55 protein-coding genes and 2 pseudogenes (1 of these 57 only partly in view) are annotated in these 57,671 nt (G+C 44.8%); 37 read left to right on the top strand and 20 right to left on the bottom strand.

Annotation, left to right across the window (positions count from 1 at the left end; genetic code table 11):
* The 8 genes and pseudogenes from QOX44_RS18335 to QOX44_RS13520 all read left to right on the top strand — a co-directional run.
* A pseudogene (locus tag QOX44_RS18335) lies at positions 1-502 on the top strand (GTP pyrophosphokinase) (it extends 220 nt beyond the left edge of the window).
* 19 nt (positions 503-521) lie between these two features.
* On the top strand, positions 522-1,784 hold the full coding sequence (locus QOX44_RS13550; protein WP_283683774.1) for a cation:proton antiporter: 1,263 nt from the start codon (positions 522-524) through the stop codon (positions 1,782-1,784).
* Positions 1,765-1,968: an AAA family ATPase gene (locus QOX44_RS13545; RefSeq protein WP_442955422.1), complete on the top strand. Its 204-nt coding sequence runs from the start codon at positions 1,765-1,767 to the stop codon at positions 1,966-1,968. Before QOX44_RS13550 ends, QOX44_RS13545 begins: the two co-directional genes overlap by 20 nt.
* 202 nt (positions 1,969-2,170) lie before the next feature.
* A complete protein-coding gene (locus tag QOX44_RS13540; protein ID WP_283683772.1) occupies positions 2,171-2,878 on the top strand; it encodes an ABC transporter ATP-binding protein in 708 nt (235 codons plus the stop codon).
* Positions 2,841-7,139 (top strand): ABC transporter permease, encoded by a 4,299-nt coding sequence (locus tag QOX44_RS13535; protein WP_283683770.1) that lies wholly within the window; start codon positions 2,841-2,843, stop codon positions 7,137-7,139. Before QOX44_RS13540 ends, QOX44_RS13535 begins: the two co-directional genes overlap by 38 nt.
* A 171-nt stretch (positions 7,140-7,310) precedes the next feature.
* Entirely contained in the window at positions 7,311-8,003 is a 693-nt protein-coding gene (locus tag QOX44_RS13530; protein ID WP_283683768.1) for an L-ribulose-5-phosphate 4-epimerase, read from the top strand.
* Between the two features lie 66 nt (positions 8,004-8,069).
* Positions 8,070-8,909: a transketolase gene (locus QOX44_RS13525; RefSeq protein ID WP_283683766.1), complete on the top strand. Its 840-nt coding sequence runs from the start codon at positions 8,070-8,072 to the stop codon at positions 8,907-8,909.
* Complete coding sequence (locus QOX44_RS13520; protein ID WP_283683764.1) at positions 8,897-9,835, top strand: transketolase family protein; 939 nt, start codon at positions 8,897-8,899, stop codon at positions 9,833-9,835. Before QOX44_RS13525 ends, QOX44_RS13520 begins: the two co-directional genes overlap by 13 nt.
* A 176-nt stretch (positions 9,836-10,011) precedes the next feature.
* Here the strand turns inward: QOX44_RS13520 and QOX44_RS13515 are convergent, their stop codons facing one another.
* From QOX44_RS13515 to QOX44_RS13505, 3 genes are all read right to left on the bottom strand, one after another.
* Positions 10,012-11,100 carry a sensor histidine kinase gene (locus tag QOX44_RS13515; RefSeq protein ID WP_283683762.1) on the bottom strand — a complete coding sequence of 363 codons (1,089 nt, stop codon included), beginning with the start codon at positions 11,098-11,100 and terminating at the stop codon, positions 10,012-10,014.
* Positions 11,101-11,103: 3 nt separating this feature from the next.
* Positions 11,104-11,802, bottom strand: a complete 699-nt coding sequence (locus QOX44_RS13510; protein WP_283683760.1) for a response regulator transcription factor — start codon at positions 11,800-11,802, stop codon at positions 11,104-11,106.
* A 69-nt stretch (positions 11,803-11,871) separates the two neighbouring features.
* On the bottom strand, positions 11,872-14,283 hold the full coding sequence (locus QOX44_RS13505; RefSeq protein ID WP_283683758.1) for an endonuclease MutS2: 2,412 nt from the start codon (positions 14,281-14,283) through the stop codon (positions 11,872-11,874).
* 24 nt (positions 14,284-14,307) lie between these two features.
* Between QOX44_RS13505 and QOX44_RS13500 the strand changes: the two genes are divergently transcribed.
* The 4 genes from QOX44_RS13500 (at position 14,308) to QOX44_RS13485 (ending at position 18,196) form a co-directional block, all read left to right on the top strand.
* Positions 14,308-15,021 (top strand): hypothetical protein, encoded by a 714-nt coding sequence (locus QOX44_RS13500; protein ID WP_283683756.1) that lies wholly within the window; start codon positions 14,308-14,310, stop codon positions 15,019-15,021.
* A gap of 59 nt (positions 15,022-15,080) precedes the next feature.
* Positions 15,081-16,028: a 3'-5' exoribonuclease YhaM family protein gene (locus tag QOX44_RS13495; protein WP_283683754.1), complete on the top strand. Its 948-nt coding sequence runs from the start codon at positions 15,081-15,083 to the stop codon at positions 16,026-16,028.
* Positions 16,029-16,158: 130 nt separating this feature from the next.
* Positions 16,159-17,793, top strand: a complete 1,635-nt coding sequence (gene rlmD / locus QOX44_RS13490) for a 23S rRNA (uracil(1939)-C(5))-methyltransferase RlmD (RefSeq protein WP_283683752.1) — start codon at positions 16,159-16,161, stop codon at positions 17,791-17,793.
* Positions 17,794-17,824: 31 nt separating this feature from the next.
* Positions 17,825-18,196, top strand: a complete 372-nt coding sequence (locus QOX44_RS13485; RefSeq protein ID WP_283683750.1) for a TnpV protein — start codon at positions 17,825-17,827, stop codon at positions 18,194-18,196.
* A 401-nt stretch (positions 18,197-18,597) separates the two neighbouring features.
* Here QOX44_RS13485 and QOX44_RS13480 read toward each other — a convergent pair whose 3' ends face one another.
* From QOX44_RS13480 to QOX44_RS13460, 5 genes are read right to left on the bottom strand one after another with little or no spacing between them, the layout of a single operon-like run.
* Positions 18,598-19,773 carry an aspartate aminotransferase family protein gene (locus tag QOX44_RS13480; protein WP_283683748.1) on the bottom strand — a complete coding sequence of 392 codons (1,176 nt, stop codon included), beginning with the start codon at positions 19,771-19,773 and terminating at the stop codon, positions 18,598-18,600.
* A 1-nt stretch (position 19,774) separates the two neighbouring features.
* The gene (locus QOX44_RS13475) at positions 19,775-20,044 is read right to left on the bottom strand and encodes a TIGR04076 family protein (RefSeq protein ID WP_087415762.1); all 270 of its coding nucleotides are present in this window, start codon (positions 20,042-20,044) and stop codon (positions 19,775-19,777) included.
* Positions 20,031-20,870, bottom strand: coding sequence for a pyridoxamine kinase (locus tag QOX44_RS13470; RefSeq protein WP_278697778.1), 840 nt, complete (start codon positions 20,868-20,870; stop codon positions 20,031-20,033). Before QOX44_RS13470 ends, QOX44_RS13475 begins: the two co-directional genes overlap by 14 nt.
* A 12-nt stretch (positions 20,871-20,882) precedes the next feature.
* On the bottom strand, positions 20,883-21,386 hold the full coding sequence (locus tag QOX44_RS13465) for an HD domain-containing protein (RefSeq protein ID WP_022068805.1): 504 nt from the start codon (positions 21,384-21,386) through the stop codon (positions 20,883-20,885).
* Between the two features lie 9 nt (positions 21,387-21,395).
* Positions 21,396-21,899 (bottom strand): HD domain-containing protein, encoded by a 504-nt coding sequence (locus QOX44_RS13460; RefSeq protein ID WP_283683743.1) that lies wholly within the window; start codon positions 21,897-21,899, stop codon positions 21,396-21,398.
* A gap of 132 nt (positions 21,900-22,031) precedes the next feature.
* Between QOX44_RS13460 and QOX44_RS13455 the strand changes: the two genes are divergently transcribed.
* From QOX44_RS13455 to QOX44_RS13425, 7 genes are all read left to right on the top strand, one after another.
* Positions 22,032-22,691, top strand: coding sequence for a Crp/Fnr family transcriptional regulator (locus tag QOX44_RS13455; RefSeq protein ID WP_022068804.1), 660 nt, complete (start codon positions 22,032-22,034; stop codon positions 22,689-22,691).
* A gap of 424 nt (positions 22,692-23,115) precedes the next feature.
* Positions 23,116-23,256, top strand: a complete 141-nt coding sequence (locus tag QOX44_RS13450) for a hypothetical protein (RefSeq protein WP_283680641.1) — start codon at positions 23,116-23,118, stop codon at positions 23,254-23,256.
* A gap of 46 nt (positions 23,257-23,302) precedes the next feature.
* Positions 23,303-24,694, top strand: a complete 1,392-nt coding sequence (gene ltrA / locus QOX44_RS13445; RefSeq protein WP_283681000.1) for a group II intron reverse transcriptase/maturase — start codon at positions 23,303-23,305, stop codon at positions 24,692-24,694.
* 127 nt (positions 24,695-24,821) lie between these two features.
* Positions 24,822-25,838 (top strand): anaerobic sulfite reductase subunit AsrA, encoded by a 1,017-nt coding sequence (gene asrA / locus QOX44_RS13440; protein ID WP_283683739.1) that lies wholly within the window; start codon positions 24,822-24,824, stop codon positions 25,836-25,838.
* Positions 25,835-26,629 carry an anaerobic sulfite reductase subunit AsrB gene (gene asrB / locus QOX44_RS13435; RefSeq protein ID WP_331488405.1) on the top strand — a complete coding sequence of 265 codons (795 nt, stop codon included), beginning with the start codon at positions 25,835-25,837 and terminating at the stop codon, positions 26,627-26,629. Before asrA ends, asrB begins: the two co-directional genes overlap by 4 nt.
* A gap of 11 nt (positions 26,630-26,640) precedes the next feature.
* Positions 26,641-27,603 (top strand): sulfite reductase subunit C, encoded by a 963-nt coding sequence (asrC, locus tag QOX44_RS13430; protein ID WP_283683737.1) that lies wholly within the window; start codon positions 26,641-26,643, stop codon positions 27,601-27,603.
* Positions 27,604-27,628: 25 nt separating this feature from the next.
* Complete coding sequence (locus tag QOX44_RS13425) at positions 27,629-28,075, top strand: pyridoxamine 5'-phosphate oxidase family protein (RefSeq protein ID WP_283683736.1); 447 nt, start codon at positions 27,629-27,631, stop codon at positions 28,073-28,075.
* Between the two features lie 57 nt (positions 28,076-28,132).
* On the opposite strand, the gene mobQ is transcribed toward QOX44_RS13425, so the two are convergent.
* The 7 genes from mobQ to QOX44_RS13390 form a co-directional block, all read right to left on the bottom strand.
* Positions 28,133-29,830: a MobQ family relaxase gene (gene mobQ, locus QOX44_RS13420; RefSeq protein WP_283683734.1), complete on the bottom strand. Its 1,698-nt coding sequence runs from the start codon at positions 29,828-29,830 to the stop codon at positions 28,133-28,135.
* 402 nt (positions 29,831-30,232) lie between these two features.
* A complete protein-coding gene (locus QOX44_RS13415; RefSeq protein ID WP_283683733.1) occupies positions 30,233-30,454 on the bottom strand; it encodes a DUF3847 domain-containing protein in 222 nt (73 codons plus the stop codon).
* A 190-nt stretch (positions 30,455-30,644) separates the two neighbouring features.
* On the bottom strand, positions 30,645-31,478 hold the full coding sequence (locus tag QOX44_RS13410; protein ID WP_283683730.1) for an ATP-binding protein: 834 nt from the start codon (positions 31,476-31,478) through the stop codon (positions 30,645-30,647).
* The gene (locus tag QOX44_RS13405; protein ID WP_283683728.1) at positions 31,475-32,191 is read right to left on the bottom strand and encodes a replication initiator protein A; all 717 of its coding nucleotides are present in this window, start codon (positions 32,189-32,191) and stop codon (positions 31,475-31,477) included. Before QOX44_RS13405 ends, QOX44_RS13410 begins: the two co-directional genes overlap by 4 nt.
* 24 nt (positions 32,192-32,215) lie before the next feature.
* The gene (locus tag QOX44_RS13400) at positions 32,216-32,599 is read right to left on the bottom strand and encodes an adenylate cyclase (protein ID WP_283683726.1); all 384 of its coding nucleotides are present in this window, start codon (positions 32,597-32,599) and stop codon (positions 32,216-32,218) included.
* 3 nt (positions 32,600-32,602) lie between these two features.
* Positions 32,603-33,520 (bottom strand): ParM/StbA family protein, encoded by a 918-nt coding sequence (locus QOX44_RS13395; RefSeq protein WP_283683724.1) that lies wholly within the window; start codon positions 33,518-33,520, stop codon positions 32,603-32,605.
* A gap of 473 nt (positions 33,521-33,993) precedes the next feature.
* Positions 33,994-35,241, bottom strand: coding sequence for an IS30 family transposase (locus QOX44_RS13390; protein ID WP_283682841.1), 1,248 nt, complete (start codon positions 35,239-35,241; stop codon positions 33,994-33,996).
* Between the two features lie 225 nt (positions 35,242-35,466).
* Between QOX44_RS13390 and QOX44_RS13385 the strand changes: the two genes are divergently transcribed.
* Positions 35,467-36,336 carry a magnesium transporter CorA family protein gene (locus tag QOX44_RS13385; protein WP_283683723.1) on the top strand — a complete coding sequence of 290 codons (870 nt, stop codon included), beginning with the start codon at positions 35,467-35,469 and terminating at the stop codon, positions 36,334-36,336.
* Positions 36,337-36,479: 143 nt separating this feature from the next.
* On the opposite strand, the gene QOX44_RS13380 is transcribed toward QOX44_RS13385, so the two are convergent.
* Both QOX44_RS13380 and QOX44_RS13375 read right to left on the bottom strand, forming a co-directional pair.
* Entirely contained in the window at positions 36,480-37,013 is a 534-nt protein-coding gene (locus QOX44_RS13380) for an HdeD family acid-resistance protein (protein ID WP_022066662.1), read from the bottom strand.
* A gap of 72 nt (positions 37,014-37,085) precedes the next feature.
* Positions 37,086-37,526 (bottom strand): Hsp20/alpha crystallin family protein, encoded by a 441-nt coding sequence (locus QOX44_RS13375; protein ID WP_283683718.1) that lies wholly within the window; start codon positions 37,524-37,526, stop codon positions 37,086-37,088.
* A 277-nt stretch (positions 37,527-37,803) separates the two neighbouring features.
* Here QOX44_RS13375 and QOX44_RS13370 point away from each other — a divergent pair, with 277 nt between their 5' ends.
* Genes QOX44_RS13370 through QOX44_RS13360 form a run of 3 tightly spaced genes read left to right on the top strand, consistent with a single transcriptional unit; the run spans position 37,804 to position 41,004 of the window.
* Positions 37,804-38,832 (top strand): DUF4118 domain-containing protein, encoded by a 1,029-nt coding sequence (locus QOX44_RS13370; protein ID WP_283683717.1) that lies wholly within the window; start codon positions 37,804-37,806, stop codon positions 38,830-38,832.
* A 26-nt stretch (positions 38,833-38,858) separates the two neighbouring features.
* The gene (locus QOX44_RS13365; protein WP_283683715.1) at positions 38,859-40,424 is read left to right on the top strand and encodes an ATP-binding protein; all 1,566 of its coding nucleotides are present in this window, start codon (positions 38,859-38,861) and stop codon (positions 40,422-40,424) included.
* Positions 40,417-41,004, top strand: a complete 588-nt coding sequence (locus QOX44_RS13360; protein WP_283683713.1) for a response regulator transcription factor — start codon at positions 40,417-40,419, stop codon at positions 41,002-41,004. Before QOX44_RS13365 ends, QOX44_RS13360 begins: the two co-directional genes overlap by 8 nt.
* A 159-nt stretch (positions 41,005-41,163) precedes the next feature.
* Here QOX44_RS13360 and QOX44_RS13355 read toward each other — a convergent pair whose 3' ends face one another.
* The gene (locus QOX44_RS13355) at positions 41,164-43,416 is read right to left on the bottom strand and encodes an Archaeal ATPase (RefSeq protein WP_283683711.1); all 2,253 of its coding nucleotides are present in this window, start codon (positions 43,414-43,416) and stop codon (positions 41,164-41,166) included.
* A gap of 286 nt (positions 43,417-43,702) precedes the next feature.
* On the opposite strand from QOX44_RS13355, the gene QOX44_RS13350 reads away from it, so the two are divergent.
* On the top strand, positions 43,703-43,864 hold the full coding sequence (locus QOX44_RS13350) for a hypothetical protein (RefSeq protein WP_283683709.1): 162 nt from the start codon (positions 43,703-43,705) through the stop codon (positions 43,862-43,864).
* A gap of 42 nt (positions 43,865-43,906) precedes the next feature.
* Here QOX44_RS13350 and cptIN read toward each other — a convergent pair whose 3' ends face one another.
* Entirely contained in the window at positions 43,907-44,395 is a 489-nt protein-coding gene (gene cptIN, locus QOX44_RS13345; RefSeq protein WP_283683707.1) for a type III toxin-antitoxin system CptIN family toxin, read from the bottom strand.
* A gap of 371 nt (positions 44,396-44,766) precedes the next feature.
* Here cptIN and QOX44_RS13340 point away from each other — a divergent pair, with 371 nt between their 5' ends.
* The 11 genes from QOX44_RS13340 (at position 44,767) to QOX44_RS13290 (ending at position 55,023) form a co-directional block, all read left to right on the top strand.
* The gene (locus tag QOX44_RS13340) at positions 44,767-46,452 is read left to right on the top strand and encodes a recombinase family protein (protein ID WP_283683706.1); all 1,686 of its coding nucleotides are present in this window, start codon (positions 44,767-44,769) and stop codon (positions 46,450-46,452) included.
* Positions 46,453-46,727: 275 nt separating this feature from the next.
* A complete protein-coding gene (locus tag QOX44_RS13335; RefSeq protein WP_283683704.1) occupies positions 46,728-47,201 on the top strand; it encodes a DUF6075 family protein in 474 nt (157 codons plus the stop codon).
* Positions 47,188-47,355: a hypothetical protein gene (locus QOX44_RS13330; protein WP_196801905.1), complete on the top strand. Its 168-nt coding sequence runs from the start codon at positions 47,188-47,190 to the stop codon at positions 47,353-47,355. Before QOX44_RS13335 ends, QOX44_RS13330 begins: the two co-directional genes overlap by 14 nt.
* Before the next feature lie 17 nt (positions 47,356-47,372).
* Positions 47,373-48,149 (top strand): ParA family protein, encoded by a 777-nt coding sequence (locus QOX44_RS13325; RefSeq protein ID WP_283683700.1) that lies wholly within the window; start codon positions 47,373-47,375, stop codon positions 48,147-48,149.
* The gene (locus QOX44_RS13320; RefSeq protein WP_283683698.1) at positions 48,142-49,026 is read left to right on the top strand and encodes a ParB/RepB/Spo0J family partition protein; all 885 of its coding nucleotides are present in this window, start codon (positions 48,142-48,144) and stop codon (positions 49,024-49,026) included. Before QOX44_RS13325 ends, QOX44_RS13320 begins: the two co-directional genes overlap by 8 nt.
* Positions 49,027-49,050: 24 nt before the next feature.
* Positions 49,051-50,127 (top strand): DUF6017 domain-containing protein, encoded by a 1,077-nt coding sequence (locus tag QOX44_RS13315; protein ID WP_283683696.1) that lies wholly within the window; start codon positions 49,051-49,053, stop codon positions 50,125-50,127.
* Positions 50,120-50,455 carry a DUF6050 family protein gene (locus QOX44_RS13310; RefSeq protein WP_283683695.1) on the top strand — a complete coding sequence of 112 codons (336 nt, stop codon included), beginning with the start codon at positions 50,120-50,122 and terminating at the stop codon, positions 50,453-50,455. Before QOX44_RS13315 ends, QOX44_RS13310 begins: the two co-directional genes overlap by 8 nt.
* Before the next feature lie 23 nt (positions 50,456-50,478).
* Positions 50,479-50,751, top strand: a complete 273-nt coding sequence (locus QOX44_RS13305) for a DUF4316 domain-containing protein (protein WP_283683693.1) — start codon at positions 50,479-50,481, stop codon at positions 50,749-50,751.
* Between the two features lie 694 nt (positions 50,752-51,445).
* Positions 51,446-52,366, top strand: coding sequence for an alpha/beta fold hydrolase (locus QOX44_RS13300; protein WP_283683691.1), 921 nt, complete (start codon positions 51,446-51,448; stop codon positions 52,364-52,366).
* A gap of 146 nt (positions 52,367-52,512) precedes the next feature.
* On the top strand, positions 52,513-53,094 hold the full coding sequence (locus QOX44_RS13295; protein ID WP_283683689.1) for a TetR/AcrR family transcriptional regulator: 582 nt from the start codon (positions 52,513-52,515) through the stop codon (positions 53,092-53,094).
* A 153-nt stretch (positions 53,095-53,247) separates the two neighbouring features.
* Positions 53,248-55,023, top strand: a complete 1,776-nt coding sequence (locus QOX44_RS13290) for an oleate hydratase (RefSeq protein WP_283683687.1) — start codon at positions 53,248-53,250, stop codon at positions 55,021-55,023.
* 116 nt (positions 55,024-55,139) lie between these two features.
* Here QOX44_RS13290 and QOX44_RS18330 read toward each other — a convergent pair.
* Positions 55,140-55,269, bottom strand: a pseudogene (locus QOX44_RS18330) (IS91 family transposase); the annotation flags it as partial.
* Positions 55,270-55,341: 72 nt separating this feature from the next.
* Between QOX44_RS18330 and glgB the strand changes: the two are divergent.
* Complete coding sequence (gene glgB / locus QOX44_RS13285) at positions 55,342-57,123, top strand: 1,4-alpha-glucan branching protein GlgB (RefSeq protein ID WP_283683685.1); 1,782 nt, start codon at positions 55,342-55,344, stop codon at positions 57,121-57,123.
* 92 nt (positions 57,124-57,215) lie between these two features.
* Entirely contained in the window at positions 57,216-57,602 is a 387-nt protein-coding gene (locus QOX44_RS13280) for a hypothetical protein (RefSeq protein ID WP_283683683.1), read from the top strand.
* Positions 57,603-57,671 lie beyond the last annotated feature (69 nt).

The following is a 57,671-nucleotide window of genomic DNA, read 5'->3' as shown; positions in this document are numbered from 1 at the left end:
TTTCCTGCAGGTTAAAGAAGACAATCAGCATTATTGAGAAATTAAAAAGAAAAAATCTTGAGGTAAGTGTGGAAAATATTGAGAAATATTTGCAGGATGTAGCCGGTATCCGGGTGATCTGTTCGTTTCCAAAGGATGTTTATCTGCTCGCAGATAAGATCTGTTCGCAGGATGACATTCGTTTGATCACGAAAAAAGATTATATTAAGCAGCCCAAACCGAATGGGTTCGCAGCCTGCATCTGATTTTGGAAGTGCCGGTATTTTTTCTGGATCAGACTAAACCGGTGAAGGTCGAGGTACAGATGCGGACAATGGCGATGGATCTGTGGGCCAGTATTGAGCACAAAATGAGATATAAAAAAGAAATAAAGGAACAGGGGTCTTTTTTGGAAAAGGAATTGTATCTGTGTGCAGAGAAATTGCATGAGGTAGATTTACAGATGGAATATATTAACGGACAAATGGAACAAGTGAATCACAGTGTGCACGGCAGTATGTGACGACGAGGAGGAAGAGAACATGATAATTTCATTGGTAAGATTGCTGGCAGCAATTATTCTCGCATTTTTAGCGGGAAAATTGATAGCAAAAATAAAATTGCCGTCTATCCTGGGATGGCTGATCGCCGGGATGATTTTGGGGCCGCATGCAGTCTCATTAGTAGATGTGCAGATTTTAGATGCCGGATGGTATCAGACGGTTGTACATATTCTGGAATGTGCAGTCGGGCTGATGATCGGTACGGAGCTTGTGTGGAATAAGATCAGGCGCTCCGGGAAAGCGATTGTAATTACGACGCTTACGCAGTCGCTGGGTACTTTTTTGTTTGTATCGCTTGTTTTCGGGATTGTATTTTATTTTCAGGGTATCCCACTGTATCTGGCCTTTTTGTTCGGCGGTATTGCGCTGGCCACGGCTCCGGCACTGTCTATCGTGCGGGAGTTTAAGACAAGTGGACCGGTAACGAGTACGCTGATCCCAATGGCGGCGCTGGATGATATTGTGGGCTGTGTTGTTTTCTTTACAACGATCGCGCTGGTGGCAGGACGGCTTTCTGCAGGCGAGCTTCCGGCTTATATGATTGCGCTGGTTGTGATCCTTCCTCTGGTCATTGGTATTGTGACGGGACTTTTGGCTGGCGTGCTGCTGAAAAAGGAGAGAAGTGACCGGGCTACCCTGCTGCTCCTTGCATTGAATATTCTGATCGCGTCAGGAGTTGGGTTTTTCTTTAACAATGTTGTGATGCCGAAACCGGTATTGAATTTCATGCTGATCGGTATGGCATTTTCAGCGACTTTTTCAAATATGGTTACAGAGAAGCGGCTGGAGCAGATTATGAGTGCGTTTAATCCGTTTCTCGGAATTGCCATGATCATTGTTATTGTGAACTTGGGCGCTCCCCTGGATTATCATCTGATCATGGGAGCGGGGCTGTTCACTGCTGTTTATATTATAGCGAGAGCGCTGGGCAAATATTTTGGCGCTTATTTTGGCGCAAGCATTACGAAATCACCGAAAACAGTCAAAAAATTCCTCGGTTTTACGCTTTTACCGCATTCGGGTGTGTCGCTTGTGTTTACGGGGATTGCTGTGTCAGTACTGAGTAAGCCTGCACCGGAATGTGCCAGAATTATTCAGGGAACGATCGCGGCTGCGGCAGTGATTAATGAGATTATTGCGGTTATCATGGCGAAAAAAGGATTTGAGTGGGCCGGAGAATTTGATCAGGAGATAACTCAGCCGCAGGGCGCGGGCGGAGCATATCTGCAAGGAAGCAGATGAAAAGGCACCTGGAAAAATTGCAAAAATGGATAAGCAGCGGGAATCATATTATAAATATTATACGGGACGGAATTTTGGAGAAGCAGGTAATTATGATATTTGTCTGAACAGCAGCCGGCTGGGCATTGACAGATGTGTGGAAATGATCCGGATGGCGTATGAGCAGTTTGTGAAGGAAAAATAAGAGAAGACGTGGGGTTGTAAAATACTGGTTTGGCAGAAGACCAGTGTATTTTGCAGCGCCACGTTTTTACATTAAATTTTTATAAACCCGTTGCGGGTTCGCAGATAGACTTGTAAAATATATAACAGATACATCAGGAAATACGGGGTGTACCGTGCCGGAGCAGTCCGGTGCCAGGCAGACAGGATAAGGAGTGTACAAAATGCAGGAGCCGTTCGTAAGACTGGAAGGTGTGACCAAGGTCTACCGCATGGGGGAAGTAGAGATCAAGGCGGTGGATGGGATTGATTTTGAGATACAAAAGGGTGAGTTTGTGGTGATCGTGGGGCCGAGTGGCGCCGGTAAAACCACGGTGCTCAATATTCTCGGCGGCATGGATCTGGCGAGCTCGGGCAAGGTCTGTGTGGATGGAAATGATATTGCCAGATACAATCAGAAAAAGCTGACGAGATATCGCAGGGAGGACATTGGATTTGTCTTTCAGTTTTATAATCTGGTACCCAACCTGACCGCGCTTGAAAATGTGGAGCTGGCGATGCAGATCTGCAAAAATCCTCTGGATGCACAGACGGTCCTGCGTGATGTGGGCCTGGAGCAGCGTATGAAGAATTTTCCGGCGCAGCTTTCCGGAGGAGAGCAGCAAAGGGTGTCGATCGCGCGGGCGCTTGCAAAGAATCCGAAGCTTTTGTTGTGTGATGAACCGACAGGAGCGCTTGATTATCAGACAGGTAAGGCGATCCTGAAGCTGCTGCAGGATATGTGCCGGCAGCGGGGGATGACCGTCATTGTGATCACGCATAATTCGGCGCTTACGCCGATGGCAGACCGTGTGATCAAGATTAAGAATGGAAAAGTGTCGAGTATGCGGATGAATGAGCATCCGGTATCAGTTGAGACGATTGAGTGGTAAACTGTTTCGCTGCGGCAAATACGCAGCAGAAGACGGGACAGATGAGATGGGACGGATAAAGATGAAGAAAAAAGCGCTGCGGAAGGACTTCCGCATGGAAATTAAAAAGAGTCTGAATCGCTTTCTTTCGATTTTTTTTATTGTAGCGCTTGGCGTGGCTTTTTTTTCTGGTATACAGACAGCTGCGCCGTCGATGCGGATGACAGGGGACAAGTATTTTGATGACAGTGATCTGATGGATATTCGTGTGATGAGCACACTGGGGCTTACTGCAGAGGATCTGGAGGAGCTGCAGACAGTCGAAGGAGTGGAAGCGGTCAGCGGATGCTACAGTGAGGATGTCTATTGTGGAGAAGGAGATACGCGTCAGGTACTGCATGTGGAATCCGTTGCAGCCGATATGAACCAGCTCGCGCTGATGGAAGGAGAGCTTCCTAAACGTGCCGGAGAGTGCTTTCTGGATAGCGAGTACGCAAAGCAGATGGGATATGAGCCGGGGGATGTTTTGGAGATCTCTGTTTCGGATGAGGAGAACAGCAGCCTGAAGCGCCGCAGATTTACGATCACGGGAACGGGCTACAGCCCAACGTATATTTCTTATGAGCGGGGCAGTACAACGCTTGGCACAGGATCCCTGTCTGGATTTGTATATGTGCTGCCGGAAGATTTTGATATGGATATTTATACGGTGGCATACCTGCTTGCAGATGGAGCCAGGGAGCAGACAGCATTTACGGATGGGTATGACCAGGCGGTTGATGAGGTGTTAAGCCGTATTGAGGCAATTGCTGACGCGCGCTGTGAGATCCGTTATGAGGAAGTGATGCAGGAAGCACAGTCCGAGCTTGATGACGCGCGAAAAGAGGTAGAAGACGGAAAGCAGGAGCTGGCAGATGCAAAGAGGGAGCTTGCGGATGGGCAGGCGGAGGCGCAGTCCGAGCTTGACGAGGCACAGTCAGAGCTGATCGACGGGCAGGAACAGCTCGGCGACGGGAAAAAGGACTGGTACGAGGCAAACCGGGAGGCTGCAGACGGAGAAAGAGCGCTTGCAGATGGGGAACAGGAGCTTCTGGATAATGAGGGCACGATCGCGGAGGCGCAGCAGCAGCTTGATCAGGGGTATCAGGAGCTCTCAGATGGAGAAAAGGAGTACCAGACCGGCCTGGCACAGTATAAAAAGGAGGCGAAAAAGGGCAATAAGCAGCTTGCGGCGGCACAGAAAAAGATTGATGACGGGAAAACAGAGCTGGCTGTCGGATGGCAGACGTATTATACAAATCTGACCAATATTGAGACCGGAGAAAAACAGCTTGCGCAGGCAGAGGAGACACTTTCTGCACAGCAGGAGCAGTACGATGCAGGAGCCAGTCTGCTCGCGCAGGGAAAGGCACAGTACGAGGAGGCGGCAAAACAGCTTCCAGCGCTTCAGGCTTCGTACGATGAGCTGGAAGCGCAGGTGGATGCGCTGACCAGTCAGCAGGCGGATACGCAGGGACAGCTTGACGCTTTACAGGGGGCTTATGACGAGGCAGCTGCGAATGCGGCAGCGCTTCGTGCGCAGCAGCAGGAGGCTCTTTCGCGCAGAGACGGATATCAGGCAGACTATGATGCAAAAGCCGGGGAGAAGCTTGCGGCGCAGGGAGAGATGGAAGCAAAGCAGCAGGAGCTTGCGGGCTGGCAGGCTGTTTTAAACAGTGATACTGCAACTCCGGAGGAAAAAGTGGTGGCGCAGGAGCAGGTGGACCGTCTGACGCAGGAGATTGCGCAGCTGCACGATACAGTCGATTCTCTTCAGGGAGAAATGGATGCGCTGCAGGGAAATATTGCTGCAGAACAGTCAAATGCAGATCAGGCAGGGACGCAGGCACAGAAGATCGAGGCAGGGCTTCCGGAACAGGAGATGGCGATCGCTGCTGCCCGGACGGCACTTTCACAGATTGAGGCCGGACTTTCCCAGGCACAGGAGGGAGCTGCACAGCTAAAACAAAGTATTGATACGCTCGCAGCTACAAAGAAGACGCTTGATCAGAAGGAGGCGGAACTTGCATCGGCATCCGCACAGCTGGAAGCAGGCTGGAAGGAGCTTAGTAAAAAGCAGAAAGAGCTTGCGGCGGGACGGACGAAGCTGGAGCAGGGAGAAAAGACGCTGGAGGCGACGCAGAAGCAGCTTGATGAAGCTCAGGAACAGGTCGATCAGGGCAGAAAAGAGCTGAAAAATGCGAAGAAGGAGCTAAAAGCGGCAAGGACTCAGCTTGATACAGGCTGGGCGCAGCTGGAGGTATCCAAGAATCAGCTTGCAGACGGGAAGCGCCAGTTGGAGGACGGACGCAGTCAGCTTGCCGATGCGAGACAGACTCTTGCTGACGCCAGGGCACAGATCGCAGATGGTCACAGGGAGCTGGCAGAAAATAAACAGAAAATAAAGGATGGATGGAAGGATTATGAGGATGGAAAGGCAGATGCACAGCGGGAGATCGCAGAAGGCGAGCAGAAGATAGAAGAGGCAGAGCTGGATCTCGCGGACGCGCAGCAGCAGATCAGTGATGCGCAGCAGGAGCTGGATGACCTGAAGCTGCCTGAGTGGTATGTAGAGGACCGCAGTGTTTTGCCGGAGCATTCCGGTTTTGGAGAGAATGCAGAGCGTATGGCAAATCTTGCAAAGGTGATCCCGGTACTGTTTTTCCTTGTGGCAGCGCTGATCAGCCTGACAACTATGACCAGAATGGTAGAGGAGGAGCGTACGCAGATCGGTACGCTGAAAGCGCTCGGCTACGGAAAGTGGGAGATCGCTTCCAAATATCTGAAATATGCGTTCTGGGCAACGATCGGCGGGAGTGTTATCGGTGTTCTCGTGGGAGAGAAGCTGCTTCCGTGGGTTATTATCAATGCGTATGGTATTATTTATATTTATCTGCCGGAGATTCTGATCCCGTACAACTGGGGCTTTGCGCTCGTTTCGACGGTGGCGGCGCTTATATGTACGATCGGGGCGACGTTTTCCGCCTGCTACCGGGAGCTGCGGGCGGTTCCGGCACAGCTTATGCGTCCGCCGGCGCCGAAGGAGGGAAAACGCGTGCTTTTGGAGCGGCTTCCGTTTTTGTGGAAGCACCTGAGCTTTTCCTGGAAATCAACAGTGCGCAATCTGATTCGTTATAAAAAGCGCTTTTTGATGACGATCTTTGGTATCGGAGGCTGTATGGGACTGCTTCTTGTCGGGTATGGATTGCAGGATTCCATTATGGACATTGGTATTTTGCAGTTTGAAGACCTTCAGATGTATGATGCGATCACGATACTGGACGCAGATGCTTCAGAGGCAGATCTGGCAGTTCCGGATCAGATGGTGACAGAGGACGAACGGATATCCGAGTCCAAGCATTTTTATATGAAGCAGGAGGAAATTGATACAACGGGAATTTCGGATAAGGAATGGAGCGTATACGTGTATGTGCCGGAGGATCTGGAAAATCTGGAGGAGTTCCTGTGTTTTCGCGACCGGGAGACGAAGGAGATTTATGAGCTGACGGATGAGGGCGCGATCATTACAGAGAAAATCGCGAACGAGCTTGGTATCCAGCCGGGTGATGTGATCCGTCTAAAACAGGATGATGGGGAGGATATTGAGGTACCGATACTGGCAGTATGTGAAAATTATCTGTCTCACTATCTGTATATGACGCCAGCTTTGTATGAGCGCGTATATGGAGAGACGCCGCAGTACAACAGTATTTTCTGGAAGAGTCCGCAGGAGCAGTCCGTGATAGAAAAGATCGGAGAAGAGCTGCTGGCGCAGGATACAGTGCTTAATATTACCTATACAAGGACGATGGCAGGCCAGATTGACAGTATGATCGGAGCAATGGATATTGTGATGGTAGTGCTGATCGTTTCAGCAGGAATGCTGGCATTTGTGGTACTGTACAATCTGAATAATATCAATATCAATGAGCGCAGACGTGAGCTGGCAACGCTTAAGGTACTGGGATTTTATGACGGAGAGGTCGCGGCCTACGTTTATCGTGAGAATGTGCTGCTGACGATTATCGGAGCGGTGCTCGGCTGCGTGATCGGGAAACTGCTGCACGCATACGTCATTACCACAGTAGAGGTGGATATGTGTATGTTTGGTCGGAACATCAATCCGCAAAGCTTTATTTACGGTACATTATTTACCATTGGTTTTTCTGTTATTGTCAATTACGCGATGTATTTCAAGCTGAAAAAGATTGACATGGTAGAGTCGCTTAAGAGTATTGAGTAAAGATTTTGCCCGGTTTTGAATGATTATATGATTATTGTTCAAAATACATAGAAACCGCTGGACGAATCTTTGAAAACCGTGTATGATAAAAAAGAACGAGTGCGTCGCTGCGGCGCGGTAATTCAGGGGTGCATCATGCGCTTCGGGAGAATGGATTAAAGGAGGAAACGTATGTTAGAGGAACTGAAAAAACAGGTATATGAAGCAAATATGGAGCTTCCTCGCAGAGGACTCATTACTTATACCTGGGGAAATGTCAGTGGGATCGACCGCGAATCCGGTTACTTTGTGATCAAGCCAAGCGGCGTAGACTATGACAGGCTGTCCCCGGAAGATATGGTAGTTATGGATCTGGAAGGCAACAGGATCGAAGGAAAATATAAACCGTCATCTGATACGCCGACGCATATCGAGCTGTATAAGGCTTTCGCGGAGATTGGCGGCGTGGTGCATACACATTCCCCGTGGGCGACCTCCTGGGCGCAGGCCTGCAGGAGTATTCCGTGCTATGGCACAACGCATGCAGACTATATGTACGGACCGATCCCGTGTGCAAGGAGCCTGACTCCGGAGGAGATCAGCAGCGCATATGAGAAAAATACAGGCGTGGTGATCGTTGAGACATTCAGAGAGCAGAATATCAATCCGGTTTATGTGCCGGCAGTGCTCTGTTCCAACCACGGTCCGTTCACATGGGGCAAGGATGCGGATGAGGCAGTCCATAATGCAGTTGTCCTTGAAGAAGTGGCAAAGATGGCATGCCGGACAGAGCTGATCAATCCGAGAGTTACACCGGCTCCGGACAGCATTAAGGAAAAGCATTTCATGAGAAAGCACGGGGCAAATGCTTATTACGGGCAGTAATATTGTTTTACGGACGGTAACAGATACCGCTGGTAATAAATTAAGAAAGGAAAGGTACGAACCATTATGACGACATTGGAATTACAGAAAATGGCGAACGAAGTTCGTAAAAGTATTGTGACAGGCGTACACAGCGCAAAGGCCGGACATCCGGGCGGATCTCTTTCTGCAGCTGACCTGTTTACGTATCTCTATTTTGAAGAGATGAATATTGATCCGAAGGATCCGAAGAATCCGGACAGAGACCGCTTTGTCCTTTCAAAGGGACATACGGCTCCGGGCTACTATGCAGCTATGGCGCACAGAGGATATTTCCCGGTAGAGGATATGGTGACACTGCGTCACGTAGGCTCTCATCTGCAGGGACATCCGTGTATGCAGCATCTTCCGGGTGTTGACATGTCCTCCGGTTCTCTCGGACAGGGGATCTCTGCCGCAGTAGGTATGGCGCTTGCAGGCAAGATGGATAATAAGTCTTACCGTGTATACACACTGCTTGGCGATGGCGAGATCCAGGAAGGTCAGGTTTGGGAAGCTGCGATGTTCGCAGGCCACAGAAAGCTGGACAACCTCGTAGTGATCGTTGACAACAATGGTCTCCAGATCGACGGAAACGTTGCTGATGTGTGCTCTCCGTATCCGATCGACAAGAAGTTTGAGGCGTTTAATTTCCATGTGATCAATGTAGCAGATGGAAATGACATGGAGCAGCTGGCAGCAGCATTTGCTGAGGCAAAGACAGTAAAGGGCATGCCGACAGCTATCGTTATGAAGACAGTAAAGGGCAAGGGCGTATCCTTCATGGAGAATCAGGCTTCCTGGCATGGAACAGCTCCGAATGATGAGCAGTACGCAGTTGCTATGGCAGATTTAGAGAAAGTGGGGGAAGCATTATGTCAGAAGTAAAGAAAATCGCTACGAGAGAGAGCTACGGTAACGCTCTCGCAGAGCTTGGCGCACAGCATGACAATATTGTAGTTCTTGATGCTGACCTTGCCGGCGCGACAAAGACAAGTGTATTTAAAAAAGCATTTCCGGACAGACATATTGACTGCGGTATTGCAGAGTGCAATATGATGGGCATTGCGGCAGGTCTTTCTACAGCAGGAAAGGTGCCGTTCGCAAGTACGTTCGCAATGTTTGCGGCAGGACGTGCCTTTGAGCAGGTAAGAAACTCCATCGGTTATCCGCATATGAATGTAAAGATCGGCGCTACACATGCAGGTATCTCTGTAGGTGAGGACGGAGCTTCCCATCAGTGTAACGAGGATATCGCCCTGATGCGTACCATCCCGGGCATGGTAGTCATCAGCCCGGCAGATGATGTAGAGGCAAGAGCAGCAGTAAAGGCAGCTTATGAGCATGAAGGACCGGTTTATCTGCGTTTTGGCCGTCTTGCAGTTCCGGTGATCAATACAAACCCGGATTACAAGTTTGAGATCGGTAAGGGTGTGACGCTTCGTGAGGGTACAGATCTGACGATCATCGCTACAGGACTTTGCGTGAATTCTGCTCTCGAGGCAGCAGAAATGCTTGCAAAGGACGGCGTATCCGCAAAGGTGATCAATATCCATACGATCAAGCCGCTTGACGAGGAGCTTGTCGTAGAGGCGGCAAAGGCTACAGGTAAGGTTGTTACAGTAGAGGAGCATTCTGTGATCGGCGGTCTGGGCAGCGCAGTCTGCGATGCACTTTGTGCAAAGGCTCCGACACCGGTACTGAAGATCGGCGTACAGGATACATTTGGCGAGTCCGGTCCGGCAGCAGCACTTCTTGCAAAGTACAAGCTGGATGGCGCTGGTGTATACGAGCAGATCAAAGCATGGGTGTAAGAAAGAGAAAAACAAGAAAGAAAAAAGCTGATAATTGACAAAATCCTGTCGGGTATCCTGCGATGAATGCAGGGTATCTGACAGGATTTTTGTGTATTTCGGAAATCGCTCCTCCTGTAAGATGTGGAGAGCACTGTTTTTGCTGTCTATAAAGTGCAGCAGCCTGGTGAGATCCTTTAAGAGGAGAGGCTTTTGACTCTGGCGAGTGAAAAAATAAATTCTGTCCCGACTCCCTTTGTGCTGACCACGCTGATATTCTGATCGTGTGCGCGGAGGATTTCTTTGACAATGGAGAGCCCCAGTCCAGTCCCTTTTTTATCCTTGCCGCGGGAAGCATCAGATTTGTAAAAGCGTTCCCAGATTTTTGGAAGCTCTTCTTTTTCAATTCCTTCTCCGTGGTCTTTGACCGAGATAAAGACAAGATTTTTTTCCGCGGTAGCGCGGATCGCAATAGAGGATCCGGAAGGACTGAATTTGATCGCATTGTCAACCAGGTTGTAGAGCACCTGCTGGATTTTATCTATATCTGCGTGTACGTTGACGGATGCGCCGGAAAAGGAGGTTTCTAAAGACAGATTCTTTTTCTGGCATGTTCCCTCAAAGGAGGCGGCCACACTCTGGATCACCGGAACAATATTGAAATCCGTCATCTGGAGATAAACGCCGTGATCGTCGAATGCATTTAAGGTCAGAAGCCCTTCTGTCAGTCGGTTGAGACGTTTTGTTTCCTCCAGAACGATATTCAGATAGGTTTCCTGCATCTGTGGGGGGATCGTACCGTCGAGCATCGCTTCTACATATCCCTTGATGGAGGTGAGAGGGGAGCGAAAATCGTGGGAAATGTTTGAAATGAATTTTCGCTGGCTCTCTTCCGAGCTGTGTACAGAGGCAGCTAGGTAGTTGATGGAAGCTGCCAGGCGTCCGAGCTCATTATCTGCGTCATACGTGTAGGCAGGGGCAAGCGTACGCTTCTCTGTGTAGCTGGCAGCCGTCCGGGCGATCTGTTCCAGCGGACGGTAAAATTTCAGCACAAATACGGCTACAGGGATGAGGGAGAGTACAAATACTACGCACAGGAGCAGATAGCACACGTTTTGCAGCGCGATAAAGTGGGCGCCCCACTCCTGGGCATGCTGTGCGGCGGCGGGGAGCTCGGGCAGATAGTTTTTGACCAGCCGCGGAGTCAGATAAAGAGCAGCAAGAAAGCTGCCAATGAGAAAAATGAGATAGGCTCCAATACAGGAGCCCAGTAATTTACGCTTCATATGTTATTTCACCTCGAATTTGTATCCGATACCCCAGACTGTGGCGATGGACCAGTTGGCGTAGTCTTTGATTTTTTCCCGGATCCGTTTGATATGTACATCGACAGTACGCGTATCACCGATGTATTCATATCCCCAGATATGGTCAAGCAGCTGCTCCCGTGTGAATACCTGATTTGGCGAAGAGGCCAGAAAGTACAGGAGCTCGAGCTCTTTTGGAGGCATATCCACGGTCGCACCTTTGTAGATGACGGCGTAGTTGGTCAGATTGATTGTAAGTTCGGGATATTCGACACACTTGCCGGCTGGTTTTGACTCCTTAACCGGATAGGGCTGGAACCGCCGCAGCACTGCTTTGACGCGGGCGACGAGCTCCTTCGAGTCAAATGGTTTTATGATGTAATCATCCGCACCAAGCTCCAGCCCAAGTACCTTATCAAAAATCTCCCCTTTGGCTGAGAGCATGATGATCGGGACGCTGGAGTGCTGCCGGATCTCCCGGCAGACCTGATAGCCGTCAATTCCCGGGAGCATCAGGTCCAGCAAAATCAGATTGGGCTGATAGGATTTAAATTCCCGCAGCGCAGATTCGCCGTCATATACCATTTTGGTGTCATAAAATTCTTTGGTCAGATAGAGGGAGATCAGTTCGGCGATATTTTCATCATCGTCAACGATCAGGATTTTCTGTTTAGCGATCATAGAGGAGGCTCCTTTCTGCTTTCGCTGCGATGCTGCTTCTGCCTGTGGCTACCGGGCGTTCTGCACCTGTTACTTAAACTCTACGATAGTGACTCCGGCGTCTCCTTCTCCGAACTCGCCGAGGCGGTAGGAGGCGACATGTTTTTGCCTGCGCAGATATTGGTGTACTGCTTTGCGCAGGGCGCCGCTGCCTTTTCCGTGTACGATACGCACCGGAGAGAGGTGGGCGATGTAAGCGTCGTCGAGATATTTGTCCAGCTCAGCGATCGCCTCATCGGTCGTGCGTCCGAGCAGGTTGATCTCGGCGCTTATCGAATAGGATTTTGCCATTTTGACCTTGCTGCTGCCGGAGCGTGTGCCGGAGGAGAGGTTTGTCCTGGCGCTGTACGGAGAAGGTTCGTCAGGAAGCTTTTCCAGATCAGAGAGCTTTACCTGAGATCGGAGGATACCCATCTGTACGAACAGGTTGCCGCGCGCATCTGGCAGAGTGCTGACAGTGCCAGTCAGATTCATGCTCAGGACTTTGACGCGGTCGCCGATGCGCAGATCTTTGGCGGTGAGTTCTTTTTTTGGTTTTTTTGCAGCCTTTACACCTATATTTTTTTCCAGACCGGACATTTTTTCACGCAGCTTTGCGCGTTCCTGTTCCATCTGTCGGGAGGCGTCGGATTCCTTCCCCAGCTTGTTGTATTTACGGATGGATTCGTCTGCAAATTCTTTTGCCTCGCGCAGGATCGTCTGTGCTTCCTCTCGGGCTTTCTGGAGGATCGCCTCACGGCTGGCTTCGAGCCTGTCCTCTTTGCGTTCGAGCCTCTGTTTGAGCGTTTCGATTTCCTGTTTGTAGCGATTGATCTCTTCTTGCTCCTTTTCAATGGTAGCGCGGCTTTCTTCGAGATCAGAAATCACATCCTCGAAGCTCTCATCTTCCTGCGAAATATGTCCCCTGGCTTCTTCAATGACGTAATCCGGAAGCCCCAGCTTTTGTGAGATCGCAAATGCATTGCTCTTGCCGGGCACACCGATCAGCAGACGGTAGGTAGGGCGCAGTGTTTCTACGTTGAATTCACAGCTTCCGTTTTGCACGCCAGGTGTGGAAAGCGCAAAAACCTTCAGTTCACTGTAATGTGTAGTGGCGATCGTGCGGATGCCGCGGCGATGCAGATTGGAAAGGATCGCGATTGCAAGGGCGGCTCCTTCTGTCGGGTCTGTGCCGGCGCCAAGCTCATCAAAGAGAACGAGGGAGTGCTCATCTGCCTGCTCCCAGAAGGAAACAATATTGGTCATATGAGAGGAGAAGGTACTGAGACTCTGTTCAATACTCTGCTCATCTCCAATATCTGCGTATACTTCTGTAAATACGGATAGCTCTGAATGATCAAAGGCAGGAATGTGGAGTCCTGCCTGTCCGAGCAGCGTAAAAAGCCCGACTGTTTTTAGAGAGACTGTTTTGCCGCCCGTATTCGGACCGGAGATAACAAGCAGAGAAAAATCATCCCCCAGCCGGATATCGACCGGAACTACTTTTTTCGGATCGAGCAGAGGGTGACGGCCTTTCTTGATATTGATGCGCCCGTCCGTATTAAAATCGGGCTCGGTTCCGTTGTAGGAGCGGGAGAGCTGTGCGCGGGCAAAAATAAAATCAAGCTCTGTCAGCAGCAGAACATTATAGTTTAATGGTTCTGTCTGTTCTGCGACAAGTCCGCTTAAGGTGGACAGAACAATTTCGATTTCTTTTTCCTCTTTGATCTCCAGCTCGCGAAGATCGTTGTTCAGCTTGACGATGCTCATTGGTTCCACAAAAAGTGTTGAGCCGGTCGAGGACTGATCATGGATCATTCCCGGGACCTGACCGCGGTATTCTGCTTTGACCGGAATACAAAAACGCCCGTTTCTCTGTGTGATCACAGCATCCTGCAGATAATTCCGCGTAGAACCGTTTACGTAAGAGGCAAGCTGCGTGCGGATTTTATCATTGGTAAGGCGCATGGAGCGCCGTACCTGCCGAAGTCCCGGACTGGCATCGTCGCTTATTTCTTCTTCTGAAAGGATACAGCGGCGGATCTCAGAGGCGAGCGGAGTAAGAGGCTGCAGATCAGTAAACATCTGCTCAAGAGAATCTTCGGTTTGCTCCTCATTATTTACGATCTGGCTGTTATCGCTGCGCGCCCATGATTTGACACGGTTGGTCGTCTCAAGAAGGGAGCAGACGCGGAGCAGCTCTTCGATATTCAGGCTGCTGCCAACCTCGAGGCGTTTTAGTGAACCCCGGATGTCAGAAAGGCCGGAGAAGGATATGGTTCCCTTGCGGTAAAGCCTTGCTGTGGCATCCGAAGTTTCACGCTGCATCCGGCGGATCTCACTGATGTCCGAGGACGGGACGAGGCCGCGGCACAGGGCTTTGCCAGGCTGTGAGCCGGCGAAGTCAGTCAGTTTTTGTATGATCTTATGGTACTCCAGTACCTTTAATGCTTTTTCATTCATGACAGATTCCTTACCTTATATAAAATGAGTATAGAGCTTCAGGTCGCAATGCCGCTCGAAAATGCTTTGCATTTCCTCGCTCACGGGCATTCGCCCTATGAATCCAGCTGCCGTCTCTCGCGTCTGCAAGCAGCCGGAGATCCGTTCGATGGATTCGCACTGCCGTTACTTTTGTACATAGAGCTTCAGATCGCAGTGCCGCTCGAAAATGCTCTGCATTTCCTCGCTCACGGGCATTCGCCCTATGAATCCAGCTTCCGTCTCTCGCGTCTGCAAGCAGCCGGAGATCCGTCCGATGGATTCGCACTGCCGTTACTTTTGTACATAGAGCTTCAGGTCGCAGTGCCGCTCGAAAATGCTTTGCATTTCCTCGCTCACGGGCATTCGCCCTATGAATCCAGCTTCCGTCTCTCACGTCTGCAAGCAGCCGGAGATCCGTCCGATGGATTCGCACTGCCGTTACTTTTGTACATAGAGCTTCAGGCCGCAGTGCCGCTCGAAAATGCTCTGCATTTCCTCGCTCACGGGCATTCGCCCTATGAATCCAGCTTCCGTCTCTCACGTCTGCAAGCAGCCGGAGATCCGTCCGATGGATTCGCACTGCTCATTGCTTTCGTGAACATTGTATCGTATATTTTGGGTTTTGAAAACTGTAAGTTGTCTTATATTTTGAGGGAATGTCCTCAAAACGGGATTTTGCAAATTTTGTTTGCCAGATTCAGACGTTTTTGTGTATAATTGTAACTGGCAAATGGGAAGCCTGAACGAAAATTATCAAAGATTGATTTGGAGGAAATATGAAATTTATAGAAGCGTTCCGTGAAGGGGACAAGGTAAATGATGTATATCTGTGCAAGTATAAACAGATGGCGACAGCGAAAAATGGAAAGGCATATGAGAATGTGATTTTGCAGGATAAGACTGGAACGATCGATGCGAAGATCTGGGATCCGAATTCTTCCGGGATCGGTGAGTTTGATGCAATGGATTATGTCTTTGTCACAGGGGATGTCACAAGCTTTCAGGGGACGCTGCAGATGAGTATCAAGCGTGTCCGCAAGGCAGATGAGTCGGAGTATGTGGCGGCAGATTATCTTCCGGTCAGTGAGAAAAATATTGATGAGATGTACGGCGCGCTGATGCAGTACATGAAGCTGGTTGAGAATCCGTATCTGCAGAAGCTGATCCAGATGTATTTTGTAGACAATGAAGCCTTTATTGAAGCCTTTAAAAAGCATTCTGCAGCGAAGACGGTGCATCACAGCTTTGTGGGCGGTCTGCTGGAGCATACACTTGGCGTAGTGCGGCTGTGTGTATTTTATGTGGAGCAGTACCCGTATCTGAACCGCGATCTGCTTCTTACCGCAGCGCTCTTTCATGATGTCGGAAAGCTAAAAGAGATATCCAATTTCCCCGAGAATGATTATACGGATGACGGGCAGCTTCTTGGACATATCGTAATGGGATCTGAGCTGGTTGGCTTTGGCTGCCGCCATATTAAGAATTTCCCCAAAAGGCTGATCAGTGAGCTTCAGCACTGTATTTTGGCACATCATGGCGAGCTGGAGTTTGGATCGCCGAAAAAACCGGCGCTTGCCGAGGCAATGGCGCTCAATTATGCAGATAATACGGATGCAAAGCTTGAAACTATGAAGGAGATCTTGAAGGGCGCCGGAGAAGGCCATGAGTGGATCGGATTTAACAGACTGTTTGAGTCGAATTTGAGAAGGAGTACACAGCTGTAGTCCCGTCGGATGGGCTGCAGGGAGAAAACATGCTGTGGTTCTGCACAAAATTACAGACCGGTGCAAAGAATGGGTGAATCTCCGGAACGGTCAGAGCGTGAATTCGAAAAATAGAAAGACGAGGCAGAAAATGATAAAGAAAGATGACATCGTAACAGTGACGATTGAAGATATGAGCAGTGAAGGACTGGGAGTCGGGCGAAGCAGTGGCCTGACTCTTTTCATAAAGGATACCGTGATCGGCGATGTGGCAGAGGTCAAGGTCATGAAGCTGAAAAAAACGTATGGCTACGCACGCCTGATGACTCTGATCAAACCAAGCGCCGACCGGATCGAGGCGCCGTGTCCTGTGGCAAAGCAGTGCGGAGGCTGTCAGATCCAGGCGATGAGGTATGAGGCCCAGCTTCGTTTTAAGGAAAATAAGGTGCGCAGTAATCTGATGCGAATCGGTAAATTTGACTGTCCTCCGATGGAGCCGATCATTGGGATGGAAGAACCATTTCGTTACCGCAATAAAGCTCAGTTTCCAATCGGGAAGAATCGGGACGGACAGCTGATTGCCGGGTTTTATGCGGGGCGTACGCATGCGATCATTGAGTGTAATGACTGTCTGCTCGGTGCGCAGGTGAATAAAGAGATCCTGGATCGGGTGCTTGCACATATGAGGCAGTACAATATTTCTGCGTATGATGAAGCAACCGGAAGGGGACTGGTGCGTCACGTGATGACACGCGTTGGCTTTGCCACCGGTCAGGTTATGGTATGTATTGTAATAAATGGTGATACGCTGCCCCGTGCCAAAGAACTGGCAGACAGTCTGGCGAAGCTTCCGGGGATGACGGGTATCCTTCTTAACGTAAATAAAGAAAATACAAATGTCATCATGGGCAAAAAAGTAAAGCTGCTCTGGGGACAGGAATATATCGAGGATACGATCGGCGGTGTGCGTTTCCGCATTTCTCCGCTGTCTTTTTATCAGGTCAATCCGTGTCAGACCGGGAAGCTTTATGGCAAAGCGCTTGAATATGCCGGTCTTACCGGGGCAGAGACAGTCTGGGATCTGTACTGTGGTATCGGGACAATCTCACTCTTTCTTGCCAAGAAGGCAAAGCGCGTTTATGGTGTAGAGATCATACCGGAGGCAATACGCGATGCAAAACAGAACGCAGAATTAAACGGAATGCAGAACGCAGAATTTTTCGTTGGGAAGGCGGAGGATGTTTTGCCTGAAAAGTACGAGAAGGACGGCATTTTTGCAGATGTGATCGTAGTCGATCCGCCGCGCAAGGGCTGCGAGGAGAGTGTGCTTGATACGATGATTAAAATGCAGCCGAAGCGTATTGTGTATGTAAGCTGTGATTCTGCGACACTGGCGCGGGATCTGAAATATCTGTGTGAGCGCGGGTATCAGTTGGAGAGAGTGTGTCCGGTTGATATGTTTGGCAACAGTGTGCATGTGGAGACGGTTGTTCTTTTGTCCCAACAAAAACCAGATGACACGATAGAGATCGATTTAGACTTAGATGAGTTGGATGCAACCAGTGCAGAGACGAAAGCGACCTATCAGGAAATCAAAGATTATGTGCTGAAAGAATTTGGCTTGAAGGTTTCAAATTTATATATTTCTCAAATCAAAAGGAAATGTGGAATCGAAGTAGGAGAGAACTATAATCTGCCAAAGACAGAAAATCCAAAAGTGCCACAGTGTCCGAAAGAGAAGGAAGAAGCTATCAAGGCTGCCCTGAAATATTTTGCGATGATCTAAGGACATCGATGATTTCAAGGAGGAATAGCACATGAAAAGCACATTTGAAAAAATGGGTGGAACTTACACACTTGGCGCAGACGGAATTTACTATCCGAATCTTGTCAGTACAGATGAAGAACCGCATTATGGGAAATATGGAATGATGCGGAAAACGTATCTGAAAGAGCATCGTCCGGCAATGTATTCTCTGTATATGTTGGAAGACAGACTGGTGGAACATCTGAATCTTGTGGACGATGAAACACAGGAGAGAATGGATATTCTAGTGCGTCAGATGATGGAAAAGGAAGGCATTACGGAAGAAATGAAAGCTCGTGACCAGATGGAATTGGTCAGGGCTGTAAATAATATCCGAAATGTAGCAGAAGAGATTGTGTTAAAAGAATTAGTGTATATTTAAAGCGTGGAAAGCTCCTTCGGAAGCTTTTTACCGTTTCTACAAACAATTTTTTCACGTGCCGGAAAGCAATCTATTTACATGGAACAGATGCAGAGCGAGAAAATATTGGAAGGTTATGATTCTTGATAAGCTTTTTTGCTATTGCTCTTTTGAAGATGGTAAAAAAACAAGTGATATGGTAAAATAATACTATTAGATTGAACAGACAGAAATGAGGAAAGTTGATGAATTAAGAAATGTAATTGCAAATCAATTTGCCTGCGAATATAAGGCTTATGACTTTGGGAAAATCTGTAATGCATTCATTGATGGAAAGAGATTTGTCAAGGGTGTTTTCTCCACTAAAACACCCTTGTTTTTTATAAAAACTATGATGTATAAAACAAATATATTGCACTAAATTATAATATGGTCTTAAGTGCATTTACCAACACATCAATATGCTCTTTCTGCAAAATCAACGGAGGCAACAGACGAATTACATGTGAACCCGAGGGAATTACGATAATCCCCGCTTCTTGCAAAGCATTTATGAAGTGTGCAGCAGGCACAGACAGTTCAATGCCTTTCATAAGGCCCAATCCACGCACCTCTTTGATTACAACTTTTTGGGCAGCCAATTCAGATAACGCCTTATCCAGATAGAGCGTCATCGCCCTGACGTTCGCTAATATGTCATACTGTTGGTAAAACTGGAATACAGCAGTAACGGCTGCTGCTGCCAGAGGATTGGAACCGTAAGTTGTACCATGATCTCCTGCACGCAATACACCGGTCGCTGCCCCTCTGGTTCCAATTGCACCTACCGGAACTCCACATCCCAAAGCCTTTGCCGAAACAACAATATCGGGAACAATATCATACAATTGATACGCAAACATATTCCCGCTTCTACCCATGCCACATTGAATTTCATCCGAAACCATCAAAATTTCGTTCTCATCACAGAGCTTTCGAACTCCTTTGATGAAGTAATCAGTGGCAGGATAAATTCCGCCCTCTCCTTGTACTGTTTCCATGAAAATTGCACAGGTATTGTCAGTAATCAAACGTTTGACGTTTTCCAGATCATTGAAGTCAGCAAATTTAACATGGGCAAGCATAGGAGCAAAAGGTTTCTGGTAGGCTGCTTTTCCCGTTACCGATAATGCTCCCATAGATCTACCATGAAAGGATTTCTTCATGGCAATAATCTCTCCATTATGATTATTATGCTTCAAAAAATGATGTTTCTTAGCAATTTTAATTGCACCTTCAATGGCTTCCGTTCCAGAGTTAGTGAAAAACACCTGCTCCATACCTGATGCCTGATTAAACAGCTTTGCAGCTTCAATTGCCGGAACATTATAAAAAAGATTAGATGTGTGCAGCAGCTTTTCCATCTGTTCTTGCAGTGCGCGTGTGTAATTCGGATCGTGATATCCCAGGGCACACACACCGATTCCAGACCCGAAATCCAGATACCGTTTTCCCTCTGTATCATAAAGGTACATACCTTCTCCATGATCCAAGACAATAGGATAACGGTTATATACAGGAACAAACTGCTGATTTGCTTGTTCAATATAAGGATTCATTTCAGTCTTTTTCCTCCACCACTTCAATTTTAAACACATTGATCACATCCACATCTGGACAACAGAATACAATGGAGCCATCCGGTTGGCTGGGAAGTTTTCCGCCGTACCGCAGAATGTCAATGTAAGGGAAAGCCACATGCATGGCCATTGGACAGAGATTGCCTCTTTCGGTATCAAAGTCAAAGGTGTCTCCAATTTGATGACCACGATGACACCCCATATGACCTTTTTGATCAATTAAACTGATTTTAATTTTAGGCTTTTTCATCATTGATTTCCTCCAAAAATTGTTCAATGGGAATTCCCTTGTATTTATCAATATCATGCACATTGGCATAAATAATTTTTTCGAGTTGTCTCATTGCGATTTCTACGCTCTCTAAAAGCAGTCCTGATTTTAAATAATGCCCTACTACAATTGCCATAAAAATATCCCCTGTGCCCGGAAAACGCACCGGTATTTCATCATAAGGGAGCAAGACACACGAATTTTTCGGAGAGTTTTTTACAACAGTAAACATTCTTCCGTTAATGTTTGCGCTTGTAATCACAACCGATTTAGCACCAAGCATATGTAGTCGATTTGCGATTACTTCAATTTCCGCCTCAGAATAGGTGTTTTTAACTGTGTATCCGGATAAAAAACACGCCTCCGTAATATTGGGGATAATCACATCTGCAATAGAACACAACCGTTTCATATAAGTGACTGCTTGATCTGTCACACCATTGTATCGTTTTCCGTCATCCCCCATAATAGGGTCAACAAAAATCGAAGTACCTGATTTTTGTTGTTCTTTGCAATATTCATATATGAGACATGATTGTTTTTCTGACACAATAAATCCAGTACAGATTGCGTCGAAAGAAAACATGAGTTTCTTCCATACCAGAAGCGTATTTTCCATATATTCTGTTGTGTCCAAAATATCAAACTGCCCATAATCCAGAGTGTTGGAAACGAGTGCAGTCGGCAAATTGAAAGTTTCAAATTTCAAGTGAGATAAAACAGGAATCATGACAGATAAGGCGACCTTTCCATACCCCGCCATATCATTGACCAGTAAAATTCGAGTTTGCTTTTTATCTTCCATAGCCATACTCCCTCAGTAACTCAAATAACAAAGTCTGCACAGCATTTTTCCTGACTCTGTTTGAAAAATCTTCTGTAATGTGGTTTCTACTGTGTTCTTTCCCAGATTATCTTCATAAAAATTCACTAAAAAATCCGCTTCCACAAGAATCTGATAGTCAATCCCGTCTATATCTGTGTAAGTGTGATGATGGCCAACCAAATAGCAGATGCGTTCAATATCTGCTTCTTCAAACTTAAGCTTTTTTAACATTTTTCGAGCATATGCAGGACCTTCCTGCTCTTGCAATTTTCCATTACACCTTCCGTATTTTTCTTCTGACGGACGGATTCCGATATCGTGTACCAGTGCTGCACATTCGGCTAAAAACTGGGTGTGTTCATCCAGCTGTTCCATATGGCCAATCATCTGTGCAAAGCGATGCACCTTTATCAAATGGTGAATACGCTGGGGATCGTTTTGATTGAAAGCAATCATTTCTTGCGTTAAAAGATCGACTATTTTTTCCAGATTCATAAAGTCCTCCTATTTCACTTCCTCTTTTAAACAAAGTGCCAACAACTCTTTCCCTCCATCAGTTTGGAAAAGCCCTTTGATATATTCTGCTTTTTTTCGATCTGGGCGAGTTTCGTAACAGTTTACAATGAGATCTGCTTCTATCAGAAGCTGTAAAAGTTTGTTTTTGATATCATCGTAATCATGATGGCAGATAACTAAGTCGATAATTCTTGGAATATACGAGGGAAGGTAATTTGCTTCTTTTAAAAAACGAGTGACAAGAAGCGGAACTGCCTGCTTCTGATTATCTTGACTGGCATCCCCGTTATAATGTTCTTTACAATACTTGATTGCAATATCATGTAAAATCGCGGCTGCTTGTAGTATCTGCTGTTCTTCGACGGGAAGCTTCTCTTGCTCTCCCAATAATTTAGCCAATGCGTAAACCTTAAGGATGTGCTGTGTACGCCTGCTATGCCCTTCCTCATAGCACATTGCGTTATACAAGAGATGAGTTTCATCGTTTATCACGTTGACAATCATCCTTTCATGAAAAGATTTTAATATCTTTTTATAGAATATAACATTACAAACGGGTCTTGCGTTGCGCTTGCAACATATAATTCAAAATGCTATACTTTAAATTAGGAAAGGAGGGACAGCATGAGGCTTGATATTGAACAACTAACCTTACTTCCTATTTTCAAAGGCATTCGTGAGGAAGATCTTCCGGCAATGTTGACCTGCCTGGGAAGTTTTCAGAAAAAATATCAGAAAGATGAAGTTATTTTTTTGGAAAGCAATGAAGTCAGAAATGTTGGTATTATATTGTCTGGAACTGTGCATATGGTCAAGGATGACTCCGAAGGCTATCAAACACTTCTTGTTGTAATGAAAGAGAATGAACTATTTGGGGAATCATTTTCCTGCGGAAGTCATTTAGATGCACAGGTCAGCTTTTTGACTGCTGCACCTTGTGAAGTTTTGTTTTTGCCCTTTCACAAAGTCATCCATTCCTGTAAGATGAGCTGCACCTTCCATCATCGGCTGATTGAGAACATGGTCCAGTTGATTGGAGATAAAAATGTCCAGTTGATGCACAAAATTGAAGTGATTTCCAAAAAGACACTTCGAGAAAAAATATTAGCATACTTACGACAACAGGCTATGGAGCAGAGCAGCAAACAATTTACAATTCCTTTGGGACGGCTCGAATTGGCTGAATACCTGTGTGCTGATCGTAGTGCAGTGACCAGAGAATTGTCCTATATGCAGCGAGATGGTCTAATTATTTATGATAAAAACACATTTCAGCTGCTATAATAAAAAAGCACAGATCTTTATGTTGTAAATAGGAAAAACCTGTTTGAGAAAATATTGGGGGTTACTCATATTTTTAAAATTCCATAAGGTCCCAATTAGCTCATTGGCACAATCCAATTAAAAAAGAATCCATGTTGCGCACGCAACATGGATTCTTTTTTGTTGTGCGCCTGGCGGCGCACGTTTCTAACGGGTGCAAGTCCCGAATTCGCCCGGTAGTGGGAAGGATATAGCCGAAGGCAAGGGTGTCCATCGTGAGATGGAATCTGAAGGAAGCCAGATGTGGGAAACTTACTAACCCACGGGCAAACCTCTGGTCTGACGGACAGAAATCGCATATAAGGCTGTACATGAGGGTAAGTCTGCAAGACAAGATGAAGCCCGATAACTACACGGAATCATGTGCAGTAAATGCGGCAGATGGATGGAGGGAAAGAAACGTGTGGTACCCAGGGAGGTCTGTACGGAACGCTCTGAAAAGAGTAACCGTTATCGGAAGGTAACGCTGAACGTACAGAAGTCAGCAGAGGCCATAGTAGTTGATTTTTTTTCAGCGAAGGGCTGAATCAATAGGAGTCTTTCGTACGACTGGGAAAGGAGGAATGGGCAGAATGGGTACAGAAAACAGAGAAAGCTGCTCACAAAGAGATAGCGCGGAACGCAAAGGGTATGTGAGAGCGCACCGCTCATTCAACCGGATATGGAAGGAAAGGGACAGTGCAGAGCCAGATATCCTAAGTAAGATACTGAATAAGGATAACCTGAACAGAGCTTACAAAAGAGTGAAGGCGAACAAGGGAGCGCCAGGAGTTGATGGGATGACTATTGAAGCGGCGTTACCATGGTTGAGGGAGAATAATCACGAACTGGTAGAAAGAATCAGGAAGGGGAAATATAGCCCTTCCCCAGTCAGGAGAGTGGAGATCCCGAAGCCGGATGGAGGGACAAGAAAGCTAGGAATCCCTACTGTCATAGACCGCATCATCCAACAGGCCATGGCACAGCAGCTGATGCCAATCTATGAACCTCTGTTCTCGAAGGACAGTTATGGCTATCGTCCGGGTCGAGGGGCAAAAGACGCTGTCAGGAGGATAAAAGAGTACATCGAGCAGGGATATACGAGGGCAGTCGTCCTCGACCTGTCGAGATACTTTGATACGCTGAACCATACGATACTGCTGAACCAGTTGAGGAAACAGGTAAAAGATGAAAGAGTGGTACAGATGGTAAAGCGATATCTGAAGAGCGGAGTGATGGAAAACGGTGTTGTAACAGAGACGGAGGAAGGCTCCCCGCAAGGAGGAAATCTATCTCCACTCTTAGCAAACGTGTATCTGAATGAATTCGACTGGGAGTTTCACAGGCGGGGTGTGCCATGCATCCGCTACGCAGACGATATCGTACTGCTGGCGAAAAGCGAACGGGCCGCAGAGCGACTGCTGGAATCCAGCACGAAATATCTGGAGGAAACGTTGAAACTGAGAGTGAACCGGGAAAAGAGCCGGACAGTCAGTGTATTCGCAATCCGAAATTTTAAGTTCCTTGGCTTCTGTTTTGGGAAGAACGGAAAAGGAATCTATATCCGAGTCCATGGAAAGTCATGGGAGAAAGCCAAGGATGAACTGCGCAGGCTCACTTCCCGGAGCAAGTGCGGAAGTGTCGTCCGAACTATGGAAAAGGTAAAAGTCTACATGAGAGGATGGCTAAACTATTATGGGATAGCGGATATGAAGAACAATATCGAAAGCGTGAACGGATGGCTGTACCGCCGGATACGGATGTGTATCTGGAAACAGTGGAAACTGCCAAAGACCAGGAGGAGAAAGCTGATAGGACTGGGGTTATCAGAGTGGGCAGCATGCGAAGGAGCATACAGCAGAAAATCCTACTGGAGGATGTCTAACACGGGTGTGGTCAAAAGAGCATTAACAAAAGAAAGACTGATAAACTGGGGCTTCTATGATTTAGCCACAGCCTATCAGTCTCTGCACATCAACTATTGAAACCGCCGTGTACCGAACGGTACGCACGGTGGTGTGAGAGGACGGCGGCTAATCACCGCCTCCTACTCGATTATGTTACACTTCGTATAGTTATTATGAATTCATATGAGCATAAGGAGGAAAATATATGGGCTTTCATGTTACCAATATGCAGCTGAGTGCATTATTTCAGACATGGCAAACCAATTATGACATCTATGCTCCCCGTAATTTTTCCGGCGGTGGGCGCTTTTCGGACACAGACTGTATCCGATACGGAAAAATCGACTGTGTGGATGAGATCGTATTCGATAAGAAGTCGGAGTATTCCTTCAAGGAGATTCTGACCCCCATTTCCCAGACACTGTTTTTCTTTACGGAAGGCGAAACCAAAGAAGCAGATGCTCCCAAGAAAGGAGCGGTCATCTTCCTGCGCAGCTGTGATTTCCACGCCCTCAAGCGACTGGACGATATGTACCTGCACAACGGCCCTGCTGATTACTATTATCAGCGCCTGCGGGAGAATATCAAAATCGTACTGATGGGCTGTGCACATTCCTTTGAAAATTGCTTCTGTGTCAGCATGGGTACCAATGTCAGCACCAACTATGACATGAGCATTGATCCCCAGCCGGACGGTACTTACCTGGTGGATTGCAAGGATGAGGCATGGACACAGCAGCTGGAGACTGCGGAGGTTCCTCGGTTGGAGGTTATTCCGAACCATGTGGAAGAAAACGATGTCACCGTGAAAATCCCGGAACATCTGACCGCAGAGGTCGCCAAAAGCACCATGTGGAAGGAATACGACAGCCGCTGCATCAACTGCGGACGCTGTAACTTTGTGTGTCCCACCTGCACCTGCTTCACCATGCAGGATCTCTTTTACAGTGAGAACGGCAAAGTAGGAGAACGCCGCCGTGTCTGGGCCTCCTGTATGGTGGACGGCTTTACCGATGTGGCCGGAGGCGGCAGCTACCGAAAGAAGAACGGAGAACGGATGCGTTTCAAGGTGCTGCATAAGGTGCTGGACTACAAGCAGCGCAACGGCTATCACATGTGTGTGGGCTGTGGCCGGTGTGATGATATCTGCCCGGAGTACATTTCGTTCTCGGGCTGCATCAATAAATTGGACAATGCTATGGCGGAGGTGACCGAGCAATGATGAAAAATGATTATATCCCGTTTCCCTCTAAGATTTTGGAGGTCATCCGGCACACGGAGATTGAGTATACCTTCCGTATGGAATTTCAGGGAGAAGTCAAGCCGGGACAGTTTTTTGAGGTATCCATCCCTAAGTACGGAGAGGCGCCCATCTCGGTCAGCGGCATTGGGGAAAACTTCGTAGATCTAACCATCCGCCGGGTGGGCAAGGTCACGGGTGAAGTGTTTGAGCGCTATGTAGGTGATACGCTTCTGCTGCGCGGCCCTTATGGAAATGGGTTTGATGTATCCGATTATATGGGCAAGGACATTATTGTCATGGCTGGCGGCACTGGTCTGTCTCCAGTCCGTGGTGTAGTGGATCATTTTTCTAAGCACCCTGAGCAGCGAGGTCATATGACCCTGATCGCAGGCTTTAAAACACCCCATGATATTCTTTTCCGCGATGATCTGAAGCGTTGGGAAAAGAACATGGACGTCATCCTTACGGTAGACTGTGCTGAAGAAGATGTAGCCTGCCATGTAGGACTGGTCACCCAGTACATCCCTCAGATTCAACTGGGCGACGTGCAGAATACCGTTGCTGTCGTAGTCGGTCCTCCCGCCATGATGCGTTTCTCTGTGCAGGGATTACTGGGCATTGGTCTGCCGGAGGAAAATATCTGGATCTCTCAGGAGCGTAAGATGTGCTGCGGCCTGGGAAAATGCGGACACTGTAAGATTGGCGATACGTATGTCTGCCTGGATGGTCCGGTGTTCAACTATACCAAGGGGAAGTTCCTGGTGGATTGAGGAGGGGTACCATGGATATCAACACAAAAGCACTGAAAAAGAACGCATTCCGCGTCACCAAGGAGCGCGGCATGACCGCCTCCCGCATCCGTGTCCCAGGTGGACATTTGGATGCCAAGTATCTCGGGGAGATTCAGAAAATTGCGGAAACCTATGGTAATGGCACGGTTCACATTACCTCCCGTCAGGGCTTTGAGATCCCCGGCATTCCCTTTGAAAAAATGCCGGAGGTCAATGCGGCACTTCAGAGTCTGATCGACGGGCTGGAGATCAATCAAGAGGAGGCAGGTCATGGCTATCCCGCCTCGGGTACTCGAAATATCACCGCCTGCGTGGGCAACCGTGTCTGTCCCTACGCTTGCTATGATACCACCGCCTTTGCCCAGCGCATTGAGAAAGCGGTGTTCCCCAATGACCTGCATTTTAAGATCGCTCTGACCGGCTGTCCCAACGACTGTGCCAAGGTGCGGATGCATGACTTTGGCATTATGGGTATGACAGTGCCTCAGTTTGAGCCAGACCGCTGTGTCAGTTGCGGAGCTTGTGTGAAAGCCTGCAAAAAGAAGTCCGTAGAAGCTCTGACACCGGTGAACTTCCGTCCCCAGCGAGACGCACGGCGCTGCATCGGCTGCGGTGAGTGTGTGCTGGCCTGTCCCAATGCCGCATGGACCCGCAGCGATAAAAAGTATTATCGGCTCACACTGCTGGGCAGAACCGGTAAGAAGAATCCCCGCCTGGGTGAAGATTTCATCAAATGGGTGGACGAGGATAGCATTATTAAGATCATTCTCAACACCTATGACTATGTGAAGGAGTACATTGATCCCAACGCTCCCGGCGGCAAAGAACACATAGGCTATATCGTAGACCGCACCGGCTTTGAGGAATTCAAGCGGTGGGCCTTGCGGGATGTCACCCTGCCGGATATCGCAGAAGTTATGACACCCATGTACTGGAAGGGTGTGAAGTATTGATATGCGCCGGAAAGATAGAGAAATTATGGGCGAAGAAATCAAAATGATTCTCCAAAAGGGAGAATACGGAATTCTGTCCACGGTTGGCCAGGATGGAAAGCCGTATGCAGTTCCACTCAGTTATGCCTGGAAGGACGGGCTGATCCATCTGCACTGTGCTGCGAATGTGGGAAAGAAACTCGAAAATATATCCTACTGCTCGGATGTTTGTTTTGTGGTCGTTGGTGATACCACAGTGCAGCCCGAAAAGTTTGGTACTTTGTATGAGAGCGTCATTCTGACCGGTCAAATGATGCCGTCAAAAGATAAGCAGGCCAGTCTGATTGCATTGCTTGAAAAGTACAGCAAAGAATTTCTGGAAAAAGGGATGCAGTACATCCAGGCAGCATGGGACAAGACCGGCGTATATATTATTTACCCCGAACAAATAACCGGAAAAGCGAAACGAACCGCAATGCACAGTAAAGTATAATTTCTTGTGTTCGATGAAAAGAAATTTACAATGCCATAATATCGCTTACAGGTTGAATTACCGTTCCTGCTCTTTGTGCTTTCTCTTATAATGGGTCTGCTGCCCCTTCTGTGCCTGCCGCACCAATCTCCGTACAGCCTGCTGCTCCATTTCTTCATGCAGCATCCGAGAAACCGCCTTTTTGCTGTCAAACATCAAAAGCGGGCTGTACTTCTCGCCGTAAACCTCCTGCGCCCGGTTCTCCGCCTCCTGCTCCTTGCTGGGGCGGATGGCCTGCCTTGCTTCATACAGCTGCACCGGATCAACGCCCTGAGCCTGCTCTCGAAGCCCGGCATATTCAGCCAGGGCAGCGTCCAGCTCGGCGGAATATTTCTGCTCCTGTTCTTCCAGCTGTTTCAGGCTCTGCTCCATGGCGGCGATGTCTTTGGGAAATTTATCGGCAGCATCTTCCTCGGTATATGCCAGCGATGCCAGAAGCATATTTTTCTCCGAACACAGTTCCTGCAAATCCTCTGTCAGTGCCGCAATCTTAGCCGCCAGTTCCCGGTGCCGGAATACATGAACCGCAGAGAGCGTCTTTTTTTCGGAAAGCAGACTGCGGCGCTCCTTCGTCTTATCCCGAATGTCCTTTGCAAGCTGATTGTACTGTGCGAGAGCAGGGCGCAGCGTATTCAGCGAAGTGTTCAGACGCTCCTTGCCTTTGCGGAGATACCCCAGCTGATAGCAGAACAGCAGCAGATTTTTACGCAGATTCTCCATGGCATCGGCAAGTGCCGGGATGGTATTTTTAACTGCCTGCGCCAGTTTTTTGACCTGCCCTCTCAGTTCACGGAGCAGGGCATTGTCCGCCTTGATCTGCCGGTTCAGTTCGTACCGGTCAGAGATGACACCCTTTTTCTCCATGGCTCTGGCAACCACGCCCTCATGAACCGTAGGCCGCTCCAGCAGACCACGCTCGGCATGGCTGCGGTGGTCGATGCGTTCCTCATGTCCGGTGCGCTCCAGATGGCGGTTTGCCACATCTGCCCATGCAGCCCGCCACAGGACAAGCTGCTCGTCGCTGTTCCATCGTTCCGTGATGGGGTTCTGTCTGCCAAATTTGGTGCTTTTGGGGTACTTGGACACCCGTTCATAGCCCTGCGCCTGCGCTGCGGACGGGGCCATATACACCTTCTTTTTGCCCACTTTGTACTGGTACTGTTTCTCCCAGCCGTCGGCCTGCGCCTGCTTGAACTCGGCGGCGGTAAAGCCCCGTTCCTCGCCGTCTTTGACGCAGAGATATTCTTTCTCAGTCTTGTACTGCCATTTTCCCTTTTCATCCAGCGGGCGCACCGTCAGCAGAATGTGGGCATGGGGATTGTGTCCAGGAGGATACGGGTCATGGATGGCAGCATCGGCGCACATTCCGTCTGCCACAAACTGCTCCTTGATGAAATCTTGTAGGAGCTGAATTTGTTCCTCCCGGCTCAACTCTATGGGCAGAGCCGCCACAAATTCACGGGCGAGGCGGCTGTCCTTTGCGGTTTCGGTTTCCTCCACGGCGTTCCACAGGGTTTCCCGATCCTGCCACTCTGCGGGGGCGGTGGCTGGCAGAAAAACCTGCCGCCACCCAAGGCCCTGTTTGCGGGTGTAGTCGTGCTGCACCCCGTCATACTCGTTGAGTATCCGGGAACAGCTCAGATAGGCCGCAGCAGCCACGGCGGAGCGTCCGGCTCCACGACTGACCATCTTGGCCTCCAAATGATAAATCGCCATAAATCACCTTGTCCTTTCTGAAAGGGGTGCCCCAAAACAGGGCACCCTTGTTTTCGCCCAGTACGTCGTGAAATGCGACGCACCTCCAGCAGGGGTGTAACGATTCGTTCCACCCCTGTATCTGTGTCAAGCTGCCGGTGGCAGGTTGACGCAGGCAGGCGGCGGGATGGGGTGGCAATATACCACCCCATGAACAGGGGCTTCCAAAACGGAAACCCCTGCGCCGACTGCGTGGACAAGGCTGGCAGTTTGGCAGAAATGCAGCCTTGTCCATCGGCTCCCGCAGGAGCCGCAATCCCCCTCGGAGAGCGCACGTGCCCGACCAACGGGAGGGCTACCACCGCCTGCTTTAGCAGGTGGTGAGTAAGTGCGCCCTTCGGGAATAAAATATCTTTATTTAATTTAAAGCCCTCGTAGCCGGATCATTAGTTCCCGCTTTAGGAGATCCAAATCCATTTCCCGGATATGTGGAGCAACGCTTTCCAGAATTGCTCCTTCCTGGATCAATCGGTGCGTTCTGGTGTTACGTTCTTTCCTGCGGTTCCTTGCTTCAGCTTCCTCCTGTCGGTGTTTTGCCTGTAAAAGTGCTTTTTCTTCTGACGTCATTATTTTTTTATCTGCCATATCTGGCGCCTCCTTTTCTATGCCCGTATCCGGGCTTTTGGTCTTACAATTCTTTGAATTGGTACTGTTTTGAATGGTCAGTGGCAGTGATACTTTCTCCCATGTCTGGAAAGGGAGATTGCAGTATCACCGCCTGAGAATAGTGGTAATAATGAGGTAATATTTTTTGATATTGTTGGTACCGGATTCATTACAGCAGTATTTTTTTCGCTTCCTGCAGATTGGCAGAGGCATTGACTTGCCGGATGTTGCGGTTATTGATACGAATGGGGGCACACCGTTCCAGAATCCGGTCATAAATTCTTCTATGTGCCACGTCAGGTGCACTATTCAGTTCCGTCAATGTGAGATTGGTTGTTACAATCAGCGGTTTTTTGCTGCGGTAACGGCTGTCGATTACATTGAATACCTGTTCAAGGGCAAATTCAGAATTGCGTTCAATCCCTAGGTCATCAATGATCAGCAGGCTGTATCGGTTCAGACTGTCAATGAACTGGTTCCTGTCTTCAAAATGCATTCCAGTCAGGGTATTCAGAATGCGGGAGAAATTTGTCATCAGCACCGGAACGCCTTTTTCCAGAAGGGCATTGGCAATACAACCTGCAAAGAAGGATTTCCCGGTACCGACATTTCCCCAGAGGAGAAGACCGGAGGAATTGGCTTTCATATCTTCCCAGTTCTCCACATATTTGTGGGCGTATGCCATCTCCGGGTTGATGCCGTTATCTTTGTCAAATGTATAATCATAGAGTGCCTTATCCTGCAACCCGCTGGCTTTCATCCGTTCGATTTCTGCCTGTTTTTCCAGCAGTTTCCGTTTCGTTTCTTCCTGGTTATAGAGTTTCTGCTGGCATTTGCACCGGATGGGCGGCATGAATACCCTGCCCTGCAAGGTGTACCTGCCCTGCCGGGGCGTATGGCATTTGGCGCAGTAGATCAGGCGGTCGGATTCATGAAAATATTCATCCGGCTGCAATTCTCTGGTTGGGACCTGATTGGTCAGTTCTTCTGTAAACTTTCTCATAATGTTTCGTATTCCTCACTTTCGTAAATGCTTTGCCGGGAAGGGGGATTGTCCCGCCTTGCCCAGCTGATGATGGTGGCTGCATGGTTCTGGTAGTGCTTTCCGGTGGAAGCCATGTAGCCGGATAAACGTTCAATATATTCCTGCCAGTCTGAAACCGACTGTCTGACTTCTTCCAGTTCTTTTTCTGACAGAAATACATTTTGAAATTTTCCATAGGGAGAGCGTTTCTCCTGACTCTCTCTTTTTGATAAATCGTTCTTTTCTCTCTCTTTCTTATTACCGGACAGTTTTCTGTCTGTCTCAGGGAAAGAATCCTGTCTGTCAGCAGGACAGTTTTCTGTCTGTCTCGGGGAAAGAATCCTGTCTGTCTGGCAGAAAGCACCTGTCGGGAATTTTATATAGATCCGGTTGGGATGACCGGCTCCCTGACGTTTCCGGAGAATCAGATCCTGCTTTTCCAGTGCGGTCAGGGATGTTTTGATGGTCATCTGGCTTTTGTGGAGAACCTCCGCCATTGCTTCGATGGTAAAGTAGAGGAACACATGCCCGGATGTATCTGTCCAGCCTTCGTTTTTCAGGGAGAGCCTTGCACGGTCAAGCAGAACCATATAGAGCAGCTTGGTTGTTTCATTCAGCTCCATATCCAGGAGAAACCTGGGAAATACCATATAGGGCGGAAGGCTGGTATTTTCTGTCAGAAATTCCGTCATGTGTCCACCTCCTTTACGTCCCGGTTATTCTCCGAGAAAATCCCAGTCTACATCTGTCTCTGGCTCCGGTTCTTCATGAGACGGTAAGGATGCCCTGCTTTGGGGCTCCCTTTGTGCCATCCCTGCTGTCAGACCGGAAAGGAAGAGGGGAAGCGTTTGGTTCAGGCTCTTTTCCACGGCTTCTATAATCTGTGCAACAAAACGTTCTTCCCGTTCCCTTGTTTCCAGATAGGGGTCGTCCTGTGTGCGATAATAACGGTCAAAATAATCGACCAGTGCAAGGGCAATCACATGGCTGTAGGATCTGAATTCCTGCTTGTCCATGGCCTGCAGATATTCCCATGCTTTCCGCTGCAGGTCTTTCTCCAGATTGAAGCGCAGATTTGTGCTTCTGATGTTGTTCGCCATTGCTTATTCCCTCCTTTTCAGGCTCATCAGGGCCAGATATTCATATCCTTTGGCGGTGGCACAGATATCAGCGAGGATCGTGACACGGGATTCGTCATACGTCCCGAAATTACGGATCAGACATCCACCACCGCCGACTACGTACAGCCGCATGAGGTCGGGATTGTACTCATATTTGCGGAGTGTAGAAAAGATATCAGCCACATACTGTCTGGCAACAGCTGTAATACAATCCAGATATGGGGCGGAGATATCCGCTGCTTTGAAGCGCAGAACCTGTTCTACTGTGGCTTCTTCAATCTTTACACCGAACCGGTCGAGGATGGCATTCTTTGCGGCAATCATGCACTGGTTAACCCCGAATTTCTCTGTCCAGCAACGGCTTTCCTGTGCTTTTTTATTGTTGATATACAGGATGTTCATGGTGCCATTTCCGATATCTGCAAGGAGATTGGTTCCTTTCAGAGTGCTCAGAAGGTTTACGATTGCGGGGTATCCCTGTGGATAAAGGCTGCATCCAACAAAACGGATGTGGTAATCCTTGTTGTTGAAGCGGTAGCTGACTTCTGGATTCTGAAGCAGATAGGAGCGGAATTCTTCCCGCTGGTTCCGGATCCATGTCAGGGGAAGCCCGGCAGCCAGATGGACATCTGCTTCCTGGATAGAAAAGACATTCAGTTCCCTTGCCACCGCCATCAGTGTCAGGAGATAATAGTCTTCATCCATCGCTTTGTCCGGGATAAATTCCTTGTGTCCTTCGCCGATCCGGTAATAGGTGCCGTTATATTCCAGAATGTTCCCGGTGAAAATCGGCTCTGTTTCGTAAGCTGTGATTCCGGTGGGCGTGACCGTGTTGGCAGTTTTAATGTTGCCGTAGCCATGATCTACGGCGATGATTTTTGTGTTTTTGATTTCTCTCATAAATAGTCCCTCCATTTTTGTGTTGATTTATCTGGCAGTTTGTACCTACGTGGTACTGGTCTGCTGTGGGATAAGCATACAAAAGTTGGAGGGATAAGACATTGAGAGAAAATTGAGTATGAATTGAGAAAAATGTTTTGAAAATAGGAATACAAGAAGAATAAGATGTTTCAATAATGAAGGAGATCATAGGGTGAATTATAAAAGTAACTTCCGGTTGTAAAAGTAACGTCCGGATGAAAGAGAAACTTCTGTTTTCAGGCAGGAAAACGGAAGTTTTTCTTGCCTAAAAGACTTTTTTTGTGTAAACTTTAAGTACAGTTCCGCTTTTTTGCGCATGCAAAGCGGAGCAAAGGGAGCTTTTTCTTTTTTTGTGAAAGACAAAGTTCCGTTGCCCAGAAGAATACATATGGGACGTGTGTTCATAGGGGCAAAATTAATGGTGTAAGGATAAGTCAGCGGTTGTGGCTGGCTTATTCTATTTTCAGCAGATACGGCTGAAGCGTTACGGAATCCGGTTCGATCCGTCTGACACCCAGCTTATGCAGCAGCGTTTCCCCATAAAAGAAGGAAAAGACCTCATAAGGAGTTCTTCCGCCTAATACCTTTCGTGGAACGGAATTGATATGATCGAACATAAGATTCAGATCTTTCTGCGTCAGGTGTTCGAGATTCCGCTGGTTCGGAAGGATATTCCGGACATAGTTGTGGTTATTTTCTACATGAGGTTTCTGGCTTGGTGTCTGTGGGTCGCAATAAAAGATATTTGTCCGTATCTGTCCGCTCTTTGGATTCTGTTCAAAGAGGGAGACTTTTTCAAACTCTGTCCCACGGTCAGTGAGGATCAGGGAAAAGAGGCGGAAATAGTCGATGCCGAGAAGCTCCTGAAGGAAATCTAAGGCAGAAGCCATGGATTCCGAAGTTTTTTCCTGATGGAGGAATCCGATCATAAGTCCGGTATTCTGAAAAGAAAAGGTCTGGATATAAGGTCCTTGCGGTTGGTTGTACAGAGTATCCATCTCCGTTGTCGGGATGGAAGGATTGTCGGCAAGAAACGCGAGATAGTCTGAAAACTTATGCCCCTCATAGTTGACCGGCTCTCTGCGTTTTTTCAGCTTTTTGCGTTCGCGCATGGAAACCTGTCTGCGCAGAGAGAAGTTATCAACGCCAAAGTCTTTAAAAACGCCGCCTTCGATGTAGGTGTAGAGGGATTTTACCGAAAGGGAGAGTTCCGGATGGTTAGCAAGGATCTGATAAAGGGACTGCCCTTTTTTGAGGAGCGGGGCAATGGTTTGTGCAATGAGTAGACGTTGCGGCTCTGAAAGATTAACGCCCTGTCTGGAATCGGACAGGTGAAAGAGATAATCTTCGTGAGCATGACTGGCGTTGTAGAAGTAATGATCCAGCCGGCAGTGTTTGATGTCCGGACAATGGTTGCAGGCGCCGACGGAGCGGTCACGCAGGGAACAGGACTGTTCGGCATAGGACGGGCAGGCTTCAGAACAGTATTTACGGGGTTTGCTGCACTGTTTAAAGTTTGAACAGATGACAGGTGAATTGAAGCGGTTGCGTGGTTTTAAGGTTCTATGCTTTTTGATTTCTTTTGCAATGGTAGTCGGATCTTTGTGGAGGGAACGGGCAATGGCTGTTTTGGACAAGCGCTTTTCGATGCCCTCCTGGATTATTTTTCTTTCTTCTAAGGTTAAATGTTTTGCTCTCATTATGTACATCCTTTCTCCCATGAACATCACAGGAAGAGGATAACCGGAAATAAGTCTTTCATAAAGCCTTAATGAAAAACAAGCTTCCGGAAGTGCGAAGAAGAACCGGAAGTTACTTTTACATTTCTCGAAGGAGATCATAGTATTGGGATTCTTCAGTTTTTTATTTGCATTTTACAAGAATAAAGAGTATTCTTGTTTGTTAAGAAATGTGATGAAAGGAGTATGAGTGATCCTATGGTGAATATACATTTCCTTACGATCTTACGGGAAGATGAATTTCGTGAGTTGAAGAAAGATTTTCCGCATGATAACGAATTATTACACAGTATCAGATCAATCCGATACTGTAAAGCAGAAGTGTTTCGGGATTGTATTCTGGGAACCTTGCGAGTACCGGAAAAAAATGAAATACGTACACCGCATGTTGTTTTTGGATTTTACCTGACAGATAAAGAACTTTTTTTAATTGAGGACAGTGGGGAACTGAAACACTGGATAGAGAAAAAGGAAGAACAGTTTCAGGAGCTGAAATCGCCGGATCAGTTTCTTCTTAAGATGATGGAACTGATGATTGAAAATGATCTTCTATATTTGTTACATTTGGAAAAAGAAATTGAAAAGATGGAAGATCAGCTTATAAAAGGTGTTCCGGATAATTTCTTTTCGGTTCTTACAAAGTATCGACAGAAACTATCTGAGCTGGATGCATATTATGAACAGCTGGCTATGATTGGTGATCTATTACAGTCTCAAGATGGACTGACTATTATCCATAATACAGAATCGTGGAATCGTTATGCACTCAGGACAGAACGACTGCATAACCATGTGCATTTGCTTAGAGAAAATATACTGCAGTTACGTGAACTGTATCAATCTCAGCAGGATGCACAACAGAATAAAATTATGTGTATATTGACAGTTGTGACAACCTTATTCCTGCCACTTACACTTTTGACCGGCTGGTATGGGATGAATTTTGTAAATATGCCTGAGCTGCAGTGGAAATACGGATATGTTGCAGTGATTGCAATTGCAGTAATTACAATTATTCTGGAACTCATTTATTTTAAAAAGAAAAAATTGTTGTAGGATAAGATTATCCGTAGAGAGTAAAAGATTTTTTTCAGAATTAGGTATTCATTAAAATAGGCTGCACACAATTTTGTATGCAGCCGAATCTATATGAAGAGGTGCCTTTTTCCTCTTTGGCAATGTTAGTTTTTGTTATATTTTTATAACCAGAAACGGTTGGAAAAGCATCCACGCATAACGGATACAATTCCCTGAAGGATCAGGAAAAATCCGATTACCCAGGCCATAGCTGCAATACTTGCAAATGGATGTGTGAAAGACAGAAAACCAATCACAGTCAGCAGGATTCCAAGTACCGTAAACCAGCCCCAGCCTCTTACTCCCAGTTTTTGAAGGTCAAAGGAATTAACCAGTTTGGTGATACCTGAAAAAATCAGCCACATTCCTAAAATAAAGGAGATTGTCATTGCTGTAAACCATCCATTTCCCAAAATGAATAAAGACATCAGTACGGTCAGAATGCCGTCAGCAAGAAACCAGCCAGATCCTGCCATATAATCATGACCGGCTGCAAATATCACTATATCTATAATGCCGGAAAACATCATGGCAACTCCAAAGATAATGGGAAGACCATAAAGAATTTCTCCGGGATTCCTCAAACATCCAATCCCGGTTATAATCAGAAAGATTCCGGCTAAAATCCATAATACTTTTGATGTCGTTTTACTCATATCAAAAACCTCTTTCCCAATTGTGTTTAGCTTTTAAAACAGGCAGGGGTTTTATTCCCTGCCCGTTTGAGATTAACCTTCAATGGCAATATAATGGGAGTTGTTTTCTACTGTCTTCTGCTCTTTTGGAACAGTAAAGGAAAGAATACCATTTTCAAATTTCGGATGGATGTCTTCTCTCTGAACATTATTTCCTACATAAAAGCTCCTGCTTACATTTCCGGCATAACGCTCTCGGCGGATATATTTTCCTTCCTTATCCTTTTCATCTTTATCAAGACCTTTTGCGGCACTTACAGTTACATAACCGTTTTCAAGCTGGATCTGAATCTCATCTTTCTTAAATCCCGGAAGATCAATGGCCACTTCGTAAGTGTTGTCTTTTTCCTTTACATCGGTCTTCATGATATGGGGAGCATGTTTCCCATACAATTTTTTATCGATGTCCGGAAAAGCAAAATCATCCATAAAATCATCAAATAAACTTTCTCCAAAAATACTAGGCATTAACATAAGTCATATCTCCTTTCATGACATAAACTAAAGTTTGCACTATCGGAGAAACCCGAAGTGTTGATTTATGAATATCAGGAAGAGAAATCATTTCCTCTTCCTTTGTTCTATATGTAATATAACACATGAATTAGCACTCGTCAATAGAGAGCGCTAATAATTTTGTGAAGATTTTGTGAACTTCTGTGAACCTGAATGCCACGTTTCATGGGATTGAAAAACAGCCTGTGTGTACTATACTTAATAGGAAAAATACGATAATAAAGAGGCGATTGTAATGAGTAAAACAAAAGAAGTACTGTTGAGTCTGTTAAAACTGGCGGCAATTGTCTTTGTAGCTACCATACTTGGAAAGATATTTACAGGACTGGGATTTCCAGAGACTAACATTGTAGTGATGTATCTTTTGGCTGTTCTTTTGGTTGCAAGATTTACATCAGGATATCAGTATGGGATTTTATCAGCGGTAGTTTCCTTACTATGTTATAATTATTTTTTTACAGAACCCTATCATACGCTTGCTGTAAATGATCCGGAGTATCTGGTTACTTTTTCAATCATGCTGACAACTTCCATTCTTACGAGTGCCCTGACAACAAAAGAAAAACTTTTAACGAAAGAAGCAAATGAAAGAGGAAAAGAAAGCCAGATTTTATATATGCTCTCCAGTAAACTGTCGGATGCTTCAGATATAGAAGCAGTTCTGAAAATCGCTGCAGAAAGTATCAGCCATCTTCTTCAGATAAATGTTGGATGTATTTATATTGGAAGACAGTCTGCACCGATCTACATTCAGCAGTCAGGAAAAGAACAGATTCACAGAGGATTGCCGGATGTAGAAGAGATTCGGAAGAAATATACAGATCTTCGGACAGAATATCTGGAAGAAGAGGACACTTATGGATATCCGGTTAATGGGAGGGAACACTTGCTTGCAGTGGTAAAAATTGATAAAACTGTGAATGCGGAACAGCTGCAGGAAAAGAAAAAGCTGTTGCATTCTATCATAGAAAATGTCTCCATGGCGATGGAACGTATTGAAGTAACGGTAGAAAGAGTGCGTGACAGAGAAAATATGGAACGGGAAAGAGAACGGGCGAATCTTCTGCGTGCGATTTCCCATGATCTTCGGACGCCGTTATCAGGCATTATGGGAACTTCGGAAATGCTAATGGATATGACAGACAAAGAAGACAGACGTCAGGAACTGCTTCAAGGTATTTATCAGGATGCCGACTGGCTGAAATCTTTAGTAGAAAATATCTTAAGTCTGACCAGACTGCAGGATGGTAAAATTGTGATATAGATATTTATATTATACCTGACAATAAGATGGAGAAAGAAAAACAGAAGCTTCGAAGAAGTGTGGAGCATACGATGACAATCAAAAATATGCTGAGTGCTTTGGTATGTCTGCTTTTGTCAACAGTAATAGGTTTTGTTTTTTATGAAATGAAATTTAGCGATACCAATATCATAACAGTATATATTTTGGGAGTTATGGTTACTGCGATTATTACATCAAGTCGGACGATTTCTTTCCTGCAGTCTGCAGCGAGTGTAGTGGTATTCAACTATTTTTTTACAGACCCAAGGTTTTCTCTGGATACTTATGATCCGGGTTATCCGGTTACTTTTGTGATTTCCTTTATTGCAGCTCTCATCACAAGCAATATTGCATTAAAAATGAAAACACAGGCAAGAGAACTGGCAAAACTTGCATATCGTACAAAGATCATTTTGGATACCAACCAGCTTTTGCAAAATGGAAAAACAGTAGAAGAAATAGGAAATACAATGGCAGCTCAGTTGGGAAAAGTGCTGAGTCACACCGTGGTATATTATGGACTGGAAGGGGAACATCTTGGTTCTCCTGTGATATATAATGCTAACGGTGAGAAGGATGAATCTCATCGAAGCAGCTTGATTACCGAAAACGAACATGCAGTAGCTGAATGGGTATTTAAGAACAATAAACGGGCAGGAGCAACTACAGGAACATTCAGTGAAGCTGCATGTTATTATCTTGCAGTCAGAAGCCTTGATGCGGTGTATGGTGTTGTTGGGATTGAAATAGGGGATGGAGAGATACTGAGTGCTTATGAGAGCAATATGTTAATGGCTATCCTTTCCGAGTCGGCGACTGTTATGGAACGGGAAGTTTTAAGGACTAGGGAAGAGGCTGCAACGGAAAAGGCTAACAGCGAAAAGTTAAGGGCAAATCTTCTGCGGTCCATTTCCCATGACCTTCGAACTCCGCTTACCAGTATTTGTGGAAATGCGGATATGCTTCTTCAGGGAAAGTTAAATGAGGACAAAAAAGAAAAAGTGTATTCTTATATATATGATGACTCGTTCTGGCTGCTGAATCTGGTAGAAAATCTTTTATCTGTTACAAGAATTGAAGACGGTGGAATGAAGATAAAAAAACAGGCAGATATGTTGGAAGATCTGATAGAAGAAGCGTTGAAACATATCAGCCGGAAAAGCAGGGAATTTTCGATACGGGTCAGTATGGAAGATGAAATGCAGCTTGTTAATGTGGACTCACGACTGATTCTTCAGGTAATTATTAATATTGTAGATAATGCGGTGAAGTATACGCCTCCAGGCGGAGAGATTGTGATATCTACAAAGAAAGAAAAAAGTTTTGTACATGTGCAGATTGCAGATAATGGAAAGGGAATTCCGGATGAAGATAAACCGCATATTTTTGAAATGTTTTATACGGCAAATAATGAAATAACGGATTCGAAACGGAGTTTGGGTCTTGGGCTTGCTCTTTGTAAATCAATTATCAATGCACATGGTGGGAAAATAATGGTTTATGATAATGAACCGAAAGGTGCCATTTTTGATTTTACGGTGCCTGCTGAGGAGGTAGAGATTCATGAATAATTCAAATATATTAGTGGCACCGGAACTGATCCTGTTGGATCTGGGACTTCCTGATATAGATGGGGTTGATGTAATAAGAAAAATACGTACCTGGTCAACTGTTCCAATTACTGTGATAAGTGCCAGAAGTGAAGATAAAGATAAGATTGATGCCTTGGATGCCGGTGCTGATGATTATATTACCAAGCCATTTTCAACAGCGGAACTTCTTGCAAGAATCAGAGGAAACTATAGGAGAATTCAGTACATACAAAATAATCAGCAGGGGGGAGATCCTGCCTTTCATAATGGTAGCTTGACCATTGATTATCAAATGCAGACAGTATATGTGAAAGAGGAAGAGATTCATGTGACTCCAATTGAATATAAAATCTTATGCCTGTTGGCGAAAAATCTTGGAAGAGTTCTGACCCATACCCACATCACGAAGGAAATATGGGGAAGTTCTTTGGAAGGAGACATTGCTTCACTCAGGGTTCATGTGGCAACAGTAAGAAAGAAAATAGAAAAGAAAGATAGCTCTAATAAATGTATACAAACACATGTGGGAATTGGGTATTGTATGGTTAAACAGGATTAAAGAACTATTTGATGAAAGAATTATAGCTGATTACTAAGCATGTCGAAAGTACGAAATGTAATTGTTAGATAAATGAGTATGATAACACAGGGGCTTTCTCCCAAAATTGGGAAAAAGTCTTGGCAAAAATAACGGCGGGCAACCATGTCCGCCGTAAAATTATGCCTGTTTATTGTTTGAGGTCAAGATGCCTTTTGCTAGAGCAATGCCGACCTGTGGATACAATTGCTGAATTTCCAGATATTTTGCTTCAATCAGTTCTGGTTCATCTGCCCAGACATCCTCATAGATTTTCATGGCTTTTTTGAAATGGCTTTTTGCCTGTGAGAGATTTGCTGTAATCAGACTGATATTTCCCATGGATTCCTGCACCTGTGCATAATCCAGACAGTGATCTGAATTATAGTGTTTGATAATCTGTGCCAGTTTCTGGAGAGCCGACATTGCCCGCTCCGGTTCCTGCATTTCTGTCAATAAGGCGGCGTAATTGTTGATCTGCGGGATACTGTCATTGGTATAAAGCAAATGGTACTGTTCCAGTAGTAAGATACCCTTTTCCATGTGTTCTTTTGCAAGTTCTGTCTGACCGTTCATGCGGTAAAGACCTCCAAGATTTGCATGAAGGTTGGAAACGAGGTGGGCATTCCCTTCTGTGATTTCTTTGATCTGCGCAAGTGCTTCTTTTTCCAGTTTGATGGCTTTTTCTGGTTTTGTTTCCATGGTTGCCTGATAATCCAGCAACAGTGCCCGATCAGAAGTGGTGCCATAATTATTTTCTTTTAAAATTTGCTTCAATTCCCGGAGTATCTCTCTCATACCCTTTTGGTAGTGGTATTTTTCCATATATGGGAAGACATCCTCTAAAAACAGTAGGTATTTGGATATATCATCTTTTTCAATCAGGTGAATGATATTTTCCGCTGTCTGGAACAATTTTTTGTAATAGCTGACCTCCATGCCATGCATCAAACATATTTTTTGAAGGGAATCCAGCAAAGTGTGACAGCTCGTGATGGAAGGTCTGGTTTCAGAAAGGGCAATTTCCTGAATCATTGGATGCAGGGAAATGGTATGCCGGGTGTTTGCCTGCACAAAACCTGTCTCAATCAGGTCATTGATGTCATTTAAAGTAGTCAGTCCGAGCCAGTCAGCAAAGATACGGGCGGAAATACCGGCAGGAGGCAGAAAACAAAAATCACGCATGATATCCTGTTGTTCCTGCGAAATGGAATATAGGGAGAACAGGGTGTGAATATGGTTATAGTAAGTTGCCTTGCTGTTCTGTCCGTCTTTGATAGCATTGATTTTGTCTTCATTTTCAAGGGATGCCTTTTCCACACGGAGTTTTTCCAGTAATTGCTCTGGTGGTAAAATCCCATTTTCCAGAAGTTTAGCTGCCAGTTCTACCGCAAAAGTATGGCGGTGAACGGTTTCTATGATCTCTTCAACAAGCGTCCGATGTTCTTCTGCTTCCGAATAAAATGCAGATGCCAGCTGAAACAAACTGGAGGGTTCCCGTATTTCTTTTAGCTGCAGAATGCAGTGTCCGTCAAATTTACTTCTTGTCGTAAAAAGAATCCGGCAGCGGTATTTCAACACTACTGACAGAAAACTATCCTGTGTAGAGGTCACATTAAAATTATTTATGATGAGCAGGGTATCATCCTTCAGAGAGCGAAGAAAACGATTGTGTTTTCGGAAACGTTCTTCTTCACTGTCTTCCGGCAGATCGTCAGTGAAATCCATATCTGTAACTGACTGATGTAAATCTCCGGTATATTCGACATAAAGGATGTTCGTATAATATTTTTTGTATTGTTTCGCATATGCTTTCGCCATCTCACTCTTTCCGATTCCGGCAATCCCATAGAGAAATACTTTGCTGTTTTCTTCCAGCATTGTATGTAATTCTCCCAGTTCTTCTTCCCTTCCAACAAAATGACGGCACGGCCTGGGCACTTCACTGTCCATGATATAATCCAGAACAACCGGGGAGAGGGCGCCGCCTGCGATCAGCTTCTGATTTCGGGTGTCCCTTTTAACAAATTGACGCTCCATACCAAAGGAGATCAGCTTTGCCAGAAACAGGAGCCGTGAATCCGCAGGCTTGTACAGCAATGCCAGTTTATTCTTTTTCGCTTCGGAGACGGTGGCATCCTGCATAAACAGGGTGTAAACATCCTGCAGTGCCTTGCTGCAGTCGGTCATCAGTGGCAGAAGATTTTGATGTATTGTTTCAGCCAGTTTTTCCTGTTTACTTGGTTTGGCATAGTAAGTAGAGATTTTAGGGCTGATCTTCGCCTGTCCTGTCATCCACCGGCAGACAAGCCCATTATCAAAAGAAAAATCTTTGCTTTCCGGGCTGTCCATAAAATCCTCAAATACTTCATATAAAAATTCAGGCTGGTTCATCTGGTTACTTTCGCTGATATGATTTTTTAAACATGTCATTATAGAGCTAAAATCGCATCGATCCAATCGCAATCCCACCTTTTTGTATCATTTCTTTTTTTATCTGGTACTAGATTTCTTTTATCATAGCACAAACATATGTTCTGCACAATGATATTTCAAGTCTATGAACAAAAATAATAAAAAATAGGGATACAGTCAATCTGTACTCAATTTCTGTTCAATGAGAATCTAAAAACTTTCCTGTAGAATGACCACAGAATAAAAAACGGGGAAGGAGAAGCTTGTGAAACAGAATGTTGAATTTGAACGGTGCATTGATTTTCTTGTGCGGATGTTAGATAAATACGGCGAAGAGCTGCTCCGGGAACTGGAGGAAGAAAAGAAAAACAATGGACAGGAGAAAACAGAAGAAAATGAAAAGGAAAAAGAAGCGGCAGCTTCCTGAGATGGAAATCGCAGGGCTGCCGTTTCTTTTATGGGAAGAGCATTATTCTGTGTCTTGAGTCTGCATTTCTGACAGCATTATTTGTTCCAGGCGGTTAATGTCCGGAAATACCACTTTTTTCCCTCTGGCATGGAGCTGGCGGAGGCGTTTCATATTTGTGCTGACTTCTTTATGGATAGAATGTTTTACCGGCACGGGATTATTGTTGCGAGTATGTATGTGATCAAGATAACAATCTCTGACAGGAAACATATTCTGGAGAAGGAAAGCTGCTTCTTTTCCATCAAATTCGCCGAGAACGATAGTCAGGCAGCGTCCATATTTTTGTTCTTGTTTATCATGGATTGCTTTATATTTTTGAACCCTTGAACTTAACGGAACCATCCAGAGCAAAGAAGTCTTTTCATCCCGCAAGCAATAAAATGTCGGACGGTATGTTCCGTTTTCTTTGTTTTGCATCAGGTTACCGTCTTGTACTTTTTCAAAATATTCATCTTTTATGTGGTAAACATATCCTTCTTGATAAATCATTTTATCACCTATTAATTAGAATCCTGCTTGCAGGATTCTACGTCTGCGGCGGGTTGCTTGCAACAAATTTCTTCTTCGTTATAAAAATCAGCCCTGCCATGCGGCAGGGCCGAGAATTTTCGAGCCGGACATTTGTTAGACGCTTCCGGTAAGCGAACCATATTTTCGAGCCGTTTATTTATAAGCCGCCAGCGGTGAGCGGACAATATTTTCGATGACAGGTATTCCTGTCTCTATCATTATTATATGTTTGGGATGAAAATATGTCAATGGGAATTAAAAATTTTGAAAAAGAGGTATTGAATATAGTTGGAACAGATGATAAAATTTAGTTGGGACAGTAAAAGGCTGTAATAAATGAGGTAATTGCCATGAAGAATAAAAAAATCAGATGTTATGTATATATCCGTGTATCCACCACCATGCAGGTGGATGGCTACAGTCTGGATGCTCAGAGAGATAAACTGAGAAAATATGCTGAGTATCAGAACATGGAGATTGTACAGGAATTTGCAGATGAAGGGAAATCCGGTAAAAGTGTAGAGGGCAGACCGGAATTTCAACGGATGTTGGACAATATTGAAGATGGTACGGACAATGTACAGTTTGTGCTGGTATTTAAGCTTTCCCGTTTTGGACGTAATGCGGCAGATGTTTTGAATTCATTGCAGCGAATGCAGGATTTTGGAGTGAATCTGATCTGCGTAGAAGATGGTATTGACAGTTCCAAAGACAGTGGCAAGCTGATGATCTCTGTTTTGTCAGCGGTGGCAGAAATTGAACGTGAAAATATTCTGGTGCAGACTATGGAAGGACGGAAGCAGAAGGCCAGAGAAGGAAAATGGAACGGTGGCTTTGCTCCCTATGGTTACAAGTTGGTAAATGGGGAACTTCAGATTGCAGAGGACGAAGCAGAGGTGATTCGACTGATTTTTGATAAATTTATCCATACCAATATGGGAATGAGTGCCATTGCTTCATGGTTGAACCAGCATGGATATAAAAAGAAAAAGAGACAGAATAATACACTGGATGCTTTTGCTACTTCCTTCATTAAAGGGGTTCTGGATAATCCGATCTACTGTGGAAAGCTGGCATTTGGTCGCAGAAAGAATGAAAAAGTTCCCGGAACAAGAAATGAATATCGGATTGTAAAGCAGGAAGAATATATGCTGAATGATGGCATCCATGAAGGTATCATTTCAGAAGAGGATTGGGAACTGGCACATCAGAAACGGCAGAAAACAGGAGTATCATACGAAAAGACCCATAGTCTGGAGCATGAGCATATTTTATCCGGCATTTTGAAATGCCCTCTTTGTGGCAGCGGAATGTATGGGAATGTCAATCGAAAAAAGAGAAAAGACGGTACGGCATATAAGGACTATTTTTATTATGCCTGCAAGCATCGAAGGCTGGTGGATGGGCATAATTGCAGCTACCGCAAACAATGGAGTGAAGATAAGGTGAATGATGCGGTAGAGGAAGTAATCCGGAAACTTGTGCAGAATCCCAAATTTGAGGAAGCAATTTTGAAGAAAATCGGTGCAAGGATTGACACATCGGAAGTGGAAAAGGAAATTGAAGAATTAGAAAAGCAGCACCGACAGCTGACAGGCGCAAAGAACCGGCTTGGACAGCAGATGGACAGCCTGGATATTACAGATCGATTTTATGAGAAAAAATATCAGGATATGGAGACAAGATTGAACCGTCTCTATGATGAAATTGAGGGCGTGGAGAATAGCATCAGTGAGGTCAAGAACCGTCTGTTGAATATCAAACAGAAGAAAATATCAGAAGATAACGTCTACCAATTCTTGCTGTTTTTTGATAAACTATATGACAAGTTCACTGATCTGGAGAAAAAAGAATTTTTAAACAGCTTTGTAGAACAAATAGACATTTATGATCAGGAGCAGCCGGATGGCAGATTCCTGAAGCACATTAAGTTCCGTTTTCCGGTGTATTTTAATGGTGCGGAAACAGAAGAACTTAGTTGGGACAATGAAAGTACCGTTGAGACTGTGGTGGGACTACAAAGGAAAGATACCTAGAAATCCTTGAATTTACGCACTTTGTAGAGTTTTTCAGTTTCAACAAAATCGGTGAAAATCATAAGGAAAAGATACTTGTGCAGAGAGTAACCGTAGTTGTTGCCTTAGACCTCGGTACGGGGAACACAAAAAATCCTGAATATGAAAGTGAATAGTGGACTATCAGATAGTTGATAGATTATAGGGATACTTGGAGTAAAAGTATCCCTATTTTTTATATAGGGCATTCCATAGTGGAGTGCCTTTTTCAATACAAATAACAGGAGGAAAGAAACGTGAAAAACAGTACAGCGTTAGGTGCAAACAGCGGGAAATTTACTCGCACAATAACTTTTAAGGACGAAGCACACAAGAAATTCTACATGGAATATCTGCCGAAGTGCAGATACCAGGATGTGTACCACAAGGCATTGGTATATTGTCTCGGATTGAATTCAGACACAAGAGATCATGTGGACAGAATTTATGATTTTAAAGAAGGATATGTTAAGCCGGAATGTCTGTATGAAGGCTGGCAGACCAGCGGCAGCATGAAAGTGGTTCGGATGGCGTATAACCTTTACTGCAATGGAACGCCTAGTGTTTTTGATATCGAAGATGCAGAAAGAAAACTGGAAGAATGCAGTTGTTATACCGTGGAAGAACTTTTTTGCTGCGGCTATGCAAGATATTTTTGGGAGGCAATTAAAATCCGTTATCCGGAATACTGCTTCTATCAGGATTGGGAGGATATGTATGCTGAAAATTAGGCTTCAAGGAACAACAAACGATATTAAATGGTTCAAAAAAATCCTTGAAAGGGATAAACGAATTAACGTGTTGGATGTTTCCGAGCCGTATGCCAATAAAGGGACAAAAAAGTATTTTCGTGTGTATGCAGAAGTAGAAAAGAACAGACAGTGAGTCAGGAGGATAAAGTTATGTGCAGAGTGATAGCGGTGTCTAACCAGAAAGGTGGAGTCGGCAAGACCACCACAAGCATCAATTTGGGTGTTGGACTGGCAAGAATGGGACAGAGAGTGTTGTTGGTTGACTCCGATCCGCAGGGGCATCTTACCCTCGGGTTGGGATTTCCGAAAAATATCCGGGTGACATTGAAGAACATGATGGAAAATATCATCATGGGGATAGAGTTTGACCCGAAAGAAGCAGTTTTACATCATAAAGAAGGTGTGGACGTGGTTCCGTCCAATAAACTGCTCACGGGTATGGACATGTCTTTGATTACAGTAGATGATCGGGAAAAGGTTCTGAAAGAATATCTGGAAATGATGACAGACGATTACGATTTTATCATTATCGACTGTATGCCATCTTTGGGTATGCTGACGATCAATGCAATGAGTGCTGCCAACAGTGTACTGATACCAGTTCAGCCCCAGTATTATGCTGCGGATGGATTAACGGAACTTCTGAAAGTGGTGAAAGGAACAAAAAAACGTTTTAATCCGGAAATTGAGGTGGAAGGTATCCTGTTTACGATGGACAGCGCACGGTATAACAATTCCAAACGGAATAAGAAAGCCGTCAAAGAGACGTATGGAAAAGAAATGAGGGTATTTGAAAACTCCATCCCCCGTTCAGAAGCGATAGCGGAGATTGCTTCGGAAGGGATCAGTATTTTTGCATATGACAGCCGGAGTAAAGGTGCAAAAAGCTATGAAATGTTGGCGCAGGAGGTGTTGAACCGTGCGTAGACCACAGAAGGATATTCAGTTAACCACTTATGACGATCTGCTTGGCATCAGTGAAACAGATGATACTGGCGTGGATAAAGTAATCGAAGTCCCGTTGGCGGAATTGTTCCCGTTTAAAAACCATCCGTTTTATGTCCTGGATGATGAAAAGATGGAAGAAACCGTAGAGAGTATCCGGAGTTACGGTGTACTTAATCCGGCACTGGTAAGGCCAAGAGCAGAGGGAGGTTATGAACTGGTTGCCGGCCACAGGCGGAAAAGAGCCTGTGAGTTGGCAGGCAGGGATACCATGCCGGTGATTGTCCGGGACTATTCGGACGATGAAGCCGTAGTGATCATGGTGGATTCCAACATCCAGAGAGATAACATCCTGCCAAGTGAAAAAGCCTTTGCTTATAAGATGAAACTGGAGGCTTTGAAACATCAGGGAGTGAAATCTAAAACCGGGAGTGATGCCGAGACAGCCGATCTGGTAGGAAAGGAAGCTGGGGATAGCGGAAGAAAGGTACAGAGGTATATCAGGCTGACGGAACTTCTTCCGGAATTGCTGGAACTGGTAGACAGAGGAAAGATTAAAGTTTCTCCAGCGGTCTCTCTTTCTTATCTTTCAAAAGAAGAACAGGAATGGGTACTGCAGTGCGTTGTCGGGAGAGCAGCATCTGTAAGCGGAACAATGGCAGATCAACTGAAAAAGCACAGTGAAGAGGGAAAACTGACGGAGCTTGCTGTGGAACTGATCTTGTGCGAAGAAAAGAAAGAAACGGGAAAAGTAACGCTTCCGGGTAAAGTGAAGCAGTATTTTCCGAAAGGTTACAGTAACCAACAGATAGAACAGGTCATTTTTGAATTGCTTGAGAACTGGAAAAACAGCCAGTAAGAAATGGGAAGGAGGGAAAGCAAAATGGCAAAACACGATGTTGAATTTGATTATTTCCATGGTTATGAGTCGGAGCAGTTTGCTTTTTACCGTATTCCCAAAGTATTGTTCACAGATGACTATTTTAAGGATCTTTCCAGCGATGCCAAAGTTCTATATGGCCTGATGCTGGACAGGATGTCCTTATCCATCAAAAATAACTGGATTGACGAGGAGGACAGGGTGTACATCATCTTTACTCTGGAGCAGGTCATGCAGTATATGAATTGCGGAAAGGATAAGGGAGTAAAAATTCTTGCCGAGCTGGATACCGGAAAAGGGATTGGCCTGATTGAGCGTGTTAAGCGTGGATTAGGTAAACCTGCCATTATTTATGTGAAAAGTTTTCTGATTAAGGACAGACAGGAGTGCAAGGAGTCTGCTGATGAGAAAGAAAATTACGAGTCCACTGAAGAAAATCAGGAAGCCGAAGCAGCCGAAGTCAAGACTTCTGAAAAACCGAAGTCTGGAGTTCTGGAAAACCGAAGTCTGGAGGTCGGAAAAACCGAAGTCTGGAGGTCGGAAAAACCGAAGTCCGGAAGTCGGAAAAACCGAAGTGCAGAGGTCGGGAAAACCGACCCTAATAATACTTATATTAACAAGAATTATATGAGTAATACTGATCTTATCAATCCATCAGTGGAAATGCAGGGAAACAGGACAGAAGATAGGATGGATGCGATGGCTGTCATACAGGCATATACCGATATTGTGAAAACCAATATTGATTATGACATTTTAATCCAGGGATGCAGGACTGGTGACCGTGAGTACATAGACGAGATCGTAGAGCTTTTGGTTGAGACTATCAGCATTGACCGGGAGACCGTTATGATCAGCGGGGCTGAATATCCGTATCAGTTTGTAAAAAATAAGCTTCTGAAGGTAAATTATTCCCATATCCAGTATGTGCTTGAATGCCTGCATGACACGACAACAAAAGTCCGGAATGTAAAAGCGTATTTGCTGACCTGCCTGTTTAATGCCCCAAGCACGATTGGAAATTACTACAGGGCAGAGGTCAACCATGATATGTATGGAGGAGGTTGGAGTAATGGTTAAGGAAATCTGGAAAAAAGTAATATGGCCGGTGATGGCAGTCCTTTTTCTGGCAGTGGTTTTCCGGCCACTGTGTATGGCAGAGGGCGGCATTGATTACAGGAAACTGCTGTTCCTGATGGGAATACCGTTTGGGGTACAGAAGATGTTTGTCTGGTTGATACCCAGCGGTTACGGTATTGGTGAAACAGTTGGGATATTTGCATTAAACCTGTTGGTAGGTGGTATTATCGGTGGTTTTATACTGGTATGGCGTTTACTGGAAGCGGTTTTTACACTGACAAAGGGACTTGTTTCGGGAGTTATACGAATGACCGGTGTGTGTCGGTAAATTGAATGAAACGGAGGTCTGAGATGGACAGAAAATTAATGGATGACCTGACAGAACGCCGAGCGAGAAATCCTCTTACAAAAGTTGAAGAACTGGAGGAAGCCAACTATAACCAGATAGATGGGATGCTGAACAATTCCATGGTAAAGGACATAGTAAAAAGTGTAAATGAAGGAGTAAGGGCGTTTTCAATCGTAGAAAGATTGGAACTTGCCAAAGAGCAGCTTTCCGGTGAAAAATCAGAAAGCAAACCACTAAAAGATACGGTGAAGAAGCCTGAAATGGGGAGGGATTGATACTTTTGTCATTCTTATATGTCCGAAAATGGACAAAAGAAGGGCACATATCCTATAAATAGACATCTAGAAGGTATGTATAATTACTTGTATAATCCATGTAAATTGACGAATTGTTTTAATTGGGATTTACAGATATCATCCGCCCCAAATAGTAATTACAAACCTGGCTATTATTTAATGGGAATTATACCAGAACTATTATTCTTCCAGTTTGGGTAATGTATTTTAACGGAGAGGTTAATTCTCTCACCGAAAGAGTTATAAATCATAAAAAATGAGTTGTTAGACAAATCTTATCAATATGACCGTTTTTTAAGCATAGTAAGAGCAATTGTCTATTGATGGCGGATGAGAATTTGGTATGCTGACATAGAAGTTGCATGGAATAAGACACAGGGAAACACTGATTAAGGAGTGGAGAAAGAAGCTTAAAGATGATTTAGGTTATTGCATTTGTTATGCATTATTTATTTTTGCTGTATTGGCTTGGATTACCGAAGTATTGTTCGCGGTTTGTTTTTAGGTTTAGGTTGAACTTTTATCCTTTATGTCTTTAAGAAGACATACCTTCTAGCAATTTTTGTGGGGAACTTGCTGGCATTTCTCGTTTTTGTAGCAACACTTCTATTATTTTAAATCGAATTAAGATTAAGAGGTATAAAAAGATTATTAAAAAAGAGGAGATAATATTATGAAGGAATTTTATTTACCATCCACGGATGGAAAAAATCATCTGCACGTTGTTATTTGGGAGCCAAATATGCCAGTAATTGGAATTGTTCAGATTTCCCATGGAATGGTTGAATATATAAAACGCTATGATGAATTTGCAAGGTACTTAAACCAATATGGTATTCTTGTAATTGGGAATGACCATCTTGGTCATGGAGAAACGGCAAAAACAGATGACGATTTGGGGTATTTTTGTCCAAGCAACATGAGTGAAACTGTCGTTGCAGATTTATATGAAGTAACCCGTTTTGCAAAGAAAAATTACCCTAATGTTCCTTACTTCTTGTTTGGACACAGTATGGGGTCATTTATGGCAAGGCGCTATATAATGACATGTGGAAATGAGTTGGATGGAGTGATTATTTCCGGAACAGGCAACCAATCTGGAAGTGTACTGAAAGCTGGTAAAATAATGGTATCGCTGACTAAATTCTTTAAGGGAGACCGCTATAGATCCAAGATGCTGAAAAATATGTTTTTCAGCAAATATAATGATCATATTTCAAACGTCAGGACATCAAATGATTGGCTTACAAAGGATGAAACTATTGTTGATAAATATAACACAGATAAGTATTGTACATATTCCTTCACGGTAAATGGATACCGTACTTTATTGGACGTGCTGTCATTCATACAGAATTCAAATAATATTGCAAAAATACCGAACAACCTTCCTGTATTTTTGATTGCAGGAGAAGAAGACCCTGTTGGGAATTATGGAAAAGCAGTTAAAAATGTTTATGAAATCTATAAAAAAGCAGGAATTAAGGATATTTCGATAAAACTTTATAAAAATGATAGACATGAATTGATCAATGAGACAGACAAAGAAGACGTTTATGACGATATCAGGCATTGGCTGATTTGTCATTTGTAATTTGATTTACCTACAATATAGCACTGAATTTTTTGCTTTTAGGAAGTTTCAGTGCTTTATTTTTTGTTCATTGTGGAAAATATGTGAGTTTGGTATAATATTTTTCATACGAATGGAATGATATACAGAACAGGAGGGATTGATAAGTGTCGGATATTACAAAAAGAGCATTAGAGGCATCTCTCAAAAAGATGTTACTGAAAAAGCCGGTTACCAAAATTACGATTAATGATATTACAGAAGACTGTGGTGTCAATCGTGCAACTTTTTATTATCATTTCAAAGATATTTATGACCTCATTGAATGGTCCTGTGAGGAGGATTCCCGCATAGCAGCAAATGGAAATACTACATATGATACATGGGAACAGGGATTTCTGAATATTTTTCAAGCCGTAGAAGAAAACAAGCCTTTTATACTTAATGTTTACCGTCATGTGAGTCAGGAACAGATTATTCAATATCTGTACAGGGTTGTTTATCAATTGATTATTAACGTTGTTGAAGAATGTGCACAAGGCATGAGTGTCAGGGAGGAGGATAAAAAATTTATTGCCGATTTTTACAAGTATGCTTTTGTAGGTATGATGCTGGACTGGATACGGCAGGACATGAAACCATCACCGGAAAAGATGATTTTCAGACTGAGTAATTTAATAGAGGGAGATATCATTCGTATGCTTGAAAAATGCCGGATTGATAAGCCATATGATAATATCAGCAAATGAGGGAGTTTGTCGAAAAAAACAACAATATAGCCCTGTCATCGAAGAATTCGATGATGGGGCTATTCTGTTGATTGAGAGTAGTTATCATACAATGTATATTGAGGATGTAATTGAAAAACATATATAACGAATTGAAATTCAGGAGGTATGATTATGTATTATTCAAGTGGAAACTATGAAGCTTTTGCTCATCCGCAGAAACCAGAAGGAGTAGATCACAAGTCAGCTTATATTATTGGTACAGGGCTGGCAGCACTTTCAGCCGCATGTTACCTTGTCCGTGATGGTCAGATGAAAGGTGAACGTATACACATTTTTGAAAAAGATCCGATTCCTGGTGGTGCCTGTGATGGGTTTGAATATCCGGGTGTAGGTTATGTAATGCGTGGTGGACGTGAAATGGATAACCATTTTGAAGTTATGTGGGATTTGTTCCATTCTATCCCATCTATTGAAACTGAGGGAGTCAGTGTACTGGATGAGTATTATTGGCTCAATAAAGAAGATCCGAATTACTCCCTTTGCCGTGCTACTGTCAACCGGGGACAGGATGCACATACAGATAAGAAATTTGCAGTTTCAGACAAAGCACAGATGGAGATCATGAGGCTGTTTTTCACGCCGGATGAAGAATTGTATGATAAACGTATTGATGAATATTTTGACGATGAAGTATTTGATTCAAACTTCTGGCTGTACTGGCGGACGATGTTTGCGTTTGAAAACTGGCACAGCGCACTGGAAATGAAGCGTTACATTAAGCGGTATATTCACCATATTGGAGGGCTTCCTGATTTCACCGCTCTGCGCTTTACAAAATATAATCAGTATGAGAGTATGATCCTTCCTATGGTAAAATATCTGGAAAATGCCGGTGTCGTATTCCACTATAATACAAAGGTTGTAAATGTTGAGTTTGATGTTACATCCGATAGAAAGCAGGCTACCCGTATTGAAGTCGAAACAGAAGGCGAGACCCGCTTCGTTGATCTCACAGAGGATGATCTTGTATTCATTACAAATGGAGGATGTGTGGAAAATTCTGCAATGGGATCACAAAATACGCCGGCTCCATATAATCCGGAAATCAAGCCAGGTGGCGGATGGGATATGTGGAGACGTATTGCCGCCCAGAGCCCTGACTTTGGAAATCCTGATAAATTCTGTTATGACAGTGAACTGTGTAACTGGATGAGTGCCACTGTGGAGACACTTGATCAAAGAATTATTCCATATATCACAAATATCTGTAAAAGAGATCCGTTTACTGGTAAAGTGGTCACCGGCGGTATTGTATCTGTAAAAGATTCCAGCTGGCTTTTGAGTTGGACGATTAACCGTCAGCCACAGTTCCGTTCCCAGCCGAAAGACCATTGTCTCGTTTGGATATATGCGCTCTTTAATGACAGACCTGGTGACTATGTCAAAAAGCCGATGAGAGATTGTACGGGTAAAGAAATCTGTATGGAATGGCTGTACCATATTGGTGTGCCGGAAAGTGAAATTGAAGAGTTGGCTGCGAATAGTGCAAATACGGTTCCTGTTATGATGCCTTATATTGATGCCTTTTTCATGCCTCGAAATGATACAGACCGTCCAAAAGTTGTTCCTGATGGAGCAGTAAACTTTGCATTTATTGGCCAGTTTGCCGAGACAGCAAGGGATACTATTTTTACGACAGAGTATTCTATGCGTACCGGTATGGAAGCTGTTTATACCTTGCTTAATGTGGATCGTGGAGTCCCGGAGGTTTGGGGCAGCACATATGATGTGAGGGATCTTTTGAACGCAACTGTTAAATTGCGCGATGGAGAACCACTGACTCAGATGAAGTTGGGAATCAAGGAAAAGATTGCTGTTAAAAAGGCTTTAGACTTTATCAAAAACACAGATGTGGAAAAACTGCTGAAAGAATATCATGTTATTTGAAGCTAAGAGTACAAAGACACTTTTGGAAGATACAGTGGAGAGGAAATCGTATAGGATGTTTGTTGAAAATATCCAAAGGTACAGAAGGTGGCAGGATATCAGACCGATGTGACAGTGAAAGGGACAAATTTGAGTCTTCCACAGTGAGGGCATCCATACATGGCACAACCAAAAGATGGATGCCCAAAGTTAATCATTTTATCGATATTTTCCATCTCAATAGCTCTGGGATGAAGAGTGAATTATTTCTTCGTAATAGTCTGAAAAAAATTTTACAAGATACTCATAAGCCTACAATGCAGTTACAGGAGGGATGGAATGCCAGATTTTTATGGATTTTATACAGGAAAAACATTAGATGCTTATGAATGGATGGGAGCCCATCTGATGCAAAGCGGAGTAAAGTTTTCTACCTTTGCACCAAATGCCAGAGATGTAGTTCTTTTGTGGAATGGTCAGGAAATTCCTATGAATAAAATACACGATGGAAATTTTTATGAAGTTTATGTAGAAGGTGCAAAGGAAGGGGAATGCTACGAATATCGTATTTATGGACAAAACGGAAGTGCCACGGATCATTGTGATCCTTATGGGTTTGGAATGCAGCTAAGACCGGATCATCAATCCGTGATTAGAAATCTTTATGATTATCAGTTTCAGGATGATACATGGATGGATACCAGAAATGACAGGAAAGGTGAACCACTGAACATTTATGAATTGCATATAGGATCCTGGAAACGAAAGATTGAAGAGAATTATGAATGGTACCGATACGATGAGCTTGCAGAACCCCTGATTACTTATCTAAAAGAAACAGGATATAATTATGTGGAATTTCTCCCCATCAGTGAGCATCCCTGTGATGAAAGCTGGGGTTACCAAAATACAGGTTTTTTTGCACCTACCAGCAGATATGGTACTCTGAATGAGCTGAAAATCTTGATTGACAGACTCCATCAGAACAACATTGGAGTAATTCTTGATTTTGTGCCGGTGCATTTTGCTATAGATGATTACAGCTTGACAAAATATGATGGGAGCTGCTTATATGAATATCCAAGTAAGGATGTGGGAGTCAGCGAATGGGGCAGCCATAATTTCATGCATTCCAGGGGAGAAGTACGAAGTTTTCTGCAGTCTGCAGCAAATTATTGGATGAAAGAATTTCATTTTGACGGACTGCGTATGGATGCTATAAGTCGCATCATTTACTGGCAGGGCGATGAGCACCGAGGTGTCAATGGAAACGCCGTGGAGTTTATCAAATTTATGAATCAGGAACTGAAAAGATTAAATTCCGGATGTATTCTGGTAGCAGAGGATTCTACAAATTTTCCAAATGTGACGAAACCGGTATGTGAAGGTGGACTTGGCTTTGACTATAAATGGGATATGGGCTGGATGCATGATACGTTGGAGTACTTCCAATCGAATCCACAGAATCGAAGCGAAAAGTATCATAAACTAACATTCTCCATGCATTATTTTAGGAATGAAAACTTTTTATTGCCTTTATCTCATGATGAAGTGGTTCATGGAAAAGCCACAATCTTGCAAAAAATGAATGGGCAATATGAAGATAAATTTCCACAGGCAAGAGCCCTGTATCTTTATATGATGATTCATCCCGGAAAAAAACTCAATTTCATGGGAAATGAAATTGGACAGTTGAGAGAATGGGATGAAAAAAGAGAGCAGGACTGGAATCTTAGAAAATATCCGATTCATGATTCTTTTTATCGATTTATGAAGGAGCTAAATCATGCTTATCTGGAACATCCGGCGCTGTCTTCCTGGGATTATCTGGAAGAAGGATTTTCGTGGTTGGACTGTCATCAGGAGAGCCGACGTATTTATGCAATTTTAAGAAGAGGCAAGGATGAAAAACTGGCAGCAATCTTTAATTTCAGTGACCAGATACAGAACGATTATGAAGTGGAGATTGAAGAGGCAAAACAGGTTAAGATGCTTGTTTATAGTGACTGGAACCGTTTTGGTGGTGATTCCCCAGAAAATCTGGAAATCTGTACCCTTAAAAATGGTGTGCTAAACTGTACATTAAATCCGTTTTCTGCTGTTCTGTTAGAAATAAAGTAAATTTGGAAATTATGAAATGTAAAAAAGCGAAGGTTATCTTTGGAATTTAATCAAGGATAGCATTCGCTTTCCTTTTTAGTGGGTTGGAGAAGATGCAAATTATCAATAGAAGAAAGAGTGGAAAGAAAGCCGGCACAAAGATCAGAACAATCCTCAAAAAAGAAACCAAAGAAAAGAGAGTCGGTGATCAAGAGATTACGGGAAAAACAGATTGCAATCGCTGTGAAATCTGGAAAACCGGTACCGAGATATTTGGAGCAGGATATGGAAAGGAGGAGAGGATAAATGCTATGAAACTGTCAAAGTATGAAAAAGAAACGATTATCCTGACAAATGAAGAGGAGAAATATCTGGAGTGTCTAAGTAATACAGCCCCAAAAGGGAAAATTTTAAACAAACTATCATTATTAGGATTCGAAATTGTTCTTGGAATGATTCAGGCTAATTTCAAAGTAAGGTTTTTCTTTTTTATCTATTAAGTGTTTATGACCTTTGCTATAATAATATAAAATGGTTTCTAGTAAAATGATGTATATGAAAGATAATTG

Origin of the sequence: Parablautia sp. Marseille-Q6255, from assembly GCF_951230155.1 — a bacterium.
In the GTDB taxonomy this organism is placed as follows: Bacteria; Bacillota; Clostridia; order Lachnospirales; family Lachnospiraceae; genus Choladousia.
This window is presented reverse-complemented; position numbering and strand designations above follow the sequence as displayed.

Bases quoted from the DNA above. Each gene is read 5' to 3' on its own strand.
- QOX44_RS13550 (WP_283683774.1), top strand. From the start codon at position 522: ATGATAATTTCATTGGTAAGATTGCTGGCAGCAATTATTCTCGCATTT.
- QOX44_RS13540 (WP_283683772.1), top strand. From the start codon at position 2,171: ATGCAGGAGCCGTTCGTAAGACTGGAAGGTGTGACCAAGGTCTACCGC.
- QOX44_RS13535 (WP_283683770.1), top strand. From the start codon at position 2,841: ATGAGCATCCGGTATCAGTTGAGACGATTGAGTGGTAAACTGTTTCGC.
- QOX44_RS13530 (WP_283683768.1), top strand. From the start codon at position 7,311: ATGTTAGAGGAACTGAAAAAACAGGTATATGAAGCAAATATGGAGCTT.
- QOX44_RS13525 (WP_283683766.1), top strand. From the start codon at position 8,070: ATGACGACATTGGAATTACAGAAAATGGCGAACGAAGTTCGTAAAAGT.
- QOX44_RS13520 (WP_283683764.1), top strand. From the start codon at position 8,897: ATGTCAGAAGTAAAGAAAATCGCTACGAGAGAGAGCTACGGTAACGCT.
- QOX44_RS13515 (WP_283683762.1), bottom strand. From the start codon at position 11,100: ATGAAGCGTAAATTACTGGGCTCCTGTATTGGAGCCTATCTCATTTTT.
- QOX44_RS13510 (WP_283683760.1), bottom strand. From the start codon at position 11,802: ATGATCGCTAAACAGAAAATCCTGATCGTTGACGATGATGAAAATATC.
- QOX44_RS13505 (WP_283683758.1), bottom strand. From the start codon at position 14,283: ATGAATGAAAAAGCATTAAAGGTACTGGAGTACCATAAGATCATACAA.
- QOX44_RS13500 (WP_283683756.1), top strand. From the start codon at position 14,308: ATGAGTATAGAGCTTCAGGTCGCAATGCCGCTCGAAAATGCTTTGCAT.
- QOX44_RS13495 (WP_283683754.1), top strand. From the start codon at position 15,081: ATGAAATTTATAGAAGCGTTCCGTGAAGGGGACAAGGTAAATGATGTA.
- rlmD (WP_283683752.1), top strand. From the start codon at position 16,159: ATGATAAAGAAAGATGACATCGTAACAGTGACGATTGAAGATATGAGC.
- QOX44_RS13485 (WP_283683750.1), top strand. From the start codon at position 17,825: ATGAAAAGCACATTTGAAAAAATGGGTGGAACTTACACACTTGGCGCA.
- QOX44_RS13480 (WP_283683748.1), bottom strand. From the start codon at position 19,773: ATGAATCCTTATATTGAACAAGCAAATCAGCAGTTTGTTCCTGTATAT.
- QOX44_RS13475 (WP_087415762.1), bottom strand. From the start codon at position 20,044: ATGAAAAAGCCTAAAATTAAAATCAGTTTAATTGATCAAAAAGGTCAT.
- QOX44_RS13470 (WP_278697778.1), bottom strand. From the start codon at position 20,870: ATGGAAGATAAAAAGCAAACTCGAATTTTACTGGTCAATGATATGGCG.
- QOX44_RS13465 (WP_022068805.1), bottom strand. From the start codon at position 21,386: ATGAATCTGGAAAAAATAGTCGATCTTTTAACGCAAGAAATGATTGCT.
- QOX44_RS13455 (WP_022068804.1), top strand. From the start codon at position 22,032: ATGAGGCTTGATATTGAACAACTAACCTTACTTCCTATTTTCAAAGGC.
- QOX44_RS13450 (WP_283680641.1), top strand. From the start codon at position 23,116: ATGGAGGGAAAGAAACGTGTGGTACCCAGGGAGGTCTGTACGGAACGC.
- ltrA (WP_283681000.1), top strand. From the start codon at position 23,303: ATGGGTACAGAAAACAGAGAAAGCTGCTCACAAAGAGATAGCGCGGAA.
- asrA (WP_283683739.1), top strand. From the start codon at position 24,822: ATGGGCTTTCATGTTACCAATATGCAGCTGAGTGCATTATTTCAGACA.
- asrB (WP_331488405.1), top strand. From the start codon at position 25,835: ATGATGAAAAATGATTATATCCCGTTTCCCTCTAAGATTTTGGAGGTC.
- asrC (WP_283683737.1), top strand. From the start codon at position 26,641: ATGGATATCAACACAAAAGCACTGAAAAAGAACGCATTCCGCGTCACC.
- QOX44_RS13425 (WP_283683736.1), top strand. From the start codon at position 27,629: ATGGGCGAAGAAATCAAAATGATTCTCCAAAAGGGAGAATACGGAATT.
- mobQ (WP_283683734.1), bottom strand. From the start codon at position 29,830: ATGGCGATTTATCATTTGGAGGCCAAGATGGTCAGTCGTGGAGCCGGA.
- QOX44_RS13415 (WP_283683733.1), bottom strand. From the start codon at position 30,454: ATGGCAGATAAAAAAATAATGACGTCAGAAGAAAAAGCACTTTTACAG.
- QOX44_RS13410 (WP_283683730.1), bottom strand. From the start codon at position 31,478: ATGAGAAAGTTTACAGAAGAACTGACCAATCAGGTCCCAACCAGAGAA.
- QOX44_RS13405 (WP_283683728.1), bottom strand. From the start codon at position 32,191: ATGACGGAATTTCTGACAGAAAATACCAGCCTTCCGCCCTATATGGTA.
- QOX44_RS13400 (WP_283683726.1), bottom strand. From the start codon at position 32,599: ATGGCGAACAACATCAGAAGCACAAATCTGCGCTTCAATCTGGAGAAA.
- QOX44_RS13395 (WP_283683724.1), bottom strand. From the start codon at position 33,520: ATGAGAGAAATCAAAAACACAAAAATCATCGCCGTAGATCATGGCTAC.
- QOX44_RS13390 (WP_283682841.1), bottom strand. From the start codon at position 35,241: ATGAGAGCAAAACATTTAACCTTAGAAGAAAGAAAAATAATCCAGGAG.
- QOX44_RS13385 (WP_283683723.1), top strand. From the start codon at position 35,467: ATGAGTGATCCTATGGTGAATATACATTTCCTTACGATCTTACGGGAA.
- QOX44_RS13380 (WP_022066662.1), bottom strand. From the start codon at position 37,013: ATGAGTAAAACGACATCAAAAGTATTATGGATTTTAGCCGGAATCTTT.
- QOX44_RS13375 (WP_283683718.1), bottom strand. From the start codon at position 37,526: ATGTTAATGCCTAGTATTTTTGGAGAAAGTTTATTTGATGATTTTATG.
- QOX44_RS13370 (WP_283683717.1), top strand. From the start codon at position 37,804: ATGAGTAAAACAAAAGAAGTACTGTTGAGTCTGTTAAAACTGGCGGCA.
- QOX44_RS13365 (WP_283683715.1), top strand. From the start codon at position 38,859: ATGGAGAAAGAAAAACAGAAGCTTCGAAGAAGTGTGGAGCATACGATG.
- QOX44_RS13360 (WP_283683713.1), top strand. From the start codon at position 40,417: ATGAATAATTCAAATATATTAGTGGCACCGGAACTGATCCTGTTGGAT.
- QOX44_RS13355 (WP_283683711.1), bottom strand. From the start codon at position 43,416: ATGAACCAGCCTGAATTTTTATATGAAGTATTTGAGGATTTTATGGAC.
- cptIN (WP_283683707.1), bottom strand. From the start codon at position 44,395: ATGATTTATCAAGAAGGATATGTTTACCACATAAAAGATGAATATTTT.
- QOX44_RS13340 (WP_283683706.1), top strand. From the start codon at position 44,767: ATGAAGAATAAAAAAATCAGATGTTATGTATATATCCGTGTATCCACC.
- QOX44_RS13330 (WP_196801905.1), top strand. From the start codon at position 47,188: ATGCTGAAAATTAGGCTTCAAGGAACAACAAACGATATTAAATGGTTC.
- QOX44_RS13325 (WP_283683700.1), top strand. From the start codon at position 47,373: ATGTGCAGAGTGATAGCGGTGTCTAACCAGAAAGGTGGAGTCGGCAAG.
- QOX44_RS13315 (WP_283683696.1), top strand. From the start codon at position 49,051: ATGGCAAAACACGATGTTGAATTTGATTATTTCCATGGTTATGAGTCG.
- QOX44_RS13310 (WP_283683695.1), top strand. From the start codon at position 50,120: ATGGTTAAGGAAATCTGGAAAAAAGTAATATGGCCGGTGATGGCAGTC.
- QOX44_RS13305 (WP_283683693.1), top strand. From the start codon at position 50,479: ATGGACAGAAAATTAATGGATGACCTGACAGAACGCCGAGCGAGAAAT.
- QOX44_RS13300 (WP_283683691.1), top strand. From the start codon at position 51,446: ATGAAGGAATTTTATTTACCATCCACGGATGGAAAAAATCATCTGCAC.
- QOX44_RS13290 (WP_283683687.1), top strand. From the start codon at position 53,248: ATGTATTATTCAAGTGGAAACTATGAAGCTTTTGCTCATCCGCAGAAA.
- glgB (WP_283683685.1), top strand. From the start codon at position 55,342: ATGCCAGATTTTTATGGATTTTATACAGGAAAAACATTAGATGCTTAT.
- QOX44_RS13280 (WP_283683683.1), top strand. From the start codon at position 57,216: ATGCAAATTATCAATAGAAGAAAGAGTGGAAAGAAAGCCGGCACAAAG.